This window comes from Fibrobacter sp. UWR3, from assembly GCF_900143055.1.
In the GTDB taxonomy this organism is placed as follows: domain Bacteria; phylum Fibrobacterota; class Fibrobacteria; order Fibrobacterales; family Fibrobacteraceae; genus Fibrobacter.
Genome location: NZ_FRCW01000003.1, coordinates 172292 through 229962 on the forward strand (window position 1 = coordinate 172292; position 57671 = coordinate 229962).

The 57671-nt window shown below is 55.1% G+C and carries 42 protein-coding genes, 1 tRNA gene and 1 pseudogene (2 of these 44 running past the window's edge); 16 read left to right on the forward strand and 28 right to left on the reverse strand.

Going from position 1 to position 57671, the window contains the following annotated elements; genetic code table 11:
* Nucleotides 1–272: the 3' portion of a N5-glutamine methyltransferase family protein gene (locus tag BUA44_RS04800; RefSeq protein ID WP_178348740.1), read on the forward strand. 715 nt of this gene lie to the left of the window's left edge; only the last 272 of its 987 coding nucleotides appear in the window; the start codon falls outside the window, past its left edge; it ends in the stop codon at nt 270–272.
* Between the two features lie 55 nt (nt 273–327).
* Here the strand turns inward: BUA44_RS04800 and BUA44_RS04805 are convergent, their stop codons facing one another.
* The 10 genes from BUA44_RS04805 to BUA44_RS04850 form a co-directional block, all read right to left on the reverse strand.
* Entirely contained in the window at nt 328–555 is a 228-nt protein-coding gene (locus tag BUA44_RS04805; protein ID WP_072809186.1) for a hypothetical protein, read from the reverse strand.
* 127 nt (nt 556–682) lie between these two features.
* Nucleotides 683–1114, reverse strand: coding sequence for a septal ring lytic transglycosylase RlpA family protein (locus tag BUA44_RS04810; RefSeq protein ID WP_072809189.1), 432 nt, complete (start codon nt 1112–1114; stop codon nt 683–685).
* An 8-nt stretch (nt 1115–1122) separates the two neighbouring features.
* On the reverse strand, nt 1123–3042 hold the full coding sequence (locus tag BUA44_RS04815; RefSeq protein ID WP_072809191.1) for a tetratricopeptide repeat protein: 1920 nt from the start codon (nt 3040–3042) through the stop codon (nt 1123–1125).
* 122 nt (nt 3043–3164) lie between these two features.
* Nucleotides 3165–4880, reverse strand: a complete 1716-nt coding sequence (locus BUA44_RS04820) for a tetratricopeptide repeat protein (RefSeq protein WP_072809193.1) — start codon at nt 4878–4880, stop codon at nt 3165–3167.
* Entirely contained in the window at nt 4880–5728 is an 849-nt protein-coding gene (locus BUA44_RS04825; protein ID WP_072809196.1) for a sigma-70 family RNA polymerase sigma factor, read from the reverse strand. The genes BUA44_RS04820 and BUA44_RS04825 overlap by 1 nt, the downstream gene beginning before the upstream one ends.
* A 54-nt stretch (nt 5729–5782) precedes the next feature.
* Nucleotides 5783–6079, reverse strand: coding sequence for a DUF971 domain-containing protein (locus BUA44_RS04830; protein ID WP_072809198.1), 297 nt, complete (start codon nt 6077–6079; stop codon nt 5783–5785).
* On the reverse strand, nt 6076–7200 hold the full coding sequence (locus BUA44_RS04835; RefSeq protein WP_072809200.1) for an Mrp/NBP35 family ATP-binding protein: 1125 nt from the start codon (nt 7198–7200) through the stop codon (nt 6076–6078). The genes BUA44_RS04830 and BUA44_RS04835 overlap by 4 nt, the downstream gene beginning before the upstream one ends.
* Nucleotides 7201–7202: 2 nt before the next feature.
* Complete coding sequence (locus BUA44_RS04840; RefSeq protein ID WP_072809202.1) at nt 7203–8621, reverse strand: ATP-binding cassette domain-containing protein; 1419 nt, start codon at nt 8619–8621, stop codon at nt 7203–7205.
* A gap of 98 nt (nt 8622–8719) precedes the next feature.
* Nucleotides 8720–10162 carry a carboxypeptidase regulatory-like domain-containing protein gene (locus BUA44_RS04845; protein ID WP_072809204.1) on the reverse strand — a complete coding sequence of 481 codons (1443 nt, stop codon included), beginning with the start codon at nt 10160–10162 and terminating at the stop codon, nt 8720–8722.
* 322 nt (nt 10163–10484) lie between these two features.
* Entirely contained in the window at nt 10485–13055 is a 2571-nt protein-coding gene (locus tag BUA44_RS04850) for an Ig-like domain-containing protein (RefSeq protein WP_143151867.1), read from the reverse strand.
* 184 nt (nt 13056–13239) lie between these two features.
* On the opposite strand from BUA44_RS04850, the gene BUA44_RS04855 reads away from it, so the two are divergent.
* Complete coding sequence (locus BUA44_RS04855) at nt 13240–14091, forward strand: TIGR02147 family protein (RefSeq protein ID WP_072809209.1); 852 nt, start codon at nt 13240–13242, stop codon at nt 14089–14091.
* Here BUA44_RS04855 and BUA44_RS04860 read toward each other — a convergent pair.
* Both BUA44_RS04860 and BUA44_RS04865 read right to left on the reverse strand, forming a co-directional pair.
* The gene (locus BUA44_RS04860) at nt 14088–15254 is read right to left on the reverse strand and encodes a hypothetical protein (RefSeq protein WP_072809212.1); all 1167 of its coding nucleotides are present in this window, start codon (nt 15252–15254) and stop codon (nt 14088–14090) included. The genes BUA44_RS04855 and BUA44_RS04860 overlap by 4 nt on opposite strands.
* On the reverse strand, nt 15251–16099 hold the full coding sequence (locus BUA44_RS04865) for a TIGR02147 family protein (protein WP_072809215.1): 849 nt from the start codon (nt 16097–16099) through the stop codon (nt 15251–15253). The genes BUA44_RS04860 and BUA44_RS04865 overlap by 4 nt, the downstream gene beginning before the upstream one ends.
* 169 nt (nt 16100–16268) lie before the next feature.
* Here BUA44_RS04865 and BUA44_RS04870 point away from each other — a divergent pair, with 169 nt between their 5' ends.
* Nucleotides 16269–17945, forward strand: coding sequence for a glycosyl hydrolase (locus tag BUA44_RS04870; RefSeq protein WP_072809217.1), 1677 nt, complete (start codon nt 16269–16271; stop codon nt 17943–17945).
* A 28-nt stretch (nt 17946–17973) separates the two neighbouring features.
* Nucleotides 17974–19335: an SGNH/GDSL hydrolase family protein gene (locus tag BUA44_RS04875; RefSeq protein ID WP_072809220.1), complete on the forward strand. Its 1362-nt coding sequence runs from the start codon at nt 17974–17976 to the stop codon at nt 19333–19335.
* 53 nt (nt 19336–19388) lie between these two features.
* Here the strand turns inward: BUA44_RS04875 and BUA44_RS04880 are convergent, their stop codons facing one another.
* Together BUA44_RS04880 and BUA44_RS04885 are read right to left on the reverse strand one after the other, a co-directional pair.
* A complete protein-coding gene (locus tag BUA44_RS04880) occupies nt 19389–21539 on the reverse strand; it encodes a M6 family metalloprotease domain-containing protein (RefSeq protein WP_072809222.1) in 2151 nt (716 codons plus the stop codon).
* A 134-nt stretch (nt 21540–21673) separates the two neighbouring features.
* Nucleotides 21674–23803: a glycoside hydrolase family 9 protein gene (locus tag BUA44_RS04885; RefSeq protein WP_072809224.1), complete on the reverse strand. Its 2130-nt coding sequence runs from the start codon at nt 23801–23803 to the stop codon at nt 21674–21676.
* A gap of 484 nt (nt 23804–24287) precedes the next feature.
* On the opposite strand from BUA44_RS04885, the gene BUA44_RS04890 reads away from it, so the two are divergent.
* Nucleotides 24288–25229 (forward strand): aldolase catalytic domain-containing protein, encoded by a 942-nt coding sequence (locus BUA44_RS04890; RefSeq protein ID WP_072809226.1) that lies wholly within the window; start codon nt 24288–24290, stop codon nt 25227–25229.
* Nucleotides 25230–25490: 261 nt separating this feature from the next.
* Here the strand turns inward: BUA44_RS04890 and BUA44_RS04895 are convergent, their stop codons facing one another.
* The 5 genes from BUA44_RS04895 to BUA44_RS04915 all read right to left on the reverse strand — a co-directional run bounded on the left by BUA44_RS04895 (nt 25491) and on the right by BUA44_RS04915 (nt 34804).
* On the reverse strand, nt 25491–27608 hold the full coding sequence (locus BUA44_RS04895) for a carbohydrate-binding protein (protein ID WP_072809229.1): 2118 nt from the start codon (nt 27606–27608) through the stop codon (nt 25491–25493).
* A 231-nt stretch (nt 27609–27839) separates the two neighbouring features.
* Nucleotides 27840–30068, reverse strand: a complete 2229-nt coding sequence (locus BUA44_RS04900; RefSeq protein WP_072809232.1) for a carbohydrate-binding protein — start codon at nt 30066–30068, stop codon at nt 27840–27842.
* Nucleotides 30069–30289: 221 nt separating this feature from the next.
* Complete coding sequence (locus tag BUA44_RS04905) at nt 30290–32542, reverse strand: carbohydrate-binding protein (protein ID WP_072809234.1); 2253 nt, start codon at nt 32540–32542, stop codon at nt 30290–30292.
* 160 nt (nt 32543–32702) lie between these two features.
* On the reverse strand, nt 32703–33944 hold the full coding sequence (locus BUA44_RS04910) for a hypothetical protein (RefSeq protein WP_072809236.1): 1242 nt from the start codon (nt 33942–33944) through the stop codon (nt 32703–32705).
* Nucleotides 33941–34804 carry a DUF4423 domain-containing protein gene (locus BUA44_RS04915; protein ID WP_072809239.1) on the reverse strand — a complete coding sequence of 288 codons (864 nt, stop codon included), beginning with the start codon at nt 34802–34804 and terminating at the stop codon, nt 33941–33943. The genes BUA44_RS04910 and BUA44_RS04915 overlap by 4 nt, the downstream gene beginning before the upstream one ends.
* Before the next feature lie 220 nt (nt 34805–35024).
* Here BUA44_RS04915 and BUA44_RS04920 point away from each other — a divergent pair, with 220 nt between their 5' ends.
* From BUA44_RS04920 to BUA44_RS04935, 4 genes are all read left to right on the forward strand, one after another.
* Nucleotides 35025–36068: an HD-GYP domain-containing protein gene (locus BUA44_RS04920; RefSeq protein WP_083579484.1), complete on the forward strand. Its 1044-nt coding sequence runs from the start codon at nt 35025–35027 to the stop codon at nt 36066–36068.
* Between the two features lie 162 nt (nt 36069–36230).
* Entirely contained in the window at nt 36231–36722 is a 492-nt protein-coding gene (locus BUA44_RS04925) for an RNA polymerase sigma factor (protein ID WP_255370463.1), read from the forward strand.
* Complete coding sequence (locus tag BUA44_RS04930) at nt 36715–37065, forward strand: hypothetical protein (RefSeq protein ID WP_072809246.1); 351 nt, start codon at nt 36715–36717, stop codon at nt 37063–37065. Before BUA44_RS04925 ends, BUA44_RS04930 begins: the two co-directional genes overlap by 8 nt.
* Before the next feature lie 3 nt (nt 37066–37068).
* The gene (locus BUA44_RS04935; protein WP_072809248.1) at nt 37069–37650 is read left to right on the forward strand and encodes a Spy/CpxP family protein refolding chaperone; all 582 of its coding nucleotides are present in this window, start codon (nt 37069–37071) and stop codon (nt 37648–37650) included.
* Between the two features lie 183 nt (nt 37651–37833).
* On the opposite strand, the gene pgi is transcribed toward BUA44_RS04935, so the two are convergent.
* Entirely contained in the window at nt 37834–39498 is a 1665-nt protein-coding gene (pgi, locus tag BUA44_RS04940; protein ID WP_072809251.1) for a glucose-6-phosphate isomerase, read from the reverse strand.
* 127 nt (nt 39499–39625) lie between these two features.
* Here pgi and BUA44_RS15005 point away from each other — a divergent pair, with 127 nt between their 5' ends.
* Genes BUA44_RS15005 through BUA44_RS04960 form a run of 3 tightly spaced genes read left to right on the forward strand, consistent with a single transcriptional unit; the run spans nt 39626 to nt 42640 of the window.
* Nucleotides 39626–41026, forward strand: coding sequence for a TIGR02172 family protein (locus BUA44_RS15005; RefSeq protein ID WP_083579485.1), 1401 nt, complete (start codon nt 39626–39628; stop codon nt 41024–41026).
* Nucleotides 41027–41041: 15 nt separating this feature from the next.
* Nucleotides 41042–42154, forward strand: a complete 1113-nt coding sequence (locus tag BUA44_RS04955) for a GTP pyrophosphokinase (RefSeq protein WP_072809253.1) — start codon at nt 41042–41044, stop codon at nt 42152–42154.
* Nucleotides 42155–42184: 30 nt separating this feature from the next.
* On the forward strand, nt 42185–42640 hold the full coding sequence (locus tag BUA44_RS04960) for a hypothetical protein (RefSeq protein ID WP_072809255.1): 456 nt from the start codon (nt 42185–42187) through the stop codon (nt 42638–42640).
* A gap of 85 nt (nt 42641–42725) precedes the next feature.
* On the opposite strand, the gene dacB is transcribed toward BUA44_RS04960, so the two are convergent.
* Genes dacB through aroA form a run of 3 tightly spaced genes read right to left on the reverse strand, consistent with a single transcriptional unit; the run spans nt 42726 to nt 47805 of the window.
* Complete coding sequence (gene dacB, locus BUA44_RS04965) at nt 42726–44912, reverse strand: D-alanyl-D-alanine carboxypeptidase/D-alanyl-D-alanine endopeptidase (protein WP_072809258.1); 2187 nt, start codon at nt 44910–44912, stop codon at nt 42726–42728.
* Nucleotides 44912–46495 (reverse strand): extracellular solute-binding protein, encoded by a 1584-nt coding sequence (locus BUA44_RS04970; protein ID WP_178348742.1) that lies wholly within the window; start codon nt 46493–46495, stop codon nt 44912–44914. The genes dacB and BUA44_RS04970 overlap by 1 nt, the downstream gene beginning before the upstream one ends.
* Before the next feature lie 5 nt (nt 46496–46500).
* Nucleotides 46501–47805 carry a 3-phosphoshikimate 1-carboxyvinyltransferase gene (gene aroA / locus BUA44_RS04975; protein WP_072809263.1) on the reverse strand — a complete coding sequence of 435 codons (1305 nt, stop codon included), beginning with the start codon at nt 47803–47805 and terminating at the stop codon, nt 46501–46503.
* A 103-nt stretch (nt 47806–47908) separates the two neighbouring features.
* On the opposite strand from aroA, the gene BUA44_RS04980 reads away from it, so the two are divergent.
* Nucleotides 47909–48706 carry an acyl-[acyl-carrier-protein] thioesterase gene (locus BUA44_RS04980; RefSeq protein WP_083579487.1) on the forward strand — a complete coding sequence of 266 codons (798 nt, stop codon included), beginning with the start codon at nt 47909–47911 and terminating at the stop codon, nt 48704–48706.
* Between the two features lie 270 nt (nt 48707–48976).
* Here BUA44_RS04980 and BUA44_RS04985 read toward each other — a convergent pair whose 3' ends face one another.
* Nucleotides 48977–50110, reverse strand: coding sequence for a ComEC/Rec2 family competence protein (locus tag BUA44_RS04985; RefSeq protein ID WP_255370464.1), 1134 nt, complete (start codon nt 50108–50110; stop codon nt 48977–48979).
* A gap of 66 nt (nt 50111–50176) precedes the next feature.
* On the opposite strand from BUA44_RS04985, the gene BUA44_RS04990 reads away from it, so the two are divergent.
* Nucleotides 50177–50539, forward strand: a complete 363-nt coding sequence (locus tag BUA44_RS04990) for a hypothetical protein (protein ID WP_072809268.1) — start codon at nt 50177–50179, stop codon at nt 50537–50539.
* 98 nt (nt 50540–50637) lie between these two features.
* Nucleotides 50638–50711: transfer RNA gene (locus BUA44_RS04995), tRNA-His, on the forward strand.
* A gap of 71 nt (nt 50712–50782) precedes the next feature.
* Here BUA44_RS04995 and BUA44_RS05000 read toward each other — a convergent pair.
* On the reverse strand, nt 50783–52543 hold the full coding sequence (locus BUA44_RS05000) for an FISUMP domain-containing protein (RefSeq protein ID WP_072809271.1): 1761 nt from the start codon (nt 52541–52543) through the stop codon (nt 50783–50785).
* A 44-nt stretch (nt 52544–52587) separates the two neighbouring features.
* Nucleotides 52588–53436, reverse strand: a complete 849-nt coding sequence (locus tag BUA44_RS05005) for a TIGR02147 family protein (protein WP_072809273.1) — start codon at nt 53434–53436, stop codon at nt 52588–52590.
* Between the two features lie 232 nt (nt 53437–53668).
* Between BUA44_RS05005 and BUA44_RS05010 the strand changes: the two genes are divergently transcribed.
* Nucleotides 53669–54787 (forward strand): AAA family ATPase, encoded by a 1119-nt coding sequence (locus BUA44_RS05010; protein ID WP_072809645.1) that lies wholly within the window; start codon nt 53669–53671, stop codon nt 54785–54787.
* 55 nt (nt 54788–54842) lie between these two features.
* On the opposite strand, the gene BUA44_RS05015 is transcribed toward BUA44_RS05010, so the two are convergent.
* Both BUA44_RS05015 and BUA44_RS05025 read right to left on the reverse strand, forming a co-directional pair.
* The gene (locus tag BUA44_RS05015; protein ID WP_072809275.1) at nt 54843–55784 is read right to left on the reverse strand and encodes a fibrobacter succinogenes major paralogous domain-containing protein; all 942 of its coding nucleotides are present in this window, start codon (nt 55782–55784) and stop codon (nt 54843–54845) included.
* Nucleotides 55785–55808: 24 nt separating this feature from the next.
* A pseudogene (locus BUA44_RS05025) lies at nt 55809–57671 on the reverse strand (fibrobacter succinogenes major paralogous domain-containing protein) (it continues 1059 nt past the right edge of the window).

The following is a 57671-nucleotide window of genomic DNA, read 5'->3' on the forward strand; positions in this document are numbered from 1 at the left end:
ATGGCGAAAAGGGAAAACTCCAGCCCGAGGTAGACAAGTTCGACCCGGAACTCGCCCTATACGGTGGACCCGACGGACTCACGCTCGTGCGCAAGATGCTCCAGCAGACCGAAGGCAGGATGAGCGCGGGCGCCCCGATTTTCCTGGAAATCGGTTCGGAACAGGCCCCCATGCTCGAGGCGGAAGCCGACAACTACCCCTGGCTTGAATTTACCGGAAGCCACAAGGACTTCTGCGGGAACGTCCGTTTCGTCAGCTACAAGGCTAAATAAGCACAGGTATAAACCGCATGGATCCCCACCGCTGCGCGGCGAGGATGACGGCGGGTTACACCCCAACAGGGCAACCGAAGGCAGAAAGCACGTAGGTTTCGCTCTCTCCCATACGGTAGAACGGGAGCAGGGTCTCGTCGTCAGCGAGGGATCCGTCGATGCCGTTCATCTGCAACTGCTCGCCGATACGGCGCTTGAACACGGAAAAGCCGGAATCCCACAGGTTCTTCTCGGGAAGCCTGTAGGCGCGCGCCATGTTGTTAAACCTGTACTTTCTATCCATATTTTACCTCTTTTTCTCAAAGAGAAGCACACAAACGTTCAAGTGCTTCTCTGTGCAGTAAAATATAGAATCATAGAATGTCATAATATGACATTTTCGGCATTTCACTAAATTTTTTCAAAAAAAATTATTCAATGACGGTCGCGACAACCTCGGCATGCCCGACCTTGTCGAGCCCGATTTTCTTGCCGGCGGCGACACTCAGATCAAGAATGCGCCCGTCCACGTATGGCCCGCGGTCGTTCACGCGCACCACGACGCTACTGCCGTTATCGACCCGCACCACCTTGAGCTTTGTGCCAAAGGGCAGGCTCTTGTGCGCACACGTATAGTCATCCTGATCAAAAATCTCGCCACTCGCAGTCTGCTTGCCATGGAATCCGGGTCCGTAGTAACTTGCCTCGCCCTTAATCTTGAGGCCAATTTCCGCCTTTTCGCCCGAGGCATACTGTTTTTCCGGAAACCGCACGTAGCCCTTGCGCGAAGCAATCTTCGCGTTACCGGCAGCACAACCCGAAAGCAAAACCGCAAGGCAAACCAACAGGCTAAAAAAACGCACGTAAGCCCCTACTCGAAATCGTACATGCTGTTGTACGTATTCTCAAGAACCTCGTCTTCCTTGCTCTTGACCTCGGCCTTCTTCTCTTCGGGCTTCTTCGCAAGCGACTCGTAATACTGCGCCGAAAGCCGGTCAATATGCTCAAGGCTCTGGGCTACGCGCTTGCGCAGGCGTTCCAAGTCCATCTCGGAAAGCTTGAGCCGCGTATTCAAGACGCTCGCCGCCTGCTGGCCCCAGCGGGTACGGCCATGCTTGTCGCGCAGTACCCTGTAAACCGCCGCAGCACTGTCCAGGCGTTCGGGGTTCATCTGGAAATAGATTGCCTTCATGTAGAGCGCCTGTATGCCGGCCTCCGTCTCGGGATACTGCTGGTACAGGCTATCGAACACATAGAAAGCAGTCGCATACGCGGTATCCACAAGTTCCATCTGGTCAAGCGGCATTTCCGAGGCAATCGTCCACAGGCTTTCCGCACGCATGTACATCTCGCGCGCCTCGTCGTCGGGAGTCTTCACCGTCACCTTCATACCTAGGTTCACCTGCGCCTGCTTCGCGTACTCGGTGTTCGGGAACTTCTCGATAACTTCCTTGTAGAGTTCCTCGGCCGTATCGACGTCGCCCTTGAACTCGTCGTAGATAAACGCCCTCGCATACGATGCTCGCAACACCTTCGCGGAATCGTCCGTGCTCTCAATAATGTTCGTGAGGCGCGCAATCGCGCTGTCCACTTCCGAAAGCTTGAAAAGGAACAGTTCCGCAATCTGGAATTCCGTACCGAAGAAGCGGTCCATGTTCGGAATGGAATCCTTCTTCATATCGTCGCTCTGCCCGCGCAGGGCAATAAGCCTCCGCAAGGCATCCCTGCGTTCACGGCTTTTCTTCGCCCATTCCGAAATGCTCCTCGAAACAAAGCTCGAGTCGTAGTAGACAATCGCCTTCTCGTAGTCGAGCGTCTTGTTCTGCTCGTAGTCGCCCAGGTTGTAGTAACTGCGCGAGGCAGCCGTCGAACGCGGGTATTCCGTATTCACCTTCTGGAAAATCACGAACGCATCCGGGTAGCGCCCTCCCATCAAGGTAGCCTCGCCTATGCGCACCAGGTATTCCGCCTTCTTGGATTCGTACTCGGGATTCTTGTAGAGTTCCTTGTACTCGTCGGCGCCCTTCAAAAACTCCTGCTTGTTGATAAGGCATTCCGCCGCCTGCTCGCCCGCAGTCTGGCGTTCGCGCACGTTCAGCAGTTCGATTTCCTTTGCCTTGTAATGCTCGCGGGCCTTGTCCCAGTTTTCTTTCTTGTAGTAGAGCCCCGCCAGCCGGAAATGCGCCTTGCCCTTCATGAAGGGCGTTCCCGCAGTATCGGCAAGCACGGCCTCGAGAGCCTCGATGGCCTGGTCCGGGTGTTCGGACTGCTCGTCCAGCAGGGAAAGCAGGTTCAGGCCCTGAAAATAGTACGGGTGGTTCTTGTCCGAAATTACGGGCTCGAGCGCAAAGCGGCTGATGTTGTATTCAAGATTCCTGTAAAGGCAGTAGGCGCGCTGGTATTCCACGGTACGCATGGAGTCGTGATCGGCAAAATAGCGTTCGAACTCGTCGTACTTGATAATCGCCTTGCCCCATTCGCCCTTGTGCCGGAAGGATTCGCCGATAAGGAACACGGCCTCGGCGGTACGCTTCTTGTTCTTGGGGAAGCGTTCGAGCACGCGGGAGCCCTTCTCGATAACCTTGTCGTACTTCTGGCGTTCCTCGCTGGAAGGCGACGAAGCCTCCGCATCGGGCACGCTGTCGAGACGCGCGGTGCGCATCTCGCCCGCCTCGTCGTACAGGCGTTCCGCATTGAACATATGGTTCAGGTACGCACAGCAGGTGCAGCCCTCGAACAGGAAGGCTGCTAAAGCAAGCAGGGCATACGCCATGTAGCGGGTGCGGAACATGGGAATAAAGATACAAAAAGTAGGGAGCGGGAAACAGACCCTAATTAAGAAATGTGGGATGTAAGATGTGGGATGTGTAATTAACCATCACACATCACACATTCCACATTACACATTTTACTCTAGAATTCTTTCAGGTACGGGATGTAGTCGCAAAGCTTGAGGCCAGGCGGGAGCGCCGTCTTGTCGAAACGGACCATGCGGACTTCGGCGGGCTTGCCCACCACGCGGGCGAGAATCTCGAAGTTGTCCTGCGTTTCCCACACGGCGGCATCCAGGACGGTGCTATCGCCGCAATCGGTTTCGCCGGTGCTGCTCCCGATGCCGGAAATACGCGAGTTCTGCTTCAGGAGGCGCGTAAAGACTTCGGGCGCCATTCCCATGTGGTTCGACTTTGCAGAAGAATCGAACACCACCACGTGCACCTCGCGGAAATGATTCAGCGAGTCGAACACGATGGTGTACGTATGCTTGTAGGGCGCCTCGTAGAACGATTCCTGCCACACGTTGGTACGGATGGGTCTGAAGTTCCCGATGGCATATTTCTTGAAGAATTCGCCCGGGGTAGCGCCATAGCGGACAAGGTAATGTCCGAGCATCGTCGTGAAGTCGTGCTCCTTCGTGGGGAGGTTTGCCCCCTTGATGCTGTCGAGGGCGCGGTTCAGGTTTGCGGCAAGCCCGTCTGCCGCAGAAACAGGGGCGGGTTTCGTGACGTTCGCTTCCTGGATGCGCAGGCGAATATCCGGATATTCGGGATCTGCCTTGAGGATTTCCTGGAACTGGATGCGGGCTCGGTCGAACTCGCGCCCCTTCAGGTAGGCAAGCCCGAGCGCCTCGCGCAGCGGGAGATTCTCGGGGTAGCGATCCACGAGCGGCATCAGGATATCTACCGCCATCTGGGCGCGGTCGCGCGGAGTGAGGTTCACGGAAGCGCCTGCACCCGGCGGGGACTTTTCACCGAGGGTCGCTTGCGCCTCGGAAGCCTTGCGGAAATCCGGATTGAACGCGAGCATGCGCTGGTATATCTTGTCGGCGGCATCGAAATGCCCGCGATATTCGGCGAGGTAGCCCTGCAGCAGGTGTAGTTCCATATCGACCGGGAACTGCGTGAGCGCATATTCCACGAGGGCGGAGCAACTGTCCAGCAGGCCCTGGTCGTGATAGAGTTTCGCCATAATCTCGTAGGCACGCGGGTCCGCACCCACAGAGAGGCTTATCGCCGTGCGGCCCTCCACGGAAGCCTGCGCGAGCCTGCCTTCCTGAAGGAGGAGGCGGGCCAGCCACAAACGCGCATCGTAAAGTGCAGGGGCCTTCTCGACCGCGACCTGCGCGAGCTGTTGCGCAAGTGTCGGGTTCGACATGCGGTAGGCGAGCCTACTCTCGATATACCTCGCCACGCCCGTATTCAAGAACCTGTTCTGGAGCATGTCGGCAAACTGCTTCATGCGGAACTCGTCGCGGTCAGACAGCGAATCCATTTCGAACAAAGTATTAAGTTCCTCCCACTGGACTTTCAGGACGTCCGGGTAGATCATGACAATCGCTTCGAAAATTTCGACAGCCGCCTGGTAGTTGCCGCTGCGGGAAAGTTCCACCGCACGGCGCAGTTCGGCCTGGGTCTGCACCGGGAGCGAAGACAGTCCCGCATCGAAATCGGGGGTATCGCCACGCACGACCGACGTGCCGGCCGGGAGCCCGAACGGCACCGCCTCGACAGAAACCCTCGTCGGGCCGAATTCATCGTACAGTCTAAAGCCGCCAAGTGCAAGGAGGGCTCCGCAGCAAACTGCCAGGAACCAGTACGCGGCCTTACGGGCCGATGCCGATGATCGAGACATTAAAGCTCCAGGAAGTCAGCGAGTTTTTCTTTGTGTTCCTTGCTCTTCTGCAAGCGACGCAAGGTCTTGTTCTTGATCTGGCGGACGCGTTCGCGGCTTAGGCGCAGGTCTTCGCCAATATCCTTGAGGGTCGTATCTTCCACGGTGTCGAGACCGTAGAACATGCGCAAAATTTCTTCTTCGCGACGCGGGAGCGAGGCGAGCGTTTCCTGGATGAGCTTCTTGCGCTCTTCCTTCTCCATGTCGTCGTCCTGGTTGCCGTCGGTACCGAGCACGTCCATGAGCGTACTTACCGAGTCGGCGCTGCCGCCACCGACATCGTCACCAATCGGGGCGTCGAGCGAGATATCGACGATCTTTTCCATGACCTCGACGATATCCTTTTCGAACGGGGCAAATTCTTCCATGGAGATAGTCTTGTCGTAGTCGCCGCCGTTGAGCATGAGCGCTCGCTTGAAGCGGTTTACCAGGGCAAGCTTGTTGGGCGGGATGCGGACCGAGCCCACCTGTTCAAACAGGGCCTTCTGGATAGACTGACGGATCCACCACACGGCATAGGAAATGAACTTCACGTCCTTTTCCATGTCAAAACGCTTGGCCGCCTTGAAAAGACCGAGGTTGCCTTCGTTGATGAGATCGAGAAGGGCGAGGCCGCGGCCCTGGTACTTGCGGGCGACGCTGACCACGAAGCGGAGATTGCCGCGAATGAGCCGCTGGAGGGCCGACTTGCGGATTTCTTCACTCTCGTCCGACCGGATAATCGTCAACAAGGCCATCTCCTCCTGCGGGGAGAGGGTCGGGTAGCGATTTAAGTCGCGAAAATAAAGCGCTTCGTTAAAATCACTCATAAACTTTGCACCTATCTATCTTCCATAACCTTTCGGTCAAACAAATATGGTTTTTTACGCCTTTTTCGTCAATTCTTTCAACTTGTCGTAAGGGTAAATTCCCGAGTTGTGACCATCACTGAAGGTTAGCCCCGCAGCATAGCGACCGATGGATTGTACCCTCTCTAACTTTATATCGGCAGGAACGGTGGAATCGTCAAGCAGTTTTTTGCCGGTATGTTCATCGACACAGAGGGCACACGGGCACGCCAGGCGAAGTTCACGTACCGAGCACGCACCTCGCGTACCGTCGTTCCACTCGAACCCAAGCTTGCCATCCTTTGTCCTGAAAATCTTCTTGGGCTGAATCATACTTCTTCCTCCGGCAGTTCCGCGAACTCGTAATTGAAATTCTTGAGCACCTTGTCACCTTCGGCGGCAAACATTGATAGAGTCCGGACCGTCGCATCGGCCGCCTGCAAGAATGCCTTCGCCGATTCGGAGTTCGGGTACCGGAGCACGGCCGGAGTTCCCTCGTCGCCGCAATCGGCAACCGCAGGTTCAAGAGGCACCTTCGCGATGAGCGGTACGCCCCAGCTTTTCGCAATGCGGTCACCGCCACCCTGGCGGAATATGTTGTGGTGCTTGCCGCACTGATCGCAAATAAAATAGCTCATGTTCTCGACGACGCCCACTACGGGTACGCCCACGCTGTCGAACATCGCGAGCCCCTTGCGGCAGTCGGCGAGCGCCACCTCCTGCGGGGTAGTCACCACGACGGCACCCGCCATCGGGCAGTTCTGCGTGAGGGTGAGCTGTATGTCGCCCGTTCCTGGGGGGAAATCCACCAGCAGGTAGTCGAGCTTGCCCCACCGCACGTGGTGGATAAAGTGCTGGATCATCTGCGAGACCATCGGGCCGCGCCAGATGGTCGCCTTGTCGCTGTCCGCGAACATGCACATGCTTACGATGCTGATTCCGCCCTTCGCCTCGACCGGCGCAATCGTGTTGTCCTCGAACACCTCGGGAGCGCGGTCGATGCCGAACATGAGGCCCATGGAGGGGCCGTAAATGTCGGCGTCGAGGATACCCACGCGGGCACCCGAGAGGCTGAGCGCCATCGCGAGGTTCGCCGTTACCGTAGACTTGCCGACGCCGCCCTTCCCGCTCGCTACCGCGACCACGTGTGCGACCTCATTGATGTAGGACACCTTCGGTGCCTGCGCTGCGGTATTGCCCTCGCCCACGCGGCCCTGCGCGGTAAACGTCACATTCACCTCGCTTGCACCGAGGCTTTTCACGATGGCGATGCACTGGTCCTTGAACTTGTCGCGGATGGGGCATGCGGGCGTCGTGAGCCGCAGGTCGAAACTCACCCTGTCGCCCTCTATCTTCAGGTTCTGGACAAAGTTCAGTTCCACGACATTCTTGTGCAGGTCAGGGTCCTGGACCGCCTGCAAGGCATTCAGTATGTTCTGTTCGTTCAATTGCATAATCACCCCGAGAATTTGGGCATGCGGAGGAGGTGCGTCATGCAGGGGGGCCATTCCTCTTCGTAGTGGCTCACCAGGATGATGGTCGTCTCCTTCGAAAGCAGCTGCAACAAGTTAAAAATCTTTTCGCGGTACTCGCCCTTGAGGCCCTGCGTGGGTTCGTCGAGCAGCAGAACCTCGGGCGGGCGGATTGCCGCACGCGCCATGAGGATTACGCGCTTGTCGATGGGAGAGAGGTTGCGGTAGCGCGCCTCCACATCGTCAAAGCCCAGGTACGTAAGCCACTCCTTCGCCTTCGCGCGTTCTTCCCAAGTGGTATTTTCCGCCTTGCATAAATTCGCGGTAAAGCCCGTGCACAGCACCTCTTGCAGGTTCAAGTCCTCGCGGTACTGGAGCGCGAGCTCCGGCGAGAAGAACCCGAGTTTCGCCTTGTGGTCCCAGATGTTGAGGCCATGGCCCGGGCGCATTCCCAACAAAGTAATGTCATTCTTGTAGATTTGCGGGTGATCTGCGGTAAGCATCCCGAGGAGAGTGCTCTTGCCGGCACCGTTCTCGCCCATGACCGCCCAGTGTTCGCCCTTGCGCACCGTCCAGTTCAGGTTCTTGAGCACCGTCGTATCGCCGAACTGTACATTGACATTCTTCAAATCGAAGAGGATTTCGCCCACCGCGTCATCAGGAAAAGCGGCATTCTCACTCTTTCGTCTTTCGTCTATCGTCTTTCGTCTAAGCTCAACAATCTCGTAATCCTTCAGTTCCGCCTTCGTAAATTTCGGCTTCGCGACTTCGGAAGGCAACTCGCCTTCATATTGCGTGAAGGTCTTGTTCGCATACACGAACGCGGGAATTTCCGGGAGCAGTTCATCTTCGCGGGCAAGGCGCACGGCAACTTTCAGGCCCGGGCGCCTGCAGAGTTCCACCACGCTTGCGGCAAGGTGCCTGCGGTACTCCGGATCTAGCCCTCCGAACAAATCATTGAAGTAGACCCATTCCGGGTTTTCCATCCACATGCGGGCAAGCAACACACGGCGCAGTTCCCCGTTCGAGAGGCTAAGCAGTTTGCGGTTGAGAAATTCCTCGGAAAGGTCAGCAATCTTCAAGGCTTCTTCCAGCTTGTCCGGGTCCGTCTCCGGCCATGCCATGTCATCGATGTAGCGGTCCGTCTGCAAGAAGAATTTCTTTTTCAACAGCAGGTGACGCACCAGCGGGGCTTCCTCGTCGTGCAGGCTGATGAATCGCTGCTGGAAAAACGGAGCCAGCGCATGCTGGATTTTCCGCTGCATCGCTTCCGACATCGTGGAAACATTCTTCCGCTGGTTCAAAAAATGAGTAATGACCCGGTCAAGGTCCTCCCCCTCGGTGCTGAAAATCTGCACCTGCGGGAACATCTCAATCAGAGCTTCAAAACGCTTGAATTCCATATATACAAAGATAGAAAATGAGACAAGAGAGGGTTAATCAAAAAACCTCCCCGGCCGTAAAGCCAGGAAGGTTATTGGAGTGTGGATGTGTGAACTTTCTAGAACTTGCTGAAGAATTCCCATGTGGCCTGCGGAACCCAGGACTTGTTCTGACCAGGATCCTTGTGGTCCCAGATGTGGCCGCCATTCTGCGTGCACCAACGGACCGGGAAGCGTTCTTCAACTGTCGTGTAATCGTAGCAGACGTGCGGACCACTGCCACCGTATTCCTGAGCCTTTTCATTCTTGGCCTTGCCGTTTTCGGAGTTGAGTTCCAGGATGATGTCACGAGCGGCGCGACCCATTTCAGGGCGGCAAAGGTCATCTTGCAGGCCGAGCACGCCCATCCAGCCGATGCCCATCTTCTTGCGCTGCGGGAGCCAGATGTTGCGTTCTGCAGTCTCGTACACGGCAACTGCACGGAGCACATCCTGGTGGTTCCAGGAAAGGCCGTTACTGAACATAGAACCGTAGCTGAAGCCCGTAGAGAACACGCGGCTCGAGTCAATGCAAAGATTGCTCTGCAAATCGGCCAGGAGTTCATCGAAGAGCAGGTAGTCATCCTGACCCCACGGGGCCTGATTTCCGTTGCCTTCGGGAGCGACATAGATGGCAGTCTTCTGGGTATCAAGCGGCTTGAGGCCATAGTAGCCTTCCTGCTGCACACCACCGGCCCAGCCGCCCATGCAGTGCATGCCGAAAATGAGCTTGTACGGTTTCTTGTTGTCGTAATTGTCAGGAATGTCGATACGGATGGTACGCTTGCCCTTGCTCCACTGGAATTCGTAACTGCCGTTCTTCACGCGGTTCCAGGTCTTGCCGCAACCACGTGTGGGCACCGGATCGTTCTTGAGGCCCCAACCGTAGGCATACTGCGGCTGAGCGACCTTCTTCTTGAGCGTGAGCGTGAGGTTGGTATCAAGGTTGTAGAGTTTCACGCTGAGCGTGTCGAAACCATCCTTGACGACGCGCAAGATATCGGAGTTGTCAATCTTGAGGAGAGCCTTTGCGGAAGTCTTGTCACCGAAGGAGGCGTTAAAACTTCCATCGGCGGTGAACTTGAAATTCTGCTGGGCGCTCCCCACGCGGACGCGGGCGAAATACGTACCGTGCGCCTTCACGGAAGCCTTCATGTCGACAGAACCCGTACCGTACAGGGTTTCGTTGAGCAGGCGGTTGCCCACCATGTCGAAAATCTGCACCTGCACCGGAGCGCTGGAACTCTGCGAGTACGAAAGCACGCCGTTATTCACGGACAGGGAACCAACCATACCGGAGTTCGCCATTGTCAGGGCCTGCGGGTCTTCCCCTTGGAAGGAGAACACGCCATCGGCATCCGTCTTTGTACTGAGTTTCTTCTGGACAAGGGTAACGTCAGCGTCCTGGACAGCCGCCCCACTTTCGTCTTTCACCTTGCCTGTAAGGGTAAATGCATTTGCCGCAATGGCAGAAATAGCCATGGCGACGCCGAAGGACACACCTGTCCATAGAGTATGTTTCATACCAAACACTCCTTTAGAGTAACACCTGGTACCAAAACTACCCTATTCCAAGTGACATCGCTCACATGGAAATTCAAATTCCGTGGACAATAAGTCCACAACCAAACGTTTACAAAGTAGTCATTGGTTATTAGTTATTGGTTTATTCGGGTATAAAATGTTTTTTGAGGGTATAAAATGCTTATTGAGGGCAAAAAAAGCTTTTTGGGGACAAAATAAGCAAAAAGAACCGCCCCGAAAGGCGGTTCCCTGATGTTAGGAGGAGAACTTATTAGTCAATGGTCGTTAGTCATTGGTCATTGGCAAATCTGGCATCAAACGTTTATTGCAGGGTTTGAGACGCAGCGGAATAGCGACGAATTAAACGGCCCGCACGGGTGTATTCCACGACGATGACGCGGACGGCGGGCATCTTCGCGGGCATCCTGTCGCCAGCAAACAGCGGGCGCCCCTGCATGTCGAAGATGCGGTAGAAGGCGGTCTCGGCCTCGGTCGCCCAGTTCGTACGTTGCGCAATCAGGGTCGTTCCACTGCTCGATTCCACGATTTCACCCGAAGATGATTCCGGTTCAGCACTCGAAGACGATTCGGGAGCGTTCGGGTCGGTCACCACGATGCGGCCGCTCTTGACAAAGGTCGAATCGTTGTTGGTGGCCGTGACGGTGAAGGCATATTCGCCAGCCGCAGTGGGAGTGCCGCTGATAGAAATCTTGCGGTTTTCCTTATCGATGCTGGTCGTAACGCCCGTCGGGAAGCCCTCGGGCACGACCGTCTCGGCACCACTCCAAGTGTAGCAGAAATCCACAATTGGTTCGCCCAGATTGATGCTCTGGCTGCTGGAACCGGCCCCACACTTCACAACCTCAGGGTAGGCAGTCCCTTCGACGGAGAAGGTCACGAACGCGGACATCTGCGAAAGGCCAGAATTGTCCGTCACAACAGCGACCGCGGAATACACGCCCGGTTCAAGCCCACTCGCGTTGACCTGGTAGGGAGCGCTTGTCGCAGAGCCGACCAAAGTATTGCCCACATAGAAGGCGACGCTCTTTACGGAACCGTCGTTGTCCTTTGCATCGGCCTTCAAGGTCACCGTCGCACCCACTTCGAACTTCGCACCCGACGCAGGGGCGGTCATCGAGACCGTCGCCGCCTTGTTGCTCAGTCCGAAAGCCTGGTTGTATTCGGGCATCTTGCCGTAGCGGCCACCCACGCCCACGAGTTTCGGGAGGTCGGTAGGAAGGCTTGAATTGCTGCGTAGTTCGTAAGAATAAGAAGGCGTAAAGACATTGTCGTTGAACGCCGACGCTTGAGATGTTCCATTGTTGTTATAGGGGGTGGAGCTCTTTGCTCCGGTGACCGTCGTATTCTTGAACTTGATCAAGGAAAAGGCATCCTTTCCGGCCACCTGAATTTGCGGATTTTTCACATAGTTGTTTTCGTAAAGGACTTGCGTCTTCTTGTCGCTTTTCCCGGAGGCATCAATCACATGCCAGTGGTTGTAATCCACATAGGAATTGTAGATGTGGACCATCGAGGCGTAGGAACCATCCGCCTCGCTCGTCACCTTGGGAACACGTCCGAAAGAATTGTGCCAATAGACATTTGCAAAAGTCAGCTGCGCCGTTTCGACCAGGTGCATATACGGATCGTAATAGTAGCAGTTGTACTCGTTGCTGCCATCATAGTCTAGATACGAAACGGTGATGCCCTTGACATATTCCAAGTCCATGCCGTCGCTAATCCACTTGTAGCTGATGTGGTCGAACCACATATTTTCAACTTCCTTGCCGCCGCTACCGCTCACTTCGAGACCATCGCCCCCCTCGATAAGGTGCGGGTTCACATCGTAAAGGGCCAAGTTGCGATAAATGTTGTTCTTGGCACCTTCGTAGGAACGGTTTGACCACGAAACACCGCGCATATTTGCGCCACGGCCCATACCCACGAGGCTTTTGTTGCCCTTGGTCGTAATCCAGTTGCTCCAACTCTTGATTTCACCCGCAGACACCATCGTGGTCTGTTCGCTAAGGCCGGAACAGCTGTTCTGCGTAAAGCTGATACGGTAAAAGGTGTTATTGGAATTGACAGTGTTGCCACAGGAAGACTTGCACCAAGTCCATCCCGAATTGGCGGCAGATGTGGCCGCATCTACGAACTTTCTGAAGTCGTAAGTACCTTCGGGCACAAGGATTGTCACCGCATCGTTACTCTGCATATGCTTACGAATAGTGGCGGTATCGCTCGCGATGACGATGTTACCCGCATCGCCGCCGGTGGTATTGGCGCCGAAGCCTTCGGCCTTCACGTTGAACGTGAAAAGCAGGACGGCCGTCGGGTCGGTTTCCGCGCCGCTCCAAATCCACTTGGCCTGCGTATTCGCTGCAAATCCCGTAAGGGCAGCCCCGCTCGGGAGCTTGTTGTTCGCATAGTTCAGGGTTGTCGCACCACCCCACTGGCTAAGGTCGCGGCCCTTGTTTTTCCAGGAGTTGTTGCCGACAGTCGGCTTTGCCTTCCAGCCGCTGCCGGAATAATAGGACTTGTCGAGGTCATCAATCTGCACCATTACGCCGGGGGCACCCTGACCGTTCACGCCCACGACAGAAATCGCGTTCTCGCCGGGAAGGAAGGTCATCGGCACAAAGCGCACGCGGCCCGCCTGGTTGTCTTCGGCAAGGAGCGCACCGTTATGGTAGAGCCTGTAGCCGCCATCGGCCACAATCCAGATACCCGGACCCTCGCCCGCATTGTATGTCGCGGCCACCAGCTGCGAACCCACCTTGTCACCACCACCGTAGGCGGCGTCGCCCGGAAGCGACACCACCTCGGAGGGGCTTATCGCCGCGGCGGCAACCCACACTCCACACGCCACGGTACCAAACATCCTTTTCATCATAATACACCCTTTCCCGGACAACGCAGACATCTGCACAACTTTCGCGGGAACTAGATAAAATCTACCTTGAAAAAGTGATTTTGCCCACACTTTTCTTTTACTCCCCCAATTTAGCGTTGTTCCCGGACAACGGGAAAACTGCCCCGAAGCACCCCCTCCCACGCTTTTTTCTTACATTTAGGGCATGGGCGAAAAGAAACCGTTAAAGAAAATCTTCGAATACCTGGACTACCGGGAATTCCTGAAAGATTACTACAATGCCAAGAAGGAGGCGAACCCCGCCTTCTCGCTCCGCGTGTTTTCTGACAAGATCGGTTTCAAGGCCAAGGACTTTATAAGCCGCGTGATGAACGGCGACAAGAACCTTTCGAGCCAGAGCATCCCCAAGGTCGCAAGCGGCCTCAGGCTCGGCAAGCACGAGACGGAATTCTTCATAGCGCTCGTCAAGTTCAACCAGGCAGAAACTACCGAAGAACGCAACGGCGCATTCGGCGAGATGCAGGCCGTACTCAAGGTGGTGCGATTCGCCGAAAAGCAGCACCTGCTGGGGCACGCGCAGTACATGGTTTATAGCCACTGGAGGCACCTTACCATAAGGAGCCTCATCGGCATGTACGGCTTTGACGGAGATTACGAGGCACTCGCCAGGCGCGTACACCCGCGCATCACCGCCGAAGAGGCGAAGGCTTCCGTCAAGTTGCTCGAAGACTGCATGCTCATCAAGAAGGGCAAGAACGGCAAGTACGCGCTGACGGAGAACGCGATTACCACGGGCGACCGCACGTCGAAACTCGCTCTCCGCGGGTTCCACCAGGATTGCCTGAAGCTCGCCGCCGATTCCATCGACCGCGACCCGCCGGGCACACGCCACATTTCAGGGCTCACCCTCGGGATAAGCCAGGAAGGCTACGAGCGCATCGTGGAACGCATCAATGCATTCCGCAAGGAGATTGCGCTTATTGCCGAAGAGGACGAGAACAGCGACAAGGTTTTCCAGCTGCAGTTCGCGCTGTTCCCTGTCGGCGGCAAAGACTAGGGAGCAGGCGCTTCTACAGAATCTATTCCCTCAAACACGATCTCGTCGATTTCGAGGAAACTGCCGCTACTGGCAAAGATGCTCACGAACCCGATTTCGTGGGCGATATTTTTCCATTCCACCTGGTACACGGATGCATTTAGCTTTTCCCTGCCGGGCCTGAACACGAATTCCTTCCAGGCGGTGTCGGCAGTCGCGTGCCAGAGCGATTTCTGGAAGTTATTGTCGCCAAGATCCTTGTAGTGTTCCAGCGCGAAACTGAAATCGCAGTCCCCGCGAACCTTCATGCGGATGGCGGTGAGCGCGCTCAGGTCGTAATAGCCCGTGTCGAGCCCGAGATGCGTGCCGAGAAGCACGTAGCCAGAATCGCCCAAATCGAACTGCAGGGAAAGATGTTTCCCGCGGGCACCGTCCACGATGGCACCGCCGAACCCGCCTACAGAATCAGGCTTAATCCAGGTTGCCGTACCCGAGGCGATATAGTACCAGCCGTAGTTCTTGTAAGTCTTCGCGAGGTTGTTCAGGCTGTCGCCATCGTCAAAATCCTCGAAGACGAATTCGCGGGTCTTTCCGGGAACGTTCACGAGCGTGTCGGCTTCGGCTCCTGCTTCGAGCGAGAACGTGGCGACAGCGGAATCTCCGGCGACCACGGTGAACATGCCTGCGGGGACGTGAGCGAATACGTAATCGCTTCCGGAGCGCGAGGCCATGTAGGGGGTAGATTCCAGGCGCAGGAATTCAAAGACCTCTTCGTCAGTCGTCGCTCCCGTACGCAGCGTGAGCGATGCCGACGGGGCGAGCTCGATTTGCGTCGCAATTTCGGTCTCGGAAATGGCGGGCTTGAATTCGCTCCAGTTCATGAGTGCGGAATCTGCCCCGGCGATACCTTCGACAAAGCAGTTCCCGCTGGAACATTCTTCTGCGAGCGAATCGAAGTGGGCTAGTCCCGAATCGTTGGCGACGGCACTATTGACTACTGCAAAATCTGCCTTCGAATACAGGGTAACACGCGCCTGAGGAATCGGATCGCGATTTACATCATACACCGCGACGGCAATCCCGTTCGTCGTCTCGCTCGTGGCGCCTGCAGTCTCGGAGCCGCTGTCGGAACAACCGGCAAGCAAGGTCACGCCCAATATTAAACACTCCACAGCCCTTTTCATCGTTCTTCCTTTTTCATCATCGGGAACAACTGGAAATTTAACTGATAAACGCTGTCGCAAATTTGCGAAGGCATCGCATTGACCACATTTACGATGGATTTTCGCGTCTCGGCGAGGATTTCGCGGATTTTTTCAATCTGTTTCGAGTCGAGCGCCATCGTGAGCGTGCTGATATCGCGCTTTTCCTTGGGGGTATCGGCGATGGACTTGCGGGCAAGTTCCGCAATGCTCGCCTGGTAGTCGCTGATGCAGGCGCTCAGCCAGTGTTCCTTCGTCTTGAGGTGGGCCTCGGTAGGCACCACGCGGCCGTCCTTGCGGGTATGCGCGAGCCCGAGCTGCAACAGCGCGTCTACTGCGGCCTGTACCTGCGTGGCGGTGAGTTTCGGGACGCTGCTCTCGCCAAGCTTTGCGGCATCCTGCGGGCCACGGTAGTCGAACACGTCGAGGGCCGAACGTATCATCGGGTAGAACCACTGCTGAAAGTAGCGGTAGCGGGCCTCGTCCAGCTCGCGGCAGGCGGCAGGGCGCATCTTCTGCAGCGTCTCGAAATGCTTGCGCACCTGCTCGTCGGTTTTCGCCTTCCCGTAGGCGACCATCTCGCGGAAATACTCCGCCTTGGCTTCCTTGAACCGGAAGAACTGCACAAACGTCTCGATGCACTTGGGCGAAACGTGGCGCTTGCCCTGCAAAATCTTTACCAGGAGGCTCGCATCCATGTTGACCGCAGTGGCAAACACGCGGTAGCTGAACGTCGGGTCCAGCGACTTTTCCAGTTCGTAGAACTCCTGCAAAAACTTGCGGTAGTCGGAATAGTCGTATATGTTGATCTTGTTTTTCGAAAACATGGCGGGCCTGCCGGTATAAATATAGTTTCTCGCTATTAAATTTCCAATTTTTTCGGGTCAATTTGTAAATTTTTTCACAACAATGTTGACTTTTTTGTCCACACCCGTGGACATTTTACTGGCGGCAACCCGCAAAACAAGGTATATTCAGTATAACCAAGGAGTTCTAATGAATATCGGCCTTAAATTCGCAATTCTCGGTCTGTGCGTCTCGACGGCGGCATTTGCCACCAAGTACGAGGCGGAATCGGCAACGCTCTCCGGAGGTGCCAAAAATGTCAACGCCTCGGGTGTTTCAGGCACGGGGTACGCCGACATGCAGGAAGGCAACATCACCTTCGCAGGCGTCACCGCAGAAAAGGCGGGCAAGTACCAGGTGACCATCCGCTACAAGGCGGGCGATTTCAAGGCGAACTACATCGTGGTCAACGGCGCCACCTCGGGCACCGTCGACTTCGAGGCAACCTCCAACTGGTCCGACGTCTCGACCGTCGTCACGCTCAAGGCGGGCACGAACACCATCTCGCTCGAAAAGTACTGGGGCTGGATTAGCGTAGACTATATCGACGTGGAGCCCTACGAATCCTCCCCCTTCAAGATTTCCGCGACCCCGGTCACCCCGAACGCGACCGAAAGCGCCGTGAAGCTCTACAGTTTCTTGCGCGAGAACTTCGGCAAGAAGACGATTAGCGGAATCATGACCGGCGACATGAGCGGCTACACACTGGGCGCCGACTTCAAGACCCACGACGACGTGAAGTACATCTACACGCGCACGGGCAAGTACCCGGTACTCGTCGGCCTCGACTTCCTTTTTGCGACAGGCCCGAACGCTTCCGGCAGCTGGAACATGGAATACACCGACAAGGCTATCTCCATTGCAAAGGGCCTCTGGAAGGCTGGCGGCATTCCCGCATTCACCTGGCACTGGAAAGACCCGCTCGACAAGGATGACGCGTTCTATATCCAGGGCGCAGACAACGGCCAGGGATACACGACATTCGATTTTGCGACCGGATTCAAGGCCGGCACTACCGAATGGAACACCGAAAGTGCCGCCTACAAGGGAATCATCGCCGACATCGACCACATCGCCGACTACTTCCTCGAACTGCAGAAAGAAGGCGTGGCGGGCATTTTCCGCCCCCTGCACGAAGCGGGCGGCAAGTGGTTCTGGTGGAGCATCAATTCGGGCGACCAGTTCGCGGCCCTCTACCGCCTTGTCTATGACCGCATGGTAAAGGTCAAAGGCGTAAAGAACATGATCTGGGTGTTCAACCCCGAAGGGAGTACCGTCACCTCCTGGAATCCGGGCAGCGAATATTACGACGTGCTCTCCATCGACATCTACAACAGCGCAAACGACCATTCTAGCAACGCAAGCGCCTTCGACAAGTTCAAGAGCGCATCGAACGGCACGAAGATTCTCGCACTCAGCGAAAACGGGCCTATCCCCGACGTGAACAACATGCATACCGACGAAGCGGTATGGAGCTGGTGGATGCCGTGGTATAGCACCTGGAACGGAACCTGGCCCGGCCAGACGAAGGACGCCGTGTGGAAGAGCAACATGGACGACGAGCGAATCCTTTCTCTCGAGGACATGCCCGGCTGGGACAACTACACGGCGGACGTCACCCCCGATACGACAGTAACGCCTCCCGACTCCGGCACGACCCGCATCGCGACAGTTCCGCGCCTGCTCGGCACGGCCACGACCGTCGGCATCTTCGACATGAACGGCCACTACGTGGGACTCACTACGCAGGGGCTTCCGCAGGGCCGCTACATCGTGCGCCAGCAGGTGCAGGGCCACATCGTGAATACGGTTTACCTCAAGAAGTAAAGGACAGAAAGGGAAGTGTATGGGATGCATGAACAAAAAAGTCGTTGTCGCCTCAGTGGTGTGTTTCTGGGTTGGTTTGGCAAACGCCATAGTCCCGAACAAGCTGGTTTCTGGCGGTTTGCCGGCACATACGGGGGCGGCAACGACCGATTACTTGACAGACGGTTACCTCACGAACTGGAAGAGCAGCAGCGCCAAGGAAATCGCGCTGAACGTGGGCGAAGGCCCCACGAAACTGCGAATCAACTGGGAATCGTACGGCGATTGCGCCTGGGCGACCGACTTCACGAGCGGCTGCGGACATAGCGGTGTGGCCCTTTCAAACTTCAAGATCCTGACATCGGCAAATTCCACCGACGGCAACGACGGCGACTGGGAAGTGGCTGCCACCATCGAGAACAATCCCGTGATGGCGCGCGGTGTCGACATTGAATTTGCGGGAAAGTCGTGGTTCAAGTTCGTGAGCGAAGGCGACGTGGGCCAGATTCTCGAAATCGAGGCGTTCGACATGAGCGCGGGCGGAACCGACACGTGGTTCTTCATGGGCACGAGCATCAGCCAGATGGGAATCAAGCAGCAGGATACCGACTCCACAACGGCGCAAATCATTCACGCGAAGTTCCCGGAATACACGCCCGCTATGCTCCGCGGGGGCATCGGTTGCATCAACAGTTCCGAGGTCGTCGAGCACTTGGGCGAATACCTGGAGTACGCAGGCAACGTGAAGTTCTGGGCCATCGAGATGGGCACGAACGATGCCTGGGGCGGCGGCGACTGGAACCTCGCCACATACAAGAAGAACATGCAGACGATTATCGATTCGGCGAAGGCGCACGGAATTACGCCCATAATTGCGCGCATTATCGCGACAGATTCTTCCAAGGCGGGCTGGCAGGTGAACCCCGCATTCCTCGAGGCCGTCGACAACCTGACCGAAGAAAACAATCTCCCGAAGGGTCCCGACTTTTTCGCCTACTTCAAGGAGCATCCGGAACAGCTCGCGAGCGACGGCGTACACCCGAACGGCGACAAGAAGGGCGGGCAGGCGATGCACCACCTGTGGGCCGAAGCGCTCGCCCCGCTGTACGCCGCGGGCGATACCACCTGCAAGGATTGCGCAACGCCTCCCGACAGCACGGAACCGCAAGGCATCGCACAAGGAATTAGATTCTCGGCACCCCGCATCTACGCGCAAGGCCGGAGCATCGTTATCGAGGGGCTAGGCGATGCACCCGCAAGCATCATCCTGGTTTCTGCGACGGGCAAGGCAGTCGCGCAGAGGAATTCCACAACAGGGAGCGAACGGTTCGAAAGACTCCCGATGGGGCAATACATTGCCATAATCCGAAGCAAAAATGCCGCCCAGACAAGCATAGTACAAGTAAAGTAAATAATTTCCTAAACCAAACAAAGAGGCATCCCGAACGGGGTGCCTCTTTCCTGTTACAGGCGCTTCACTGCAAGAATGCGGTTCCCGGCAGTCAGCCGCACGACATGCGCCCCGCGGGCAAAGTCACCCAGCTGCAGCACAGTGGAATTACCCGCAAAGCGGCCCGCATAAAGCTGATGCCCCTGCACGTCAAACACGCGGATTTCCTTCTCGCCTTCAATGCGGGCAACAACTCGAAGCACGCCGCCTTCAAGCGTCATGTGCACCTGCGGGGCAAATGCACCCGCTACGACGCCCGTAATTTCTTCAGACGAACTCACGCCGAGCACGATGGCGGAACTGCTCGAAGATTCGCTGGAACTGGACTCTACAATTTCGCTGGAACTGGAAGAACTTTCGGCCACCGACGAACTCGAAGGCCAGCCTTCCACGCCGTCCCACTTCACCTTGAAAGTGACTGCGGAATCCGTCTCGGCAATATCGTAAATGCGAAGCCCGAGGTTTTCGCGCGCATAAGTCACGAATTCGTCAAACTCCGTGACGTCCTTTATTCCGGGGAACGGATCACCCTTCAAGTATTCATCTTCAAGCGTAGGCGCCCGATAGGTATACCAGCCGTTCCTGACCGTTTGCAGGCCATCATCCTTGTCCGAGCGAATCAGGTTCATGCGGTACGCGTCCTTCACGTTTACCTTGTTGTTGTCCCAGGCACTGGCGTTGTAACTCACGCGCCAGACAAGCAAGCCGCTATTCGGGAGAGGCGTTATTTCATCGTATTTTGCGCGATAGTCAAGAAAAAAGTATTCGTTCTTGTTCGTGGAGGGGATAAGAATGGCATCGTTCCGGTCAATCCCGTACAAAGTAATTTCTCCATTCTGCTTTTCGAGCACGCGCGGGGTAAGCCACCCGAGCGAATAGCGTTCAAAGGCGGTGAGCCTCGGGGGAGCGGTCCCCGCAAGAAGGTCATTTTCGGCATAGCTATTGTATTCGCCCATGTCCATCAGCGACCATATAAACGGCGTCGACTGGTCATTCATGTCTTCCGTGTTGTAGAAGTCGGGCAAGCCGAGCACATGGCCATACTCATGGACAAACGTGCCTATCCCCGCAAGGATCTTGGTAGACTGGCCATACTGCGAGTAAGCATTCCCGCTTATCTCGTTGGAACACGCATAATGGGAAACATAATAGCAGTTCCTGCTCCACCCACTACAATTTCCCGCAACAGCAATCGGATTTACGTAGGCCGCCTGCGGCCAGATAGCGTCCTCTACACCCGTATCGGCTTCACCGATACCCGCATAGATCATGTACACGAAATCCACATATTTGTCGCCATCGTTGTCGTACAGAGTAAAGTCAACGTCAGGACGCTGCTTGATTAGATTAATGGCCTCGGTAAATGCGGAATCCGGATAATCGTAGTAGTTGGCACCATCGTAGGTAATCTGGAGAGTCCCATAATAGGACCGGGTATTCGAAAGCGTTACCGGGGCCAACACGTCGAACGTGGGCTTGAACGCCCCCATGGAATTCGCGACATAGTAATCACGCACGCTCCAGTGCATTCCATTTTCGTGATAGCCCTCCTCGTTCATGTAGCGGCTGAAGTCGGCCTGCGGGTCGCTAGACTTGAACTTCACGTCACTAAACTGCACAAGGATTATGAGCCCGCGAATTTCGCCAGTGGTCATGCTCTGCGTAAACTTCGGGCGCGTCGCTATCTGCACCACATCGCCTGTCGGGGTCGCTACGGCAGCACGGAGGGGAGCCGCCCGAAAGGGTACAGCATTTAGGGAAGCCGTATCGGCCTCGCCTTCCTGAGGAACATCAAACCTGTGTGGCGGGCGCCTCCTATCGCGCCCCCTCTTCTGGAATTCCTTGAGGATTTTTTTCGAATCGCGAGTCTCGTTGAACTTGCGTTCCTTGTCACCGCGCTTGTCCCGATGGTGGAACCGCATTCCCGTAGGCTTCCCTTGTTCATCGGCGTAGTTCCAGTACCCGAGGGAGTCGCGCGCAATAAGTTCGCTATCCTCTGAAACGGTGTAATGGAAGTGCTCGTTTCCCATCACGCGGATCTGCACTACGGAACCATCAGGCTGCTTCGATTCGATGAGTCCCGGATAAGCGGGCACGGCAAACGCAGCGCCACAGAAAGAAAGCGCAAGAACCGCAAAAACGGGGAAAGACCTAAAAAAGTTCATAAGGCACCCAATACACTTATATGACATAATATATGTCAGAAAGTAGCCAAAAGAACCATGAAAACTTTTTTTTCTGTGTAAAAAAAGAGATCGGAGGCGAAATCGCCCCCGTTTCGTGCAAAAAAGCCCCGTTTTTAGCGGACAAGCACCTTCCTTGCGCCGAAGCCGTCAACCTTCACCAGGTAAGCACCGCTCTTCACGGATTCAAGGCCCAGCGTCGCGCGGCCCGCATTCAATGTACCCGAGGCGACCTTCGCGCCATCGAGCCCAAGCACCGTCACCGTAACGCCGTCCTTTGCGCCGGCGGCACTTACCGCAAGCACACGGCCCTGCAGGTTCACGACCATAGCACGCGTAGCCACCGTCGCCTTCCCCGGAATGGAGACCGGCGGCTCAATCGACTCCGGCTTTTCGTCATAGCGGGTGGCAAGTGCCATCAGGAACCACGTGGTATGCGGAATCCACTGTTCATCCCAGCGCCACACCTGCCACGATTCCTTCATCGAATCAAATCCCACCGCGGCGACACCGTCATCGGTCCAGGCGATTCCGGAACCATCCTTGTTCTTGCCGGTAATGCCGTTCGCGATACCGCCCTTGAGCGTCGCGTCGTATTCAGACTGGCCGTCATATTTCTGGGGAACCTTCTTGCCAAAACCATACATCATGCACGTGGCGTACGGGTTCTTGCCCAGAATCCAGTCGAGCTGGTCGGTCGCATATTTCTGCACGCTATCCGCAACATCCCCATCCAAGGCGTGGGCGGCATACATCGCAGCAGTAGCAAGGCTTGCAAGGCGGGCATCCTCGCCCTGCCACCAGTAGTTGCTCTCGTTGTCATGCGGGATAAAGAAACCGTCCTTGATAGAGCCCTGCGTCTTGTAGGTCTGACGGGCATAGCCGAACGGGTTTTCTACCTTGTTCGTAATACCGACAAGCCAGTTCAAATGCGTCTTGATGGCATCCAAGGCCGCGACCGCATGGGGATTGTCGCAACTAACCCCAATCATGTCCACGCAGTACCAATCAATAAGTCCTCCTTGCATCGTCACAGTAATCTTACTTTCGATTTCGGCATAGCGGACAAGCGCCACCAGCGGGAGACCCGCATCGCTTGCATGCCAGAACGGACGAGTCTTGGCATCGTCGCTCCAGAAGTACCCATCATCGCTCAGGCGTCCAATAAGGTTTGTCGCACGGGCGCGTGCATCCTTCAGGTAATCCACCTTCTCCGTCGCCACATAGAGTTCCGTTGCCGCAAGGAGTGCAGTGTAATCGTCAATAATGTTTTCCTTGTGGTCATCGCAGTACTCACAGGACTTGCCGATTCCCTGCTTTTCGGACAAATGAGCGTAGGCCTTCTCGGCTGCGGCAAGGTACTGTTCGCTAGTGAAGTCGCCCTTCACGCCAAGTTTCGATACACGCGCAAGGCCCGCAATCGCCATGCCACCGCCTTCGCGGAAGGCCGTCTGGTAATCCGTACTCTTGATGCCGTCGGAGCCCGAGAATGCGCAAAGTTCGCGCTTGCCCGTCGGGGAGCCCCAGTTGTCGAACACCGTCATGTAGAAGAAGCCCTGGTCATCGAGCATGCGCACCAGGAAATCCGCACCGAAGGCAGCCTCGTCCTCGGTCTTCGCCTTGGTGCTCGTCTGGCCCAGCAACTGCGGAATACGTTCCGCCGCAAACGCAAGCGACCACACCGTCAGCGGGATCTGCTGCGGGTTCAGGTAGTTCGCGTAGGAAAGGTGAGAAAGATACTTGCTCACGTCGCCGCTCGCATCGTACCAGCCACCGTGCACATCGAGTTTCTTGTCGGACTTGTACACCGGCATGCTCTTGTCCCAGTCCACGACAGGCGCCTTGTCGGCACGGTCATTGTAGAAGTAGTCGAGCACCGCACCGAGTGTCAGCTTTGCAAGGGCATTGTCTTCCACCTTGAATTCGCCGGAAGTCGCAGGCTGTCCGTTTTCGGTTATCTGCAACGTATAGGTGCCGGCCGCGACACCCTTATCGAGATTCGCCACATAGAACTTGCCATTGTTCGTCCAGTTGTCCGGATTCGACCCTTTCGAAAGCGTTCCTGTCTGGACGGCGTTCCCGCCCGACATCAGCTTGAACTCGGCACCATCAAGCTGGGCGTCGCTCTTGACGATGATGCTGATGGGCATGCCCGCATCGTAACCGACCTGGTTGTAGTAGAAATTCGCAGCGAACGCCGAAGTGGCAACCGCCATGGATAGTGGGATAAGCGTTGTTCTCTTCATGACAAGGAATATAAGTTTTCAGGGCGGATTCTCCAAACGATAAATCGGAGAGGGCGATCAAAATCACAGGAGCAGGAGGCGGAGGACGCCCAGGGGATGGCAAGCCGAGGTTTTGCGCACTTTTAATTAACGCAAATAATGCGTAGATTACAAACCAAGTACATTTTCTGGGTAAGGGTGTCCCCCCGGGCAACCCTGACAACCCCCTCTTTCGGCGCCTCAGCAACCCTTATTTTTATCAAGACGCAAGTAAATGCCCGTAAATCAACACGCAATTTTTGAGCAAAAATCAGCATTTAGTTCATATTTAACGCTAGATTTGCGTAAATTAAACCAGTTTTTAAATCAAGCTATCTTTTTCCCTTGACCATCGCTCTCGCAGAACCTATCTTTGCCTGCGAACCAATCAACCTTAACCAACGACGATTGCGTCAGCCGCCAGAATAACTTCTTTCGTCTTTCGCCTTTCGTCATTCGCCTAAATATGTACTACGAAAGCATCAAAGTTCTCGACTGCACCATCCGCGACGGCGGCCTCGTCAACAAGCACGACTTCTCCCTGGAATTCGTCCGCCGCCTATACACACTCCTTTCCGCAGCCGGCATCGACTACATGGAAATGGGTTACAAGAACTCTCCGGAACTCTTTGACCCCAAGGAATATGGTCCGTGGAAGTTCTGCGACGACGACCTGCTCTGGAAGGTGAAGGACGGCATTGAATCCAAGATGAAGATGGCCGTGATGGCCGACGTGGGCCGCGTGAACATGGACGCCGTGAAGCCCGCCAGCGAAAGCCCCTACCAGATGTTCCGCGTGGCAAGCTACGTGAAGAACATCGACAAGGGCATCAGCATGGTGAACGCCTTCCATGACATGGGCTACGAGACGACCCTCAACATCATGGCCGTGAGCCGTGACCGCGGTCCGGAACTTGACGAAGCGCTCCACCAGGTGAACGAAGAATGCAAGGCCGACATCCTGTACCTCGTCGACAGCTTTGGCGCCTTCTACCAGGAAGACATCGACAAGGAAATCACGCGCTACAGGAACATCGTGAAGAACAAGAAGTTCGGCTTCCACGGGCACAACAACCAGCAGCTGGCTTTCTCCAACACGATCCAGGCCATCATCGACCACGTGGACTACCTCGACGGTTCCGTCTCGGGCATGGGCCGCGGCGCAGGCAACTGCACCACAGAACTCCTGCTCGGCTTCCTCAAGAATCCGAAGTACGACCTTCGCCCGGTGCTCGACGCCTACCAGGAACTGTTCTTGCCGCTCAAGGAAAAGTACGAATGGGGCTACATCATCCCGCAGATGATTACGGGCATGCTCAACCGCCACCCGCAGGATGCCATCGCCATCCGCAAGACCGAAGACAAGGACAACTACACCAAGTTCTACAACCACATGATGAACGACTAATCATGAGGCGAGTGCCGCGCAGGAATGCTTGCATTCCTGCATGGTTGAGCCGATGGATTAGGGTCTGCGAAGCAGACCCCTAGGAGGCGAATCCTGCACGAAAGTGCTCGCACTTTCGTATAGGTGAGCCGACGAGTTGTGGACTTGCGAAGCAAGTCCCACGACTAAGGTCGAACACCAACAATAAACCATTAGAAAAAGGGCCTCGGCGATTGCCGAGGTCCTTTTGTTTTCAACCAACCCAGTGTTCACTGAGATACTTTACTGAGTCACGCGGATGCGGAGAGCACCGGCAGCGGACTTCGCGATAAACATGCCTCCACGCTTGGCGAGGTCCGCAGCGCCCGCACGCAGTTCCTGCATTCCGGCAGCACGCACCGTTCCGAGGTAGCTACCGCCCATGTCGAAGATGCGGTATTCCATGGATTCGTTCGACATCTGGAACTTCGCACTCACAAACGTGGTGCTGGTATCGCCAACGATCGGTTCGGGGTCTGTAGCGTCCTTGCCCTTCACGAAGGTGAAGTAGTCCACGTCCATCCAGTCACCGACCACCGTAAAGCGGAGGATATGTTCACCCGCAGGGAGCGTCACGTTCTTCTGTACCTTGTTGTAGTCGTCGTAGTTCTCTTCGCCGTCATTCTTCGGGACTGATATATCGCCCGTGAGTTCATTGCCATCGAGAGTCATGTTGAAACCGGAGGTCGCATTGGCAGATGCAACCGCAGCAAAGAAGGTGTAGTCACCCGCTTCCTTCACGTTCACCGTGTATTCGAGCCATTCGCCAGCCTGGTTGTAACCCACGATGTAGCCGGTCGCCTTCTTGTAGATATCGACACCCGTGCCTTCGCGGTAGTTGGTCTCGCCGTGGTCTTCGGAGTCATTTTCGTTGTAGGTCTTGTTTTCCTTGCCGGTACCCGGGATGTCGAAGTTTTCGGCCTCAATCTTGCCCGGCAAATCAATCGCCTTGCCGCCGAACGGTTCACGAGGTACGGGGTCAGCAGGAGTGCCCACGCCCACGAGCGTCACGATGCAGTCCTTGAATTCCGAGCTACCCGCATCCATGGTGATAGTCACGGAGCCGTTCTTCACTTCAACTTCGCCTTCATACTTTGCATTCTTTGCCTGGCTCGTCGTGTACACGTGGAAGGATTCCACATCGGCACCCTTCACGTTAACCGTCACGGTCTTGGAATTCTTGTAATCGCGGTTCACGAGCACCACGATGACGGAGTCGCCTTCGGAACTCTTGTAGGCACTGGCAAACAGGTTCGATTCGGGCTTGTCAGTCGCACCCACGCGGATTGCACCCGGACGAATAAAGCGGGCGAACTGGCTCATCACGTAGCCGCGCTTCGAGACCTTGCCGATTTCGTTGCTCGGTATCTGGAGTTTGTTGCCGAAGTCCTTCTCCATGATGAGGCCGTAGCAACGGCGGATATACCACCAGGTGTACTGATTGAAGTTGCCCACGACCATCGCGCGATGGATTTCGTAAGCCACGTCCATGGCGTTCACGGTATCGCGCTTGTTCTGGTTTGCCTGGTCACCCGTATTCGTGATTGTGCGCCAGTAGTTACCGCTACCCTGGCTTTCGGTGTAGTGTTCTGTCATCCAGCGTTCCACGCCTTTCTGGTCAGCCAAAGAATACTGGAAGAAATTGTCCCCGGTGTTTCTGTCGCTTGCATAGAAGTGCGCTCCGAGAATATCCCAGTTCTTGAGGGCGTTGGCGTCGTTCAGCACCTTGTTGTAGAGGTTCTTGTCGTAGCGGAACGATTCGGTCGAAATCACCTTGGCACCGTTCTTGCGCATCTTGTCGGCATAGCCCTTGGTGAAGTTGTAGATTTCGTCAGCACTCCAGCAAGCCCATTCACCGCACCAGTCCGGTTCGTTACTGATGGAGATTGCATACAGGGGAACGCCCTGGTTCTTCATGTAATCGTTAAAGCCGTTCAGGTGATCTACGTACTTCTGGTAGTTCGAAGAAGACATGTGCTGGTTTGCACCCGCATAAGGAGAAGTCCACGGCGTTGCATACAAGATAAAGTCATCGCCGGCATACTTCTTGGCGTACTTGGCAGCCTGCACTTCCTTGTTGAAGTCGCTGGAGTTCGCATACACCGGAATACGCAGCGTGTTCAAGCCAATCTGGCCATCGCCCGTACCGAACGCGAGCTTGGCATCGGCCTCGGAAAGTCCGCCACCGCCCTGCCACTGGTTATGCACCATGCCGCCAAAGCCACGAATGACCTGGTGTTCTTCGGTCACATCGACATTGACCGTCGATGCGAATGCGGTCGAAACCAACGCACCGCAACCCAGCGCGAGCGCAGTCTTCCACGCCCCCTTAACAACGCTGTTTTGATTCAAACTTTTCATAACATCCCTTTGCCAAACAGAAACCCGCAGGATTGCGGTCCCATAACCTAAAATTAGATGAAAAAGCTCAAAAAAACGCACATCGCGCCATTTTTTCCATTGACGTTTTGGCAATAGAATCTCACAAAAAAACACAAGAAAAGAGCTCCGGAGCGGGGCTCCGGGGCACTTCATGACGCTCTTGAGAAGCATCAATCTGGATGTGTGGTGTTTAGGGACTCTTTTATGGTATTACTTTGCCGTATTCACCATGAATTTCTTGTTGCCGGTCAGGGAACGGAGCATGTACACGCCCTGGTTGAAGCCAACCGCACGGAGGGCCTCGCCAGCAGTCGCACCGTCCAGACGGATCTTACCGACCATAGCGCCCTTCAGATCAAACACGCGGTAGGTTTCGTACGGTACGGCCTTGAACGCAACACCAGTCTCGATGGCATCCGTGCTAATCGGTTCCGTATCTTCAGCATCCTTGCCTTCGAGGATATTGAAGTAGTCAATATCGAACCAGGAACCGACAACCGTAAGCCTCAGGACATGTTCGCCTGCGGGGAGCTTGATGTTCGCCTTGACCTTGTTGTAATCGTCGTAGTTTTCTTCGCCTTCGGTGGCCGCGGGCACGGTGATTTCTTCGGTAATGTCCGTCCCGTCGAGGGAGAACTTGAAGCTGGAGGTGTTACCGGCGGCAGCAACTGCGGCATAGAGCGTGTAGTCGCCTTCCTTCGCCACATTGATGGTGTATTCAAGCCATTCGCCTTCGGTATTGTAGCCCACGATGATGCCCGTCGCCTTCTTGTAGAGGTCAACACCGGTGCCTTCGCGGAGGTTGCTATCGCCGTGGTTCTCGGAATCGGATTCGTTGTAGGAATCAATGTCGCCACCGCGACCCGTACCCGGTTCATCAAAGTTTTCGGCCTCGATCTTGCCCGGTACCGCCCAGGCCTTGCCACCGAACGGCTTCTGCGGTTCCGGCGGAGTCGTGCCGCTGCCTTCGAAGCCCCATGCCTTGATAGCCATGGTAGAATCCCTGCTGCCCTTGAATACGAGGAACACCTGTTCCACGATTCCCTTGAGGCCAGTGACTTCGCAGGAATTCTCGGCAAAGGTATTCTTGTTACCGGTATTCTTGAGCGTGCAGGTGCCGGCGAGCGTACCTGTCGCAGAACCCGTGTGGATTTCAACCTTGTCGCCATCCGCAGTGCTTGCGGCCTGCACCACGAAACCGGTGGCTGCAGTACCAAAGTCAACGCCACTCACGCGGATCCAGGATTCCTTCGTGGAAAGCGGGAGCAACAGGTGTTCGGCAACCTTGCCCGGAGTCCAGTTGGAACGGCTGCGAATGCCCTTCTGCTTGGAACTCGTGAGTGCCGGGTACCAATCGTACGGGTCAAAGTTCTCGATCTGTTTCGGGCCTTCCTTCGTGAAGGTCAGTTCCTTCATGGTGCCGTCGTTGTTGTAGAAGAACTCATCCACGCTCACGCTACGGTGGAATGCGGGTACCGGATTCGCCTGGCCGTCATCGGCAGGAATCTTTTCCAGACCATCGTAACCGTTCGCAATGCGGCGGTCATGGTAGGCGACGTACCAGTGGCCCTTGAATTCGGCAATGCCATGGTGGTTGTTGTTGTTCGCGTTGATGTTCTGCCCGTTGATGTTCGGGTTACCCATGAATATTCCCTTGTATTCATAGGGACCCATCGGGTTCTTGGACATGCCGTAGGCAATACGCAGGTCTGCCGTACTGTAAGACAGGTAATAGTTGCCCTTGTACTTATGGATGTAAGAAGCTTCCATCGCCTTCGGGCCACCAATCTTCAGGTGAGTCTTGGTGCTCACATCAAAGCCCTTCATGTCCTTGTTGAGCTTGTAGATGTTGAAAATGTCGTTGTTGTTGTTATTTGCCGGGCGGCTATCGCTGCTGCCGCCACCAAACGTGAAGTAGCCCGTACCGTCGTCATCGAAGAAGATTGCCGGGTCAAAGCACCAGCCGATGCCGTCGCAGTCCGAAATACCGCCACCCCAGTTGTTGATGAGCTTCTTGTTGCCCGAAACAGGGTTCGTCCAGGGGCCAGCAATGCTGTCGGCGCCGATGAGGCCAATGCCGCCACCACCGCCATCGGGGAACACGATGTAAAGCCTGTGATCGTTGGGGTTCACTGCAATGCCGGATGCCCAAATATCGTTAATGCCGTTCACCTTGCGGGCATCGTAAATAATGCCGTAGTCAGTCCAGTTCTGCATATCCTTGCTGCGGAATGCATAGAGGGCGTAAATCTTGTAACCATTGGAATTGTACGGAGCCGGATCGTCGGAGTCCGTGATGATGTAGAAGTATTCATCGTCGGCAGCGGCACCGGGGTCGGCCAGATAATGGTAGGTAGAAATCGGGTTATCGGCAAGTGCAGAACCAAAGAGACCGCACGCAAGAGCCAAGCCAAGCTTTCCCTTGGAAATCTTCTTCATATTAACATCCCATATTCAACCGCGACACCGCAGTCTAACCATTATAAAATTTACCATCCCCACATGCATTTTTAACAACCTTTCAAACAAAAACCATTGACGTTTTGTCCACGGGCACCTTCGGTGCGTTTAACGTTTATTTACAAAAAAAGGCACCCGGCGGTCTGCCGGGAGCCTTTCAAACACAAGAGAGAGTTTGTACGAACAAAGATTGAGCAGTTTTATTTCGTCACGCGGGCCATAAACTTCTTGTTTCCGTTCACCTGCTTGAGCATGTAGGCGCCCTGCCTGTAGCCCGCAGCCTTGAGTACCTGGGCCGCAGAGGCACCGCTGGCAAGTTCCACCTTGCCGAGCATCGTACCCGCAAGGTCAAACACCTGGTAAGTAGCAGCACTGCTCACATGGAACTTAATCCCATTCGAAATCGCGGTGGTGCCAATCGGTTCCGGGTCCGTCGCATCCTTGCCTTCCACGAAGGTGAAGTAGTCGATATCGAACCAGTCGCCCGTAACCGTCATACGCAGGATATGTTTACCCGCAGTGAGCGTCACGTTCCTCTGTACCTTGGCATAGTCATCGAAGCTGCCCTCGACATCAGTCTTGGCGGCAAGGATAGTATCCGTAATGTCCTTGCCATCGACCGACATCACGAAGCCCGCATTCTGGTTGTCCGTCGCCACGGCGGCAAAGAACGTGTAGTCGCCATCCTTCGCGACATCGATGGTGTATTCAAGCCATTCGCCGGACTGGTTGTAGCCCACGATAATTCCAGAGGCGTTCGCATAGAGGTCGACAGACGGAGCATCGTCCTTGCGGTAGGCGACCTTCGCGGAATCTGCAGCACTCTTCGCCTTTTCGAAGCCGTGGTTCTCGGAATCGTTGTCGCTGTAGGTATCGTTACCCGCACCGTAACCCGGCACGTCGAAGTCTTCGGCCTGGATCTTGCCCGGAACGGCCCATGCCTTGCCGCCAAACGCAGTCTGCGGTTCAGGTTCACGCTTGGTGCCCTGGAATTCCCATTCAAGGATGCCCATGGTAGAATCCTTTCCATTATTTTTGAACACAAAGAATAGCTGGTCCACAACGCCGCTAAGGCCCGTCATGGCACAGTCATTGTCCGTGAAAGTCATGTTGTTGCTGGTCTTCGCCAGTTCGCAGGTACCGGCAAGTGTTCCGGTGGCACTGCCCTTGTGAATTTCAATCTTGTTGCCATCGCCAACGTTCGCGGCCTTGATGCGGAGGTTCTCGGCACCGTTACCGAAGTCCACACCAGAAACACGGATCCAGGATTCGCTACGGCTCGTGAGCGGCAGCAGCACGTGCTTCACCGGCTGCCCCTTGGTCCAGTCGGTACGGCTACGGATGTTCATCTGCTTGGAACTCGTCGTTGCCTTGTAGGTCTTGTACGGGTCAAAGTTCTTGATTTGCTTCGGGCCTTCGCGGGTAAAGGTGAGCTTGTTCATCTTGTCGCCACTCCAGGTGAGTTCGTCGATGGACACGCTTCTGTGGTTTTCGTAGTTCGGATTTTCAGAACGCACGCCCTGTTGCGTCGTTGCGGCCGGATGGTTGTCGGAAGTCACCAAGCGGCGATCGTGATACACGGCATACCACTTGTCCTTAAAAGGAGCGAAGCCCTGGTGGTTGTTACCGCCTTCGCCATGAGCGTCTGGCACAGAGCCAATCCCCGGAATGACCGTACCCACAAAGGTATAGGGGCCCCAGATATTGTTAGACATACCATAATCAATCACCTGACTACGGTTGTTGAAACTCAGGTAATAGGTGCTACCCTTCTTGTGCAGGTAAGGAGCTTCGAAGGAGTTCGGCAAAGAAACCTTCTTAAGAGAATTCTTGTCGAAAGTAATCTTGCCGTTGCTTTCGGTAAAACTGATAATGTCGAAGTTGTTGCCATACGGGCGGCTGGAACTTTCGCCACCACCGAAAATCACGTAACCCTTACCGTCGTCGTCAATCAAGATGCCCGGGTCAAAGCAATGCGCAATGCCGTCGCAGCCACCGATAAGGCTACCGCCACCTGCAATTCTATTGACACCATGAGTTTCCTTGACAGGATCGATATAGGGGCCGTCAATCGCAGGCGCCGTAATCATGCCCACGCCGCTTGCACCATCGGGGTAGACTATATAGACCTTGCCATTTTTGACGGCGATGCCCGATGCCCAGGTGTTGTTCGGGTAGTTGCCGAATTCACGCTTGGAACGGAATATCATGCCATGGTCGGTCCAGTTCTTCATGTCTTCGGAAGTGAAGGCATAGAGGCCGACAATGTCGTAGTTCCAGTTTGTCTGGTTATTGTAGTCGTCCACATCGGTCAGGATGTAGAAGGTATCACCATCGGAGGCGCAAGAGGGGTCCGCCAGGTAATGGTAAGAGGATATCGGGTTGTCGGCAAGGCCGAAGGTAGCAAGGCCTGCGCCCAAACAAAGCGCGCCCACGCTTTTCCACACATTCATAATAACTCCTTATGAGGGGAAGCCCGTGAGCAACATCCACACCACAAACATCCCTTTGGTAATAAAGATACCCCCAAAAAACAAAAAATGTACCGCTCGTCACGGCACATTCATTGATAAATTGTCAAGGCCAAACTGGCCAAATTCGGCTAAAAACGCACTATTCAGGGTCCCTAGCGACAAACTTGGAATAACCGAACACCTCGATATCGTCGATCCAGAACTCACCGCCCGTACCGCCGAAGATGGATATGTCGGTAATGTTGCGCTTCGCGACATCCCAGCCGAGGTTTCCGCCGATATTGTTGCTATCGGGCTCAAGGAAATCGGAAGGCGTCACCACGAAGCGGTTCCAGACCGTATCCACGTCCAGGTGAACCCAGGCCTTGCCGCTCTTAAGGCTTGACGTGCTATCTACATTCAGGTCAAGCGAGAAGGATATGTACTTGCGCTTCGAACTATCAACGACATCGGTGCGGGCCCAGAACACGATGGAATCGAGATTGCTCATATCAACCATGCCACCGAGCGAGCGGCCCATCAGCACCCAGTTGTAGTTGGAGTCATTCTCGCACGTGAAATGCGCAGCCTTGCCTTCCCGGCCAAGACCCGCATCCACAGTTTCAATACTGCCATTGGCATTTTCCGAATGCTGGACCTTCCACGCATCGATGCTACCCTCGAAGTCCTCGAAAACAAACGACGGGAGGGAATCCTGCGGGCGGGTATCGATAACCACTGCACTTTCCTGACCGGCACGCACATTGGCAATGGAGGACCCGAGCTTGCGGATGACACGCACCTTGCCCTTCTTGCCCGAATCGTCCACGACAACGCTATCGGTCTGCACGAAGGCGACCATCTCGAAGTATCCCGCAGGGAGCGACTTGAACTCGAAGTTGCCCATACCATCGGCCATAACGCTGTAATCGAGACCCTGGACCGCCACCGTAACCTCGGAGGCATCCTCGTCATCCTCGACCAGCACTCGGCCCGAAACAAGACCAGGCTTGCCCAAGTGCAAGGACACACGGCCACCCTCGGTCTGCCACGACCTGTAGTTGAACTTGGAAGCGCCCTTCAGGGAATCGCTCCTGGCCTCGACAATGTAGCTGCCGTAGCCCAGGTTATCCAGAATGAGTTTGCCCGTAGAATCCGTCTCGAAGTTCATGTTCTCGTCCACGAGAGAATCTTCGAGGGAATCAGCCCCGGCCAAGTAGCTGTCGGGGCGAACAATAACGCGAACACGAGCCGCCGGTGACCCATCGGCGAGCTGAACGGAAAGGGCGATGGAATTCTCAGTTTCCATCGATGATCCGGCGACACCGCTGTCTCCACCGGAACACGCGACAATGGCTCCACCCAGTGCCGCCAACCCTAATTTCCACACCCTATTCATCATTTTTTAACTCCTGCGCCTTCCCCCATTATAGCATTTTCAGGGAAGCCTCCTTTTCTGGCGACCGGGTAAAATGCCATAGAAAGTTGCATAACACGGTCAGAATTCTTGGCTTCGTCAACCCGTTTCTGCACTAATCTGCGGAATTCCCTCAGCATATCGCCCAAATCCTCGAAACAGGCCTGGTCTACGGAGAGGGTAAGAGTGGACACGTTGCGCTCGGTAACGGGCACGTTATCCAGGGAATCGCTGGCAAGGGAGAGCACCTGACGCTGGAACTTGCGGACCGCCTGTGCCTTTTCGGGGCCACCTACCGTGAGGTGCGCATCCGTGAGGGCAAGTCGACCGCTGGCAAGTTTCTTCACCAGGCCCACCTCTTTCAGGATTTCAATAGCCTCGGTAACCTGCTCCTCCGAAATCGGGGGGCAGATGTCCTTTGCAATCTGCTTCACGTTCACCACGCCGCCGTTCAAGTCCAGGTAGGCACGCACGGCAGGGATCCACCAGTTCTCGAGCAGCTTGAGTTCGGCCGCCTGGAGGCTGTGGCGTTCGACATCGCGAAGGGAAAGCGCCTTCGCCATGAGTTCTTCTTTCTTCGCCTTGTCCTTGCTGACCGCGGCAGAGAAGAGCAAATCAAAGTATTCGGCCTCGCGACCGCTCAGGGCCAAAATCTCCTTGGCCGCCTGTAACGCATGGGCGGGGAGGTGCTGCTTCTTTTGCAACACGCGGTAGAGGTAGCTGGAATCCAGCCCCAGCTTATCGCCCATCATGCGATAACTGTAGAAGGGCATCTCCGCCTTGCGGCGTTCGTAGTAGTCCTTCAAAAAATCGCGGTAGTCCGCTATGTCCGAAAAAGTAACCATCAACAATAAGATACCTTTTCCAAATTAGAAAAATTTACATTGCAGTCCATCTTTCATTGACGTTTTATCCATAGCGGGCTTGACAAAAATCACATTTTTAATGAATTTCTGCAATTTTCGGGACAAAAAGTGCCTTTTTTCCTAAGAAAAAAACGCGTTCCCCTCTATACAACAGGCCCTCAGTTTTTTACTATATGTAAACAAAAGACAAAAAAGGTGTATGATGTCGGCCAACCTAGACGCAACAAATAATGACGTGATATCGCGGAACATCATCCGCGACATGGGGAACGGAGTCCTCGTGATAGACAAGGCGAACAGGATAATCTCGTTCGTGAACGATTCCGCCGCAAAGATTCTCGACAAGACCAAGGAAGAGATGATTGGCCAGAAGTTCGCCGCGTGTTTCTTCGAGTACGAAGAGAACGACGCCTTCAACGACTGCGTCAACAAGGCCATCTACGAATCCGACGTGTCGCACAAGATGATGACGCCCTACTATACCGGCAAGGAAACCAAGACGCTCTACGTGACATCCTCGTACACCAAGGACGACAACGGGAAGCCGGTCGGCGTGGTGCTCATCCTCGACGACATTACCGAAAAGGCGCAACTGCAGGAACGCCTCATAAAGAACCAGCTCGGCACCATCATGATGATGGCCGAACTCGTAGAAAGCCGCGACGGCAACACGGGCGGACACATCAAGCGCACGGCGGAGTACGTGAAGATTATCGCGCAGCAGCTCTTTGACGACAAGAAGTTCCCGGAAGAAATCGACGACAAGTTCCTGAACGACATCACCACGGCGGCCCCGCTGCACGACGTGGGCAAGATAAGCGTATCCGACGCCATCCTCAACAAGCCGGGCAGGCTTACCGACGAGGAATTTGCCATCATGAAGAGCCACGCCGCCGTAGGGCGCAAGCTCCTGAAGGACGCCGTAGAGGCAACCGAGCACTCCTCGTTCCTCGATACCGCCATCGACATGGCGGGGGCGCACCACGAATGGTGGAACGGCAGGGGCTACCCCGACGGCATTTCCGGCGATAAAATCCCCCTCAGCGCAAGAATCATGGCGATTGCCGACGTGTTCGACGCCCTGGTATCGAAGCGCGTCTATAAGCCGGGTATGCCGCTAGAGAAGGCTTACGCCATCATCCGCGAAGAGACGGGCACGCATTTCGACCCGGTTTGCGTGGAAGCGTTCTTCAAGGCGCAGGAAAAAATCGAGCGGGTGCTCAAGAGCCACGCGGATGACTAGTTATTGGTCATTAGTTATTGGTTATTAGAGGTTGCGGGTATGGGGATGTTTATTTCGGGAAATTAGATGCAACCGAAGGTTTTTCCCGTGCATCCAAATAGCAGAATGGACGAACAGGTTATTGCAAAAGGTATCCGTGAAGGCAGCCGGGAGGCACTTGGAATGCTGTGGAGAGAACACAGCACCAAGATGCTGAACCTCGCCTTCCGCATGCTCAAGGACCGCGACCGCGCCGAAGATATCCTCATGGACGTATTTGTCGGCATTCCGGACGCCATCCGGGCATTCCGCGGGCAAAGCGCCCTCGGGACCTGGCTCTACCGGCTCACCGTGAACGCCTGCCTCATGAAGCTGCGGGCAGAAAAGCGCCACGGCGAACTCAAGGAACTGAACCTCGACACGATTGTCAAGGAAACCCTCGGGAAGCAGGATGCCCCCCGCAACGACCAGTTCGACCCGGAACTCTTGCAACTCGGGCTGAACGCACTCCCCGCCGAAACGCGGGGCATGCTCTGGCTCAAGGATGCCGAAGACCTCGACGTGAAGGACCTCGCCGAAATATATGGCATGCCGGACGGCACCATCAAGGCGCGTCTCAGCCGCGCAAGGCACTTCGTGAAGGACTACATAACGGAGAAACTGAAAAATGCTTGACAAGATCGACTTCTCGAAAATGGAGCGCATTACGCCCCGGGAGGATTCCTGGAGCAAGGTATGCGCACGCCTCGACGCGAAGGCCAACGCCAGCGCCCACAAGGGGAATATCTTGAGCATCAGGAGCCTGTACAGCGCCATCCCGCTCGCGGCAAGCCTCGTGCTGGTAAGCCTCACCGCAATTCTCCCCGCAATCGAAAGTTCCACCGAAGAAATCTCCCTCGAGAACGTCGCCTCGGAAGATATCACCAACTGGTACAACGGCCTCGGGAATTCAACAAACGACGACGATTTCGAAACCCTCGAGGAAACTGTCGGGTTCAGCTATTTAACCAAGGAGTAATCTATGAAAGATTCCAAACTATTCATCGCAGGTATAGTCGCGTTCGCGCTTGCCCTCGGGGTTATCCTCGGGAACTTCTGCAGCAAGAACAGCGCCTGCTGCTGCCAGAAGGCTGACATGTCGCAGTGCATGCGCCAAGGCATGACGCCTCCCCCGCCTCCGGGACCGCATGGCGATTTTCACAAGGACCACCGCCCGCACGGTGACTTCCACAAGGGGCATAAGCACAGGGGGCACATGAACCCGGAAGTCATCGATTCGCTCCTGCAGGTGACTCCCGAGCAGAAGGCCGCTCTCGATGCCAACCGCGCGAAGGGAGATTCCATATTCAAGGAACTGCGCAAACAGAAGCACGACGCAGAGAAGGCACTGGGCGAAGCGCTCGAAAGCGGCGACCAGGCCGCAACCGAAAACGCGAAGGCCAAGGTGCTCGATGCCGACAAGGCCCTGCTCGAACACCGCATCAACGGCGTGCAGTCCCTCGCGAAAGTGCTTTCCAAGGAACAGCTGGAAAAGTTCAATCAGTTCCACAAGGAGCGCATGAAGGAATTCAAGGACCGCAGGAAAAAGGGCCCGCAGGAATAACTTTTAGACAAACTTGTCGTAAATAGCAAAAAACCGCGGCTTAAACCGCGGTTTTTTAAGTTCCTGGATTCTATCGTGTCCTTACGGACACTCCAGAATGACATGCTAGGTTATACAGCGCGGGTGCTTGCACACGCATTGGATAACCGACGCAGTCATGCACGAAGTGCAATGACATTCAACTTACTTCTGGTGAGCCTTATACCACTTGATGAGCCCGTTGGTAGAGCTGTCGTGGTTCAGTTCGGCATCAGCCTTGGCAAGTTCCGGGAGGATCTTCTTCGCGAGCTGCTTGCCGAGTTCAACACCCCACTGGTCGTAGCTGTTGATGTTCCAGATAACGCCCTGCGTGAAGATCTTGTGTTCGTACATGGCGATGAGGGCGCCGAGCGTTTCCGGAGAAACGTAGTCCATCATGATGGAGTTGGTCGGCTTGTTGCCTTCGAACACCTTGTGCGGGGCAAGGAATGCGATTTCTTCTTCGCTCTTACCGTCCTTGCGGAGTTCTTCCTGGGCCTGGGCGAGCGTCTTGCCGTTCATCAAGGCTTCGGGCTGTGCAAAGAAGTTGCTGAGCAGCTTCTGGTGGTGATCGCCAATCTTGTTGTGGCTGTTTGCCGGGGCGATGAAGTCGCAAGGAATCATCTTGGTGCCCTGGTGGATGAGCTGGTAGAAGGCGTGCTGGCCGTTCGTACCCGGTTCGCCCCAGAGGATCGGGCCCGTCTGGTAGTTCACGCGCTTGGAATCGCGGTCGACGGTCTTGCCGTTCGATTCCATGTCGGCCTGCTGGAAGTAGGCAGCAAGGCGGTGCAGGTACTGGTCGTACGGGAGCATCGCATAGCTCGAAGCGCCGAAGAAGTTGTTGTACCACACGCCGATGAGGGCGAGGATAACCGGCATGTTCTTGTCGGCCGGGGCGGTCTTGAAGTGCTGATCCATTTCGTAGGCGCCCTGGTGCAGCTTCATGTAGTTCTCGAAGCCGATGCGGAGAGCGATGGAGAGGCCGATGGCAGACCACAGGGAGTAGCGGCCGCCGACCCAGTTCCAGAATTCGAACATGTTGGCAGTGTCGATACCGAAGGCAGCGACGGCCTCGGTGTTGGTGGAGAGCGCAACGAAGTGCTTGGCGATGGACTTTTCGTCGCCATTGAAAGCCTTGAGGACGGCAGCCTTGGCGGTTTCGGCGTTCGTCATGGTTTCAAGAGTGGTGAAAGTCTTGGAAGCGACAATGAAGAGCGTTTCTTCGATGTTCACCTTCTTGAGGGTCTCGGCCATGTGCGTGCCGTCGATGTTAGAAACGAAGTAAACTTCCGGGGAGTATTCGCCGGCAATCGGCTTGTCTGCATAGGGCTTGAGGGCTTCGGTCACCATCACGGGGCCGAGGTCAGAACCGCCGATACCGATGTTCACCACGTACTTGATGGACTTGCCGGTGTGGCCTTTCCACTTGCCGCTGCGGACGAGGTGGGTGAAGTCTTCCATGTGCTTGAGAACTGCGCGAACTTCGGGCATCACGTCCTTGCCGTCGACGCAAATCGGATCGTTACCCTTGTAGCGGAGAGCGGTGTGGAGCACGGCGCGCTTTTCGGTGGTGTTAATCTTTTCGCCGGCGAAGTACTTCTTGCGCATGTCGTCGAAGTTGGCGGACTTGAGCAAGTCCTGGAGCTTGGCCATGGTCTCGTCGGTGATGATGTTCTTGGAGTAGTCCAGGAAGAGTCCGCAGGCTTCCAGGCTGAACTTCTCGGCACGGGCCGGGTCCTTCGCGAAGAGTTCCTTCATGTGCCAAGTCTTGGCGACTTCGGCGTGGGCCTCGAGGGCCTTCCATTCCTGAGAATCAGTCAGTTTCGACATAGATTAATCCTTTCCGCTACACGCGGGTTCATGTTTCGTGCGAAAAGTTAGAAAAAAGGCTCTCTTTCGTCTTTCGTCTGTAGGGCCGAAGGTCCGTTCTTTCGTCTAATATGCTACATTCAAAAGCATGGATACTTCATTACTTGACAAGGCAATCGTCTTCGCCGTAAAGGCGCACCAGGGCGTAGAGCGCCGGGGCAAGGACTTCCCGTACATTGTCCACCCGATGGAGGCAGTCTCGATTGCCGCCACCATGACCGGCGACCAGGAACTCCTGGCGGCAGCCGCACTGCACGATACGGTCGAAGATACCGATGTCACACTCGACGACATCCGCCGTGAATTCGGCGAGCGCGTCGCGAAACTGGTAGAAGAGGAATCCGACGTATTTATGGAAGGGGTCTCCGAGGAAGCTTCCTGGCATGCCCGCAAGCAGGCCTCGATGGAGCGTCTCTCAAAAGCAAGCCGCGACGCGAAAATCGTAGCGCTTTCCGACAAGCTCAGTAACGCCCGTGCCATCTACCGCGATTTCAAGGAAAAGGGTGACGCCATCTGGAATATATTCCACGTGAAGGATGTTGCCGAACACGAATGGCACTACCGCGGGCTCCAGCGCGCACTGCACGAACTGGCGGGCACATTCGCCTTTACCGAATTCGGGCAACTCGTCCGCGAAATCTTTGGCGAACCCAAGCCCGAACGCATCAACATGGACGACTACGAGGAAAGTGGCGACGGCTATACTGCGATAAGCTACAACCACAAGAACGGCAAGACGATGATGAAGCTCTACGCGCCGTTTGTCCCGATAAGCGAGCCCCACCGCGAACTCGAAGTGTCATGGAACCTTGCCGACAAAGGCCTGAACATCCCGCACGCGCACCGCCTGGTAACGGACGGCACCCGCATCGGCGTGGAATTCGAGCGCATCTCGCCCAAGAAGTCCTTTGCCCGCGCGATTTCGCAGGAACCGGAGACTCTCCGGCGCTATGCGGAGGAATTCGCCCGCGAATGCAAGAAACTCCACGCGATTCCCTGCGACACGAAACTGTTCAGCCCGACAGAGAACCGCTTCCGCGCGGCAATCACCAAGCTCAAGGAATACTCCGACGAGGAAAAGGCGAAAATCTCGGCGTTTATCGACAGCGTACCGAAGGCGACCACCTGCATCCACGGTGACATGCACATCGGGAACATCATCACGAACGGCGAAAAGAACTTCTGGATAGACCTTTCCGCCTTCAGTTACGGGAACCCGCTCTACGACGTGGGCATGCTCTATTTTGTTTCGCACACGGGCGACGACGAACTAGCGCAGAAGCTGTTCCATATCAGCGCGGCGCAGATGCTCGAGGTCTGGACCTACTTCGTTCCCGAATATTTCGGCAAGGAAGAGCCGCTCGCAAGCATCGACGAGAAGGTAAAGCCCTTCGCGGCACTCCTCATGCTCATGTACTACACCTGGACGGGAAACCCGCCTGCGGGAATGTTCGAACTCGTGAAACATTCCATCCTGGAAAAATTCTAACCGGAGACTTGCCCCATGCCTGTTGTTCCTGTAGAAAGTTACGGCCTGCATCCGCAGGGTACATTCATTATCGAGGAATTCCGCGAGAAGCACGCGATGTTCGAGAAACTGCTCACGGTCGTGCGCGGGATTCTTGAAAACGCAATGGCAGAAAACCACATCTACGTGAATGCCATCGAGGCGCGCGTCAAGGACGAGAAGAGCCTCGTGGGCAAGCTCGAACGCAAGGGCGAAAAGTACCACACGCTCAGCGACCTTACCGACATTTTGGGTGCGCGCGTCATCACGTTCTACTACGACGAGGTCGACAAGATTGCGGCAATCGTCGGGAACACTTTCGAGGTGGACTGGGAAAACAGCATCGACAAGCGCAAGATGCACGACCTGCACAGTTTCGGCTACAGTTCGCTACACTACATCTGCCGCGTCCCGAAAAAAATTTTCTTTGACCCGGAATTCCCCGAGATAAACGACATACGGTTCGAAGTGCAGATGCGTACCGCATTGCAACACGTATGGTCGGTGCTCGACCACGATACCGGATACAAGTCAGGGGTCGAAATCCCGAAGGAATACCTGCGCAGCATCAACAGGCTCGCGGGCCTGCTGGAACTTGCCGACGAGCAGTTCTGCCAGATACGCACGGGCATCAACGAATACCGGCGCCGCGTGCAGTCGCTCGTGAGTACCGGAAACTTCGAGGAGGTCTCGCTCGACGGCGATTCGTATGCGAACTACCTGAAGCTCAAGCCCTTCGACGCGCTCAACAACCGCATCGCATCCATAAACCAGGCCGAAATCAGCAAGTCCCCGCTGCGCCAGTACCTGGACGTGTTCAAGCATCTGGGGTTCAAGACCCTCGGCGATTTGGACAGGTTCATCAAGGAAAATTCCGACGACGCCTTCCAGCTGGCGGCATTCCAGCTCGCGAATACCGACCTGGACATCATCAGTTCATCGCTCGGGGTAATGAGTCTCATTACCGTCTACGCGCTCAAGTCGGGCTCGGGCCCGCTCGGGCTCAAGGACATATTCGATATCCTGTACGGTGAATCCGACGGCAACAAGCAGCGGGCCGAACGCCTTTACGAGAAGGCATCGCAGCTCTCGTTCATGCAGAAGAAATAGCGGGATTGCCAAGGAACAGCGGATTTGAACATGTCTGAAATTGAAGCGCTCATCAAGAAACTTTCACCGCTCATGGAAGAAGGGTCCGAGATTTTCAAGGAACTGGCGGTCTTTTTCGGGCCCGGCTCAAAAATCGCGACGCACCAGGGCGACCTCGCGAAGTTCCTGGGGCGAAAGCGCCTTTACCGCGTGCTGAGGCTTTCGGGCAGCAGCTACAAGGATTGCGTGTACCAGCTGGTCGACGATCATCCCGAATCGATGGAGGCGCTCGGGATGCTGCGCTACTACACATCGCCCGGCGGGAGCATCAAGTGGGAAGACATTGAGTCGGCAGAAATCGCCCTCGGGAAGGAACTGACGACAAACGCCTACGGGTGGATGCCCGACGCATGGACCGCTTTTGAAGGCGCAGACGGCGAAGGGCAGGGTTCCGGCGAAAAAACGCACGGGCTTGTCGCCATCCTGGCATTCGATTACGGGGACTAGACTGTCATACCGCAGCCGGACTTTGTCCAGCAAGAGTATCTATGGACACCCTTGCGCCGAGGGCGCTTCGGTGTGACGAGCAGGATTACGGCGCAATAAATTCGAACAAGGTAATGCCGGGAAGTTTCCCCTTGCGGCTTACGAGATATTCGGCAAAAGGCTGGTCCACAACGCGTTTCTTCTGGGACGATGCATGGCGCAGTCTGGGCGCCTCTCCCGGATTTAGCACGACAAACCCGGTGTGGGTCGCATCGATTTTTTCGGACTTCGCGACAAAGGCAACGCCAAGCACCTTCAGGCTATCGGAATGCGGGACCTTCGCCCATTCGAGCGCCTTGTCGTAGGGCAGGTAACGAATTTCCACCTGCGGGTCATCGGCTTCCTTGCCATCGACCAGGTACTTCATGCGTTTCGCCTTGAAAAAGTCCTTCTTCGGGAGCGTGCGCGATATTACCGTATCACCTTCCACGGGGAGCACGCGGGCAAACATGCCCTCGCCCACCCAGTCGGCAAGCAGGTAGTGCTTGCGGGTGCGGTAACTTATTTCCCCGCCAAGATAGCGGATTTTCTGCAGTACGTTAAACAGCGAATCCTCGCTCGGGGCAAGAGCCATCGCCAGCGTGTGTTCCAGGAAGGTCACGCAGTCCACGGAATCCAGATAAACGAGCGGCTTGGGCTCAATCGGGTCAAGCGTTCCCTCGCCCATGGGCCCGAGACGGTAGGGCGTTCCCTGCAATTTCTTGGAGAAGTATTCCAGGCGGGCATCGAGGCCCTTCACGCCCTGCGCGGCAATCCACATGTCCTTCATGCGCACAAGCGACGGGAAGCCCTCATTCGCCCACTCGACAAGCTTGACCCACAGGGTATCCATCACGTCCTTGCAGTCGCCGTCCTTGTTCTTGCCTGTCTTGTTCAGGTACATCGCCACGGCAAGCGTATCGCCCTGCGCAAATATGTAACCCGCAAGGCCATGCACCTCCGCAATATAACCCGTCTTGAAGCGCGTCGCCCACGGGTACTGCAGCGTGTACATGCGCTTGCTGCCGGAACCGATCTTGGGGCTCGCGAAGGAATTGATGTAGTATTCGTGCTTGGGGTGGCGCGCCATAGCGGCAAGCATCTGCGATTCGGCGGAGGGTTTCAGTTTATTCTTTGGAGCAAGCCCGCAACCGTCGTACACTTCGAACCCGCTGGAATCCACCCCGATGGCGGCAAGGAACCTGCGTTCAAGCATCTTGCCCGTCTCGACGCTCCCCACCCCGAACTCGCGGGCGGCGGCGTTGCGGAAAAGCGTTTCGGCATGCAGGTTCTGGCTCCGCTGGTTAATCTCGTCGAGCATGCTGAGCAACGGCGCGGTAGAGAACGCATACTGTTTCACGAGAGGGTTCGCAGGAGCCGTCGTATCTTCGCGGAAGGCTACCCCGCGGTCACGGAGCGCGGTAAGCATCGCCGCACGGAAATACCCGATACCGCCACGGACGGGAATCACGAACTGGCTCGAGTCGGAATCGATATCGAACTCGCCCTCTACGGTAACTACGGGTTCTACCGGGTCAAGAGAACGGTTCCACTTGAGTCTCATCTTGCGCCCGCGCTTGTTCAAGGGCGCCTTCGTCGTAATTAACTTGTTCACAACACGCACATAACCCACGTCGGGCAACACGGAAACACGCACCGTATCCCCCTCGTTTACACCGGGCCTAATACGCACTACAGCACTGTTGTCGTTGAACTGGAGCGGAGTCACCTCGGCCCCGTACCAGAAATCATAAAAGTCGCTGCGCCAGTGTTCCGGCTTCCAAGGCGGCTGGTAATAGGAAGTATCAAGAACGAGCCTTCCCCTGAGGGTATCGATGCCGAGCGCCTTGATGGAATCGGCAATACCGTAGAGCCACATGAGCGGATCAGTGTAGTAACGTGCCGAAATGTTCGGGTCACCCTCGCCGCGGACGTTCAGCGTGCCTCTAAACACATTTCCTTCCTGCGCCCCCATAAGCGAGAACTTCGTCTCGGGTTCATAATCGAGCGGCAAGAAATGGAGCGCCGTCGCCGTGGAGAGCGTCTTCATGGTGCTCGCGGGCGTAAACAGTTCGTTCCCGTTGATGTTCGCCAGTTCCTTGCCCGTATTCACGGAACGCACGGATAACCCGAAGCTCACCTCGGGCAACAAGGAATCCACGTAGGCCTGGTATTCCGCGACATCCAGCCCCGCGCCAACCGCAGGCAGTACCGCCCAAAGGGCAAGGGAAACCAACCTCGCGAAAAACTTCATCAGGACTTCGTCCCTTTTTTCTTGCGGTTATGGACAAAATAAACAACCAGCCGCGCGAAAAGGGCAATCATCACGAGCCCCGCGGCAATACCCGCAAAGAACACCATGCGCCACGCCGGCTGCGGAGTCGGGAGCGGTTCGAACTGCAGGTCTTCGGGTTCGATTTCCTGTATTTCTGTCGCAAAGGCAGTTTCCGCGCGCGCAACCAGGTCAGCTTCCTTTTCAGTTTCCTTCTGGCCCAGTATCTCCATTATCCTGAAATGCGCCTGCACCAGGAGTTCCGCGAGTTCATGGTTGCGGGCAGCCTTGTCTTCCGTCACGGCGAACATGGAGCCCATGTCGTTTGCAAACTTGATAAGCACGCCCTCGATGGCGCCCCACTGAGGAATGTTCGGGAAGCTCTTGCCGCTTTCGAGGCTCTGCACCAACTGCGAGTAACGGCGGTCCTGGTTCCAGATGCTTATGAGCCCGCGGTCGGAAGGCAAAAAGCCCACGGCACGGCAGTACGCGTCCAGGTTGTCGGTACGCAACAGGTAAGCAAGCAGGGACTGCGCCGCGGCAAACTTCGTCGAATCGCCCCCTGTCGGCAAGACAAGGTGGCTCCCGCCCACGAACGTGGACTTGAACGAGGACGCAAGGAAGGGAAGGATGATGATGCCGTCATCGGCAATCGCGCTGGAACGCAGCCCGCCCGCCTCTTCGGAAAACTCCAGCTGGCGGATAAGTTCGGAGGTACCGTAATGGATAAGCAGTTCGGAATTGATGAACCGCACCGCGTTCTGCTGGGAATTTTCGTGCAGGCTTTGCGGGGCCAGTTCCTCGTCACCGAGAATCGCCGCATACACGGCAAGCCCGTCAAGCGTCTTCTGGTCAAGCAGGGCACTCGTGCATGCGCCCTGCCTGCAGTCCAGGAAATCACCACCGAAATTCCAGATAAACGGAGCCATCTGCTGGGGGCCGGTCCAATCCTCGTGACCGGGCAGAGCGAACGCCGCCACGCGCTTCATCTCGGAATTCTTGAGTTCACCACGATTGATGGCACGGAGCGCACCCATGAACTTGGAATACGACGCGATGTCCGATTCCTCGATACCGAGCGTATGCCACAGCCACTCGTTCGCAAAAAGTGCACGCACGTCGAGGAACCACGGGAACGAGTACACTTCCTTGCCTGCGCCGATGTGACTTGCGCGGAACGCTTCCGCATAGAATCGGGACGAATCGACCTGCGCAATGAGGGAATCGAGCGGGCGTATGCTGCCTACCGACGCAAAGTGGGGAACCCAGGTAGACCCCAACTGGATAACATCCGGGAAATCCGCGACAGAATCGGGACTCGCAAAGGCCTTCGTAATGACATCGTACGCCTCGCCCCAGTTGAGCACGCGCACTTCTACAGGAATACCCGTGTCACGCTGGAACTTCTTCACGAGTTTCTTGACCGCCTTCTGCGAGCCGAGCCCGTTATCCATCATCCACAAGTGGAGAGTATCCGCGTCAGCACTCCTCAATTCCGGCACCGCAACCGCCGCCGTCGCCACCAGGGCAACCGCAACTGCTGCACGCACGATATGTCGGGACAAACGGATCATTTTGCGAGTCGGGTAAAGTCTTCGAAGAAGTGGGGGTAAGTCTTGTTTACGCAGGCGGGGTCCATGATCTTCACCGCAACACCACCGAGCGAGACCAGGCTAAAGCACATCGCCATGCGGTGGTCGTTGTATGTCTCGACTGTCGCGGGCACAAGTTTTTCCGGAGGCACAATCGTGATGCTGTCCATGTCGGTCGTCACGCGCGCGCCGAACTTCTGGAGTTCCGCAGAAATCGCCGCAATGCGGTCGGTTTCCTTCACGCGCCAGCTCGCGATACCGCTTATCTTCGAGGGGCTGTCGGCAAACAGTGCAAGCACCGATACCGTCATCGCCGCGTCGGGAATGTCGTTCAGGTTCAGGTCCACTCCGTGGAGGCTGCACCCGTTACCGTCGCACTCGATCCAATCCGGACCAACTTCCACCCTTGCCCCCATCTTGCGGAGGACATCCACAAACGCGACATCGCCCTGGATGCTGTCCTTGCCCACGCCGAGCACGCGCACCTTGCCGCGAGCAATGGCAGCAGCTGCCAGCGGGTAGCTTGCCGAACTCGCGTCGCCCTCCACGTCGTAATCGGCGGGAGCAGTGTACACGCCCTGCGGCACGTAGAAGTCGCGCAGGTTTTCGTGCCTGACCTCGATACCGAAACTGCGCATGACATCCATCGTCAGTTCGATATACGGAGCAGAAATAAGTTCACCCTTCACGTGAATGTGGAGTGGAACCTTGCAATACGGCGCACAAATGAGGAGCGCCGTCAGGTACTGGCTCGAAATATTGCCGTTTACCTCCACATAGCCGCCCGCAAGGCCCGAGGCCTTGATATGCACCGGCGGGTAGCCTTCCGTCTCGCGATACTCGATGCTTGCCCCGAGCGAACGGAGAGCGTCCACCAGGTCGCGTATCGGGCGTTCGCTCATGCGTTCTTCGCCCCCGAGGGAAAATTCCCCGCAGCCGAGCGTGAGCGCCGCCGTAAGCGAGCGCATCGCCGTGCCCGCATTGCCGAGGTACAAATCTACCACGCCCTCAACCGAAATCGGGCCCGCGTTCCCGGTCACCACCGCCTCGGAATAGTCATCCGAAAAATCAATCTTCACGCCGAGTTTCTGGAGCGCCTCGCCCATGTAGCGGGTATCGTCGCTTTTCAGCAGGTTATGGAGCCGGGTTGTGCCGCGCGCGAGGGCCGCAATCAAAAAAGCCCTGTTGGTAATGCTCTTGGAGCCCGGGAGCCGGACTTCACCGCTAAACGTACTAAATGCCGGTAACTGTATATAAGAGGGGCGGAACTGAAACTCATCCATATTTCAAAATTATACATTTTTACAAGATAACCGTAAATCAGCCCGTTCCAAAAACGGGCCATTTGACGGCACCGGCAATCACATACAACGTGCAGGTAAAAACATGGAACAAGGCATCACGACCAAAGACTTTGAAATCCGCTTCTCGGACTGCGACCACCACAGCCGCCTGAAACTTTCAAACCTGTTCCTGTTCATGGAAGAGACCGCCATCGCCGATGCCGAGGCGAACGGGTTCGGGCTCTGGAAAATGATGAAGGCGGGCTACACCACCGTCATCACGCGCATCAAGATACGCATACTGCACCAGCCCGTGTGGGGCGAGAAGATTTCGATATCCACCTGGGCGAAGGACTTCTACAAGGACAAGGTCGTCCTGAAGGACTACTCCATCGTGGATTCGCAGGGGCATTCCATCGCGCAGGCGACATCGAGCTGGCTGCTCGTGAACATGAAGACCGGCAAGTCGGAAAACCCGGCGAACAGCCCCTACCCCATCCCGCTATTTGCGGGCAAGAACGCGCTCCCCGAGATGATGGACATTTTGAGCCCCGAAATAGAACCGCGGGTACTGCGCACCGAGCAGGCGCACTACAGCGACCTCGACATGAACAACCACGTGAACCACTGCCGCTACGTGGACTGGGTTATGGACTCGCTCGATGCCGACGAGGTCAAGAGCCGTCGCATCCGTTCCATACAAATGAATTTCATCTCGCAGGTCCCGCTCGGAGGGAACGTCGCCATAGTGCGCTTCAAGAACACGAACCACCACGCCTATATATTCGGGATGAACGAAGACGACATGCAAGCCGCGCAGACCGCAGGAGGTTTGCTAGCCACGGGGAATGCGCAACCTCCACGCTGCCATTTCCAGGCACGCATCGGGTTCGCTGACTAGGGTAAAGACTGCGGGGGGATTTTTTGAGGTTCGGCAGACCCAGCAAGGCTTTTTCCAGCACTAGGTCTGCCGTTTATTAGTTTGTATTCAACAAGAAACCACAATTCTATCCCCGCGAGCAGACCTTTTCCCACTATACAGGCGATTTGGTCTGCCGAAAAGCCCCCTCAGGGCACCATCGCAAGCATATTTCCTCCGATTTTCGCTACTTCCAGCAGACCCACAGAGCATTCTGCAGCAATCTGGTCTGCCAAAACAACAAAACCGCCATCATTCATCAACCACCACACCGATATCGGGCCACATTTCAAACCCGACGCTCCCCTGCAGGTCGGTGCGGAAGAACCGCGCCGTATCGCCAAGCACGTAGGCATACTTGCGCACGACTTCTTCGCGGGGGTGCCCGTAGGCGTTGCCCGCACCCACACTCACCACGGCGTAATCCGGCGCAACACGCGAAATGAACCGGAGCGAACTGCTGCCCGCAGACCCGTGGTGCGGCACCTGCAACAAGCCCGCGGAGAGCGTGGGTGAAAGTTCCAGCAGGCGGCGTTCTCCCGCAGAGTCCAGGTCGCCCGTCAGCAGGAGGGAGGCCGCCCCGAATTCCACCCGCACAACCACACTTGCAGGGTTCCCGCCCTCCCGCACGTAGTCCGGCGGCCAGAGCACGTCGAACCGCGGGGCATCACCGATGTTCGAAGACAGCCCGCGCGAACCTTCCCCGTCGCCCGAAGGCAACCCGCCGACATCCCCGATGCCCGCAACCGCCCCGCACGCAGCAAGCCCGAGCGACATGCCCCGCACCAGCGTATCCACCGGAATGCCAAACCCGCGGGCCACCCGCAGCACGCTATCCCGAATGAAGCCGCCCGAGGTATCGGGCCCGACGTACAGGCGGCGCACGTACACCCGCGGCGCATCTCCAGCCCGCGATAAACGCCCCTCGGCCCGCGATAAACGCTCCTCGACCAGCGATAAACCTTCCACCCGCGATAAACTATCCCCGACCCGCGGCGCAGTTCCGCCCAGAAACAAGCCATTTCCAGCCCGCGACAAACCTCCCCCGACCCGAGCGAAACCCGAACCCCCACCGCGACCCGCAAGTTCCATGAACCCGCCCGCATGGTCCCTGTGGTTGTGGCTCACCACCACCCACTCGAGCGTATCGACCCCGCGGGCGACAAGCGAATCCACCACACCCACAGAATCGGGCCCCATGTCGTACATCGCGTACCGCCCCCCGCAATCGAGCAGCACCGCAAGTCCCTGCCCCACGTCCAGGAACGTAACCCGCAGGGGCGAAGGTTCCGGCGACCCCTCCTCGATAACGAACCCGCACGATGCCACCAGGGCGAAAATGGCCACGAAGGCCAGCATTTTTGCTTGCAAAAAGAAGTATCTCATACCTATATATACGGGATTACCCCCCAAAATGAGCCAAAACGCCACTTTTTTTGCTATCTTTACAGCATGCAGTTACCCAAATACAAGAAAAAGAAGCGTATCAAGCTCAAAATCTGCCAGGAACCCGGCTGCGGCCGCGAGTTCTGGGGACACCCGATTGCCAAGTACTGCGAACTGCACCGCGACATCAAGTTGCGCCAGAAGCAGAAAAAGAACGTGGAGAGCATCGAGTCCAAGAACATCATCTTCCGCCACAACTACACGGAATCGATGGACCTGACCTTCAAGTGCTGTCTGGAAGGCTGCAACGAGCTGTTCACCATCAAGGTCTTCCCCAAGCAGACCGTGTATCCTCGTTTCTGCATGGAACACCGCAACGACTTCAAGCGCGAGAACTTCATCCGCGTCATGCAGAAAAAGAACGCGTAAAACCGCTACCGGCGGCGCATTTTCGCCTTTTTTACCAAAAAATTCACGCCATCCCTTGAAATTTGGGATGGCTTTTTTATATTTGGTCTCGCTACATGGTGGATGTAGCTCAATTGGTTAGAGTCCCAGATTGTGATTCTGGATGTTGCCGGTTCGAGTCCGGTCATCCACCCGAAAAAAGGCCCCGCAATTTGCGGGGCCTTCTTCGTTCTCCTCCTAACAGCCTCCTCCTTACAGACTGCTTCAGTTCCTTACGCAGCGGACTCGCCCTGCCTTCCGTCGATTGTCGGTCATCACGCCGTAATCAATCGAAATTTCGAAAGCGTAATTATCATAAATCCTGTAGTTTGCGTACGAATTCGCATATTCAAGGATCCATTCAACGTCCTCGGTGTCCTTATGCTCCTCGTAGTAATCCCACCACTCTGAACGCTCTTTTTCTATATCTCCGACAAACGACTTGTGCGTATACGTGTGGTAGTATAGGTCCAGGTACTTGCTGTCCATCGGGTAAAGGTTGAAGTCGAACCTGTTATAGAATACGCCCACCAGGTCTTTATCAGATGCGGTTTCGGAGTCTGTCCTCCAGGATTCATTGAGTAGATTGTTGACTCCCCCGACATAGGTAATCAAGGCTTCCCAGTCCAGGCTATTGGATATATGCCAGCCGGCCGGGCAAATTCCCTGATGCAGCGAATCTATCAAGCCATCCTTGATAGGCCTCGACATATAGCTTTCGTTCAACCCCATGGCAGTCGTCCAATTATAGATTCCGGTCGGAGTCACATCTACGCCACCCCTCCTGGAATGCTTGACCGTAGTTTCACCACTGTACATCAGGTCCTCGGCCATCCATTCATACTTCTTCCCGTTGAACTCGAAACTTACCGTCTTGTATTCCCGGCCGTCGCGCGGATCCTTCATAGTTCCCGACCCGTGAGGTATCGGCATCTTGAGGGAATCGAGGTGCCCCTTAGTCGTGAACTTCCAGCTATGTCCATCGCAAAGGAAGTAGGCAGGGTTCACATACGTCATCCAATCATCATTGTCATCTACGAACGGTTTGTCAAGTCTTCTTGATTCCCCCCAATGGTCTTCATCGCAGGTTTCAAAGCCAAGATAATGATCTAGTACCAAATGGTGGAAATAACGCCTCTCCGCCATAAGGTCGTACTCGTCCCTACCAATCAAGCCGGTTTCGCCAGAGTGCATCACATTGCCCAAGGAATTGTATAAATAGGCAGTGTAAGCAAGAGGCGCAATCAAGGAATCGCTGAGGGTTCCGTCTTCTTCCAGGTCATCGGCGTATCCATCCACATAATCCTGTAACATGCCACAGTCCGTATTGGCCGGGTCCATCCTATATTCCCACTCGTTTCCTTCGCCATTCCAAGGAATAATGAAGTCTCGAGTATCCACAAAAATACTGATATGATAAAGAGCCATGTCCGCAGCGGATGTACTGAAGATGTTCAGGTCTTCCGCGGAATTTACGGGAATGAAGACACCGAATGCGGCGAGCACTTCCGCAGCAGCCTGTTTCTTGGCCTGGGCAAAGGGCACGCCATCCTTGACCAACTTCAATACACGCTTGTATTCAAAATGCGTCAGCAAGTTGATATTTGCGGTAATACGTTTTTCCATGTTGGTAATGGCATTAAGGTGCAAGACGCACACAGAACGTTCGCCACTGACATCACGAATATAGTGGCCTTCGGCGGAAAGAAGCGCATACGGGCTTTCCAAATCAAGACTATCGAATTCGAAGTCACCCTTGTCGTTGATGACCGTGGTATTGAATTCCTTGCCCGTGGGTTCCAGGTTCCCTTCCGCAGATGTTTCCCGGAGTACGACGCTGGAGCCCTCCACAAACGGGCCCTTCTGCACCGCACCCGAAAGCTTTTTGCCCGCGAGGGCGACAATGCCGGCATCTTCCGAGGTTCCTCCCGCGACATCCCTGCCATCGGAACAAGCGTCAAGCACAAACACACAGGCCGGAGCCAAAACAATTCGAAGGCACGTCCTTAATTTTTCATACAAATTCATCTTTACTTATTCTCCTTTCCAAATTTCTTTTCCTTGTCCAGTTTTTCGGTCATCGGGAACAGTTGCAAGTTCAGGCGATACACCTGTTCCGTCTCGTCGTCTTCCGCGGCAATCGCCACGATGCGCCGGCGGCAATCCGCCAGTTCCTTCCGAATCCGTTCGTAAGCACGGCGCGTAAGCCCGAGGGTCAGCCCCGACATGTCGCGTTCCGAAAGCGGCAGTTCCAGGGCCTTTACCGCAAACTCCCCCATTTGTCGCTGCATGTCGCGGGCCGCCACGGGGACCGCATCTACCGAGCCCATCGAGATGGACTTGTCCGTCTGGCGGTAGTTCCCGCTCCTGTCCTTCTTCAGGAGCTTCGCACGCACCAGAAAGTCAAGCGTCTCGCTCACTTCGGCAGCGGAAATCTTTTGCTTGCAGGCACGCGCAATCTCGAGCGGCTTTGCACCCGGCATGTGCGGGGCAAGTTCGCGCAGCACCGGATTCTTCCACGACTTGAAGTAGTCGAACTCCTCTTTCCCGAGTACGCGCACCTTGTGGGCCCTCGCCAGCGCACAGCGTTCCTCGAACGCGGCACGCTTCGCCTCATCCCCCTTTGCATGGGCGTACGAAACCATCAGGACAAAATATGTGCTCTCGAAACCGGCGAGGCCCATCGCGGCGGCGACAGAACCTGCAGCCCCAACACTCAGGTTCTTCTTCCCCTCGCAAACGTACTTCAGGTAAATCGGCGACGAGAACCCGGCATCGCGCGCAAAGTCTCGCCACGTGAATGCCGAATTGCGCTTGCGTTCATCGTAGTAGTCCTGGATGAACTTGCGGTAGTCTGTATATTCAATGATCTCCTTCATGTGCACAAATATAGGTATTTTTTGCTATTCTAGAACACAAAATTGCCTTTTTTATGCAAATTTTACCATTTTTGTAGAATTTTGGCAAATTTTAGCAATTTAGAATACAAAATACGTATTCCAGGAATACAACAAAAAAAGACAAGGGAAGGCTCCGCCCTCCCTATTGACATTTCACTATACTTTTAGTATATTACTTAAAGTATATTACCAAAAGTATAGTGAGGTTATCATGATAAACCCCTTTTTGCTAGAACCATACACATCAAAGGAACTGTTCTGCGACCGCGAACTGGAACTCAAAGAAATTGTCTCTCTATTAACGAATGGTTCCAACGTGACACTCATTTCGCCTAGACGTTACGGGAAAACAGGTCTGATTTTCAGGGCTTTTGATGATCTCCGCGAAAAAAAATGCACCTGCATATATGCCGACATTTTCTCAGCTCAAAATCTAGACGACTTTCTCAAAATTCTTTCCGAAGCAATCGTTAGCGCAGTAACAAGCGAATCCATAATAAAAAAATTCTTCAACGCTCTTAAAAACGCGAGACCCTCACTCAGCTACGATCCTGTTTCCGGCAGTCCACAGGTATCGCTTTCGTTCCTGATGGACTCACAAAAACCACCAACTCTAAAATCCATTTTTGATTTTCTAGAAAAGCAAGAAACACAAATCATTTTCGCGATTGACGAATTTCAGCAAATAAGAGAATTCAAAGAAACAAATACCGAAGCCCTACTGCGGACATACATCCAACAATTACACCATGTAAAATTCATTTTCTGCGGAAGCAAAAAACATTTAATGGCAGACATGTTTACCAACGTAAAGAAACCTTTTTATGAAAGTTCAAGAACAATCTATATCAACCGTATAGATGCAGATAAATACAAGGCATTTATTACAGGTCTCTTCAAAAAGGCAGGCAAATCCATTGACGACGACGCCGTCGATTTTATCTTGGGTTGGACAAAACGGCACACTTATTACACTCAATTCGTCTGCAACCAGGTTTTTGCGGATTCATCCCAAAGGATTACGTTAGAAGATGTAAAAAACGTCGCATCCAGAATTCTTCGGTTCGAAACAACAAACTTCATAGAGCGTCGCAATCTGATTACCGAGAAACAGTGGAAATACCTCGTCGCAGTCGCCAAAGAAGGCGAAGTCAAAAAGCCGACCGCGGCAGATTTCTTGATGAAATACAAAATCGGAAACGCGGCCACCGCAAAGAAAATCCTCACTGCCCTTGTCGAAAAGGAACTACTGCTAGAGCAAAGCGACTTAAGCGGGAAAAGCTACAGCGTGTACAACGTATTCATGTCCCGCTGGATGGAATCGCTTTAAACAGAAGACCCCGCTAAAAAGCGGGGTCTTTTTTTCTCCTCCTAACAAAATCTTCCTAGTCCCTTACGCAGCGGACAGAGAACCCGGAGTTCTTGTGGAAGCCATACTCACTCACCCCTTTGCTGTTGTAGTTCATGGTCTTAGCATCCGCATAGTAGTCGTCGTCGCCATCAGAAGTCCAAAAGGTTGTGCAGAAGCCCTCACCTACGTACCCTTCAATTGGAATCTTGATGCCAACAGGCAATACGGCAAAGGAATAGATATCGGAGCCATTTCCATTATCGGCCCAACCACTTGCCGATTTGAGTCTCTCTGCCGCCGTCGATGTATACCCGTCTAATATAAATAACATACCCCACTCTATTCCCGTTGGCAGGTGCCAGCCCTCGGGGCAAATACCACGCACCGGGTATGTCGGCGAGCACATCGTTTCATCGCCGCAACCTTTGCCATTCGTGCTCCACCTGCCCACGCTATCCATTGCGGCGGACCACGTGTAAAGGCGACCGTATTTGGCGCAGTTGGCAGGATCGTTGTCATAGCACCAACTCGTGGAATCGAAGGTAATATCGCCACTTTCAAAGGGAACACCTGTGTAGGCGTAGTTCAAATTCTCCGCCATCCAGATTTGTCTGCCGATTTTTACAATCTTGTATATTTGCCCGTCACGCCCATCAGTCATAGTTCCTGTAACTCCATCTTCAAAGAAACTGATACTCGACGCATCACTTGACAACGATTCCGCAGAACTACTACTTGACTTGGCATCGCCGTTTTTACTGCTACTCGATTTCGCAGAAGAACTGCTGGACACACTTGTCTCGCTTTCGCTCGACTGCGGTGTGACGCTAGAGGAACTACTTGAACCGTCGCAGTCCTCGCAAACAGACGAAGAAGAATCCTCGTCGGGGCGGGTTGTGAAACCGCTGCTCTCGTCATCGCCGCAAGCCGCAAGCAGGAATGCGGACATGGCACATATTGCTAAAACTCTTTTCATTGTTTTCGCCTCTCTACCCTAAAATTAATCCTTCACGCAGCGGACGGAATGAATAGAGAACATGGGGTGGCCATTCAGAATCGCATTGTCATTGTTGTAAATCAAGATTACGCTGTGCACGTAGTTATCAATCATCACAGAAGACGTCCAGAAGTACGCGTAGCCGCCCTTAGCGTAGTAAACCCCATCGTTTTCCCTGTAACCAGAAGGCAACGCTGCAAAGGAATAACCATCCATTCCGGTAGCTCCGTTGCCGCTACGGTTCCAGCCGCTGGTAGTCTTGAGCATCGCGCCTGCAATCTAATCCCCCCCGACTGTCGTAAACAAAGTTCTGAACTCCTCCTCTGTCGGCAAATGCCAGCCACTTGGACACACTCCCTGTACCGGATAAGTCGGTGAACAGGCCTTGCCATAGCCGCAACCCTTACTATTTTCAGTCCATGCACCCACGCTGTCCATAGCCGCCGCCCATGTATAAAGGCGGCCATACTTGGCGCAGTAGGCAGGGTCGTTGCCATAGCACCAACTTATAGAATCAGAGGCATCGTTCTCATATTTATAGGGAACACCAGTGTATGCATAGTTAAGATTCTCCGCCATCCAAGTCTGTGTACCAATGATGACCGTCCTGTAAGTCTGGCCGTCGCGCTCGTCCTTAAAGCAATTCCCGTCTGTATCAACATCACATTGTTCTCTTTTAAGTTCCGAACTCGAAGAGTTCCCGGAACTAGAAGACGGCGAGATAGAGCCGTCATCATCCATGACACAGCGGACAGAAAGCCCAGCGGTCTCATCGCAGTTGGAAAATCTCGCTTCGTCTTTGTAATCCAAGTACACGTAATACGAGCTGTTTTTGTCGCGTTCAGTAGAACTCGCGAAGAACGCTACGGTGCCGGCTTTGCCATCGAGCCCCTCAACACTGGTATAGTGGCCAGCAGGGAGTGCCGAGAATCCGAAATCATCCGTACCCGTATTATCGCCTCGGCCACTCCAGCCGGAAATAGACTTGAGCACCTTACCAGCGATTGATGAGCCACCAACTTCCTCGAACAGGACCGTCCAATCCATTTGAGTCGGCACGTGCCAACCACTGGGACAGACTCCGCGTACAGGGTATTTCGACGGGCATGTCGAACCAAAGCCGCAACCCTTGCCGTTCGCACCCCATATTCCCATGCTGTCCATCGCGACACTCCACGGATACAAACGACCGTACTTCGCACAGTATTCAGCAGAATCATGATAACAGAGACTACCTTTCGTTTCAAAGTTCAGGTTTTCCGCCATCCAAGTCTGAACGCCGAGTTGCATGGTCCTGTAGACCTTGCCATCGCGCAGGTCCTTGAGCGTATTTGCAGTTGCATCGTATTCACTGCCGTCCGCCTTTGCGGAACTGCTAGATGTTTCGACAGGCTTTGAGCTGCTGCTGGATGGTGGAACAGCAGTATCATCATTCAAACAGCGAACAGACATCGCGTCGTGCCTGCCGCTGGCCTCGAATACATCGAAGTAATAGTACAAAATTATGTTGGTCGCCATATCACTACTACGCTCAGTAGAACTCCAAAATTTTGCAGTACCACCTTCGCGAGAGAAAAGCCCACCCCTTTCGTCCCTGAAGCCAGCAGGCAACGCCGCGAAGCCGTAATTATCCGTTCCATTGGTAGCTTCTCCCTTATTACCAACCCAGCCACTTGTAGACTTGAGCACTTCTCCCGCTGTCGATTTTCCACCAACAGCAGAGAACAATGTATTCCACTCTGTTGAATCCGGCAAGTGCCAGCCATCAGGGCAAGCATCCATCGCCGCATCCCATATATAAAGGCGGCCATACTTTGCACAATATTCAGCAGAATCATTATAGCAGAAACTGGAATCAGTTTCAAA

Excerpts from the sequence above, each read along its gene's own strand:
- BUA44_RS04905 (WP_072809234.1), bottom strand. The coding sequence starts at position 32,542 with ATGAATGTGTGGAAAAGCGTGGGCGCGCTTTGTTTGGGCGCAGGCCTT.
- BUA44_RS04880 (WP_072809222.1), bottom strand. The coding sequence starts at position 21,539 with ATGAACTTTTTTAGGTCTTTCCCCGTTTTTGCGGTTCTTGCGCTTTCT.
- BUA44_RS04930 (WP_072809246.1), top strand. The coding sequence starts at position 36,715 with ATGCTTGACAAGATCGACTTCTCGAAAATGGAGCGCATTACGCCCCGG.
- BUA44_RS04980 (WP_083579487.1), top strand. The coding sequence starts at position 47,909 with ATGGAACAAGGCATCACGACCAAAGACTTTGAAATCCGCTTCTCGGAC.
- BUA44_RS04985 (WP_255370464.1), bottom strand. The coding sequence starts at position 50,110 with ATGAGATACTTCTTTTTGCAAGCAAAAATGCTGGCCTTCGTGGCCATT.
- BUA44_RS04835 (WP_072809200.1), bottom strand. The coding sequence starts at position 7,200 with ATGCAATTGAACGAACAGAACATACTGAATGCCTTGCAGGCGGTCCAG.
- BUA44_RS04955 (WP_072809253.1), top strand. The coding sequence starts at position 41,042 with ATGCCTGTTGTTCCTGTAGAAAGTTACGGCCTGCATCCGCAGGGTACA.
- BUA44_RS04960 (WP_072809255.1), top strand. The coding sequence starts at position 42,185 with ATGTCTGAAATTGAAGCGCTCATCAAGAAACTTTCACCGCTCATGGAA.
- BUA44_RS15005 (WP_083579485.1), top strand. The coding sequence starts at position 39,626 with ATGGATACTTCATTACTTGACAAGGCAATCGTCTTCGCCGTAAAGGCG.
- BUA44_RS04935 (WP_072809248.1), top strand. The coding sequence starts at position 37,069 with ATGAAAGATTCCAAACTATTCATCGCAGGTATAGTCGCGTTCGCGCTT.
- BUA44_RS04890 (WP_072809226.1), top strand. The coding sequence starts at position 24,288 with ATGTACTACGAAAGCATCAAAGTTCTCGACTGCACCATCCGCGACGGC.
- BUA44_RS04925 (WP_255370463.1), top strand. The coding sequence starts at position 36,231 with ATGCTGTGGAGAGAACACAGCACCAAGATGCTGAACCTCGCCTTCCGC.
- BUA44_RS04830 (WP_072809198.1), bottom strand. The coding sequence starts at position 6,079 with ATGATTCAGCCCAAGAAGATTTTCAGGACAAAGGATGGCAAGCTTGGG.
- BUA44_RS05015 (WP_072809275.1), bottom strand. The coding sequence starts at position 55,784 with ATGAAAAGAGTTTTAGCAATATGTGCCATGTCCGCATTCCTGCTTGCG.
- BUA44_RS04865 (WP_072809215.1), bottom strand. The coding sequence starts at position 16,099 with ATGTTTTCGAAAAACAAGATCAACATATACGACTATTCCGACTACCGC.
- BUA44_RS04845 (WP_072809204.1), bottom strand. The coding sequence starts at position 10,162 with ATGAAACATACTCTATGGACAGGTGTGTCCTTCGGCGTCGCCATGGCT.
- BUA44_RS04910 (WP_072809236.1), bottom strand. The coding sequence starts at position 33,944 with ATGATGAATAGGGTGTGGAAATTAGGGTTGGCGGCACTGGGTGGAGCC.
- dacB (WP_072809258.1), bottom strand. The coding sequence starts at position 44,912 with ATGAAGTTTTTCGCGAGGTTGGTTTCCCTTGCCCTTTGGGCGGTACTG.
- BUA44_RS04815 (WP_072809191.1), bottom strand. The coding sequence starts at position 3,042 with ATGTTCCGCACCCGCTACATGGCGTATGCCCTGCTTGCTTTAGCAGCC.
- aroA (WP_072809263.1), bottom strand. The coding sequence starts at position 47,805 with ATGGATGAGTTTCAGTTCCGCCCCTCTTATATACAGTTACCGGCATTT.
- BUA44_RS04870 (WP_072809217.1), top strand. The coding sequence starts at position 16,269 with ATGAATATCGGCCTTAAATTCGCAATTCTCGGTCTGTGCGTCTCGACG.
- BUA44_RS04805 (WP_072809186.1), bottom strand. The coding sequence starts at position 555 with ATGGATAGAAAGTACAGGTTTAACAACATGGCGCGCGCCTACAGGCTT.
- BUA44_RS04855 (WP_072809209.1), top strand. The coding sequence starts at position 13,240 with ATGGGCGAAAAGAAACCGTTAAAGAAAATCTTCGAATACCTGGACTAC.
- BUA44_RS04840 (WP_072809202.1), bottom strand. The coding sequence starts at position 8,621 with ATGGAATTCAAGCGTTTTGAAGCTCTGATTGAGATGTTCCCGCAGGTG.
- BUA44_RS04825 (WP_072809196.1), bottom strand. The coding sequence starts at position 5,728 with ATGAGTGATTTTAACGAAGCGCTTTATTTTCGCGACTTAAATCGCTAC.
- BUA44_RS04920 (WP_083579484.1), top strand. The coding sequence starts at position 35,025 with ATGATGTCGGCCAACCTAGACGCAACAAATAATGACGTGATATCGCGG.
- BUA44_RS04820 (WP_072809193.1), bottom strand. The coding sequence starts at position 4,880 with ATGTCTCGATCATCGGCATCGGCCCGTAAGGCCGCGTACTGGTTCCTG.
- BUA44_RS04900 (WP_072809232.1), bottom strand. The coding sequence starts at position 30,068 with ATGAAGAAGATTTCCAAGGGAAAGCTTGGCTTGGCTCTTGCGTGCGGT.
- BUA44_RS04990 (WP_072809268.1), top strand. The coding sequence starts at position 50,177 with ATGCAGTTACCCAAATACAAGAAAAAGAAGCGTATCAAGCTCAAAATC.
- BUA44_RS04895 (WP_072809229.1), bottom strand. The coding sequence starts at position 27,608 with ATGAAAAGTTTGAATCAAAACAGCGTTGTTAAGGGGGCGTGGAAGACT.
- pgi (WP_072809251.1), bottom strand. The coding sequence starts at position 39,498 with ATGTCGAAACTGACTGATTCTCAGGAATGGAAGGCCCTCGAGGCCCAC.
- BUA44_RS05010 (WP_072809645.1), top strand. The coding sequence starts at position 53,669 with ATGATAAACCCCTTTTTGCTAGAACCATACACATCAAAGGAACTGTTC.
- BUA44_RS05005 (WP_072809273.1), bottom strand. The coding sequence starts at position 53,436 with ATGAAGGAGATCATTGAATATACAGACTACCGCAAGTTCATCCAGGAC.
- BUA44_RS04915 (WP_072809239.1), bottom strand. The coding sequence starts at position 34,804 with ATGGTTACTTTTTCGGACATAGCGGACTACCGCGATTTTTTGAAGGAC.
- BUA44_RS04860 (WP_072809212.1), bottom strand. The coding sequence starts at position 15,254 with ATGAAAAGGGCTGTGGAGTGTTTAATATTGGGCGTGACCTTGCTTGCC.
- BUA44_RS04875 (WP_072809220.1), top strand. The coding sequence starts at position 17,974 with ATGAACAAAAAAGTCGTTGTCGCCTCAGTGGTGTGTTTCTGGGTTGGT.
- BUA44_RS04885 (WP_072809224.1), bottom strand. The coding sequence starts at position 23,803 with ATGAAGAGAACAACGCTTATCCCACTATCCATGGCGGTTGCCACTTCG.
- BUA44_RS04850 (WP_143151867.1), bottom strand. The coding sequence starts at position 13,055 with ATGATGAAAAGGATGTTTGGTACCGTGGCGTGTGGAGTGTGGGTTGCC.